Below are 57,216 nucleotides of genomic sequence, written 5' to 3' on the forward strand. Positions count from 1 at the left end.
GAGCAGCAAAAATCACGCCGCGCCATGCGGAGCCATCGTGCCGCCTGACTGTTCTGCACCGGAGCGTTGATGCGCAGCGGCCGGCGCATCTCGAATCCGGATGGCACCCACGCCGCTTCCCCGCGAGAACGCACAGCGCGCGTAAGATGTATCTACACGCAGGCGGAAAGGTAGCTGTTGCCGGAAAATCAACCGTTCACGGCGACTGCCGCGCACAAACCATTTGCCCTGGACGGGGTTGAGCAATTTTGTCCGGGACAATGATGGCGTCGCCGCAGACAGCGTCTGGCCGCGACCGCTGGCCACTAATGAAGTGCCGCAGACTGGCGTCGGGGGTTGCATCATGATGCACGTTTTCCTGGCTAACAATCGCCATGAGCTGATAGAAAGATGCCGGGCTAAGGTCGCGCAACGGCCCGCGCGGGCGGCAACTGCGCAGCAACTCCAGAATGGGGTGCCGCTGTTCCTGGACCAGCTCATCAGGACGCTGCGGATGGAGCAGACATCGGAGCCGATGGACAGCCGCCGGATTTCGGGACCCTCGGGCGGTGGAGCGTCGTTATCGGAAATTGGCGAGTCAGCCGCACAGCACGGGCGCGAACTGCTGGCGCTCGGGTTCTCGGCAGATCAGGTCGTGCACGACTACGGCGACCTGTGCCAGGCCGTTACCGATCTCGCGTACGAGCGCGATGCGTCGTTTCAGATCGACGAATTTCGCACCCTCAACCGCTGTCTGGACAATGCAATAGCCGATGCGGTCACCGAATTCAGCTACCAGCGCGATTTTGCAGTGGCGGACAGACAGGCCATTGAAATGCATGAGCGGCTGGGATTCTTCGCCCACGAACTGCGTAACCTGCTTCAGACTGCCACGCTCGCGTTTACCGCCGCCAAAACCGGAAACTTAAGTCTGTCCGGCGCCACGGGGGCGGTGCTGGAGCGCAGCCTGGACGGGCTGCGCGATCTGATCGCGCATTCACTGGATGAGGTCCGGACGTCAGCAGGAATTTCCGTGCAATCCAGGAAGTTTTCCGTTGCCGATTTCATTGCGGAAGTCAAACGTGCCGCCGACCTTGCGGCCCAGGTTCACGGATGCATATTGAAGGTGTCCGCAGTGGACCCGCGACTCGCCGTCAGTGGAGACCGTGACCAGCTTTACTCGGCGGTCGGAAACCTGCTGCAGAACGCCTTCAAGTTCACACACCCTCACAGCGAGGTGACGCTGGACACGTATGCCGTGTCGGATCGCATCCTGATCGATGTGAGAGACCAGTGCGGCGGTCTGCCGCCCGGGGATGCAGAACGGATGTTCCTGCCGTTTACCCAGAATGGCGAGGACAGAACCGGACTGGGACTGTCCATCGCGCGGCGTAGTGTCGAGGCCAATAACGGGATGCTGAGCGTGCGCGATGTGCCAGGCAAAGGCTGCGTCTTCACGATCAGCCTGCCCCGGTATGCCATGACGGAAAGCTAGGCGCGAGCGCTGCCTGGCCGCCCTGTAAGTGCCACGTGATCACGGAAAATGTCCGGCTGCGATTGCAATCAGGATGCGAAACGACGCCGCGAAAAGCGGGGGAAGGAGCATCAAAAAGTAAACGGCCCGCGCAGACTTACCGCAGGGAAAACGGCGGCCTCGGATGTCGCCGACCGTCGATATGGGCTTTTGCATATTCAACGGCAAACATGCATGCCGCGCTCTCGGACGCGAAGTAACCAAGAATGCCAAATGTTTCGCGTCTGCCGTTCCGGTGCGTGACTATCGCGGTTGCGGCGTAGCCTGGGATGGAAATCGGGGCGAGAGGCATGATGGTCGATGCCTTGTATTCCACGGGATCAGCGTGCATGGCATGTCGCTCCTTGTCGTCGTTCGGCGGCCAACTGTGAGCCTCAATTATTTCATCCTAGGACGAATGTGTGACGATCAAAAGTGTGCAGCGCCGAATTGGCGGCAAGGGCGGTCGACGCGGCCGAGGTCAACCCCGCCCAACTCCGCAGTGGCGGCTAAGCCAGGTCGAGGGGAGAAGCCACCCACCAGAACCATCGGGTAACGAACAGGCAGCAAGCCCGTCCACGCTCACCGATGCGCAGCCTGTGAGGCCTGCCATTTGCTGCTCACTGCGTTGTCAGTCACGTCCTTTCAATGCAGCCGTACGAGGAGTAACGCCATGTTAGTCAGAGATGTGATGAAAGAGCCGGTTTGCGTTCAGGCGGAAGAAACGCTCGATGCTGCAGCCCGCAAGCTGAAGAAGGAAAATATCGGTGCCCTGCCCGTGTGCCTGAACAACAGGGTGATCGGAATGATTACCGACCGCGATATCACGATGCGCGGCGTCGCGGATGCCCGCGACGTCAGCAAGATGACCGTACGTGAGGCGATGTCGGCCGAGGTCCTCTTCTGCTTCGAGGATGATCGGGCCGAAGACGCCGAAACGATCATGCGTCAGAATCATGTGCAGCGTCTGGCCGTCCTCGACCGGGGAGACCAGCACCTCATCGGCATCATTTCACTGACTGCGTTAAGCGGCGGTGTCTCCGAACGACGGCCTTATGAGGTGATCTTCCATAAGACGTTCACTGATCATCGCGGCCACCCCCATCACAGTGAGTTGATGCGTATTACCGTGGCCAAAGGCACAAAAGCAGAGGCGATCAACACCGCCACCCGTCAGTTTGAAGAGATGAACAAGGTCAAAGCCTGGCATCAGCTCGCTGACGGATATGACGTCACGAGCGTCCATGTCGATGCGCGGGGCGCGACGGTTGAAGAACGCGAGCCGACTTCAGAGAGGGAAGCCCGGATACTGCGCCGGGCCCGCGAACTGTGGGAGCGCGCGGGTACCCCAGAAGGCCAGGACGAGCAGATCTGGGGACAGGCTGCCGGTGAGATCGATCGCGAGGACCACCCTCCGGACTGATGCGTCGCGAGACAATGAGCCTAAGCAGAGGGACCAGGTAGCCGCTATCGTACAGACGGCAGGGTTTCGTCCGATCCAGGCTGATCCCCGCTCCAGGAGGTCACCATGTACATCCAGCTCTCGCCCGGGGTCGTCCAGACTCTCAAGTCGCTCGACAGGATTCCGGGTTCCCAGGCGGAGACGTCGCGCCCTATGGTTAACTAACTACTGACCTGTTTCTTATGTGATTTCTTGCGGTCCGGCTCCGGTTTGATTTTTGTTACGCCGCCGATCGAGGGCGGATCGCTCGCCGGAAAGGTGTCCTCGACGGCCTTGTCGACGTTGGGTTCGCTCTTGTCGCTGTTCTGATGTTGTTCGGGATGGTAGATACGCATGATGGCCTCCGGTTGTGAGGGTTTGGGACGATCGTGTCCCGGAAATATCAGCAAGGTGCGTCCGTGCGGCAGAACCAGGCGATGCGGCTGGGACGTGCGGCACCGTCTCGGGCGTGAGTGCCGGCGAGTTTCATCACAGGCTCTGTTGTGCAAGGTAGATCCGGATCGTCAGGCCGGAGATCGTGCGCGGCTGGCGCGCACCATCGCGGCCGGGACGTTTCTTCAGCCCGGCGGTGAGTCGTAGTCGCGTCTTCGCAGGGCGGCCGTCCATACATGACGGGACCCCGCTGGCCATGTTTTCCAACCGCGACGAAGGCCCTACCTCAATCCGACATAGCCGAGCACGAACAGGACGATGACCACGGCTCCCACAAGCCAGACGATGTTGTACATGACGCTCTCCTTAAGTTCGACAGCCCCTTCACAGCCGCGCGACGTGTGGATTGCGACCAGCTGGCGAAACGTGCCGTGGCATCTGGCGTTCTGTCACAACAAGGACGTGCTACGTTGCGCCGGTGACCGGCTGTCCGCGAATGTCTTGGCTCGCGGGAACGACCCGGGAATCATTGGTGCGCGCAGGGTGTAACACGAGGTTCTCACCTGCGCCCCGGTACGTCTGTACGGTAGCGGTCAACGTCCTTCACCCGATGCGTCCCGATGCTCCTGCCCCATCGGATGGGCGAGTCAGTCAGGCGGGCACAAGGCGACCCTGAACATTAAACGGCGGTGTCGAACGAAGGCAGCAGCCTTATGGACTTTGACTGGGATGGGCATTGGACGGGGATCGGGGCCGGAGCGGACGAGCAGTTCGAGCGGTTCGAACGCTTCAAGGCTGGCTAGCCGCATCACCGGGTGCAAAATAAGCGCGATTACCCGAGAATATCCGGGCGTATTCAGATATCTGGGTTACTCACCTGATCCGAAAGGAACTGACCATGAACAAGCAGGAACTCATCGATGCAGTATCGGCCGTCACCGGCGACATCAAATCGGCCACGGCACAAGTCATCGACGCCTTTACCGAGATCGTGGGTGCCGCGTTGGCGAAGGGCGATACGGTGCAGTTGATTGGCTTCGGCTCGTTCGGCGTCGGCGCACGCGCCGCACGCACGGGGCGCAATCCCGCCACGGGCGAGGCAATGCACATTGCTGCCGCAAAAACCGTCAAGTTCACGGCAGGCAAGGCCTTCAAGGAGCGAGTGAACGCGTGACAGGCAGGCGCATCGTAATCGCAAAGGGGCTACCGTCGGGTAGCCCTTTGCATATCCAGCCCGGCCCGACCAGCTGTCTCGCGAGTACGACCTGAGGTGCCGTCAGGATTCGTGCGCGGTCACCCCGTTCGCGAGGGTTTCAATGCATCGTGCCAGGAAGGTAGAGATTGCAGCCGGGCATTCGGGTATTCGGGCGGTCATGCGGCACCTCCCCGATTGCCGGCGCGAAACGCAATGGGGCGCCGCCATAACCGGGGTCCGTCTTGCCACCGACATTGATCGTCGCGGTCGCAGCGACGGCCGCGTAAAGACCTGCGGCCGATTCCGCGCCAGAACCTGGCCCGCCCGGACGATTGTCATGTGTCGGGCGCGCTTCCTACAGAAAGCAGAACATCCCCACAACAGCAGCGGCCATCACGGCCGTCGCCAGCCAGCCGCCGATCCGCAGCGCGCCTGAAATGCGGAACGTCCCCATGATGTCTGGATTCGATGCCATCATCATCATGAGCACCATGATCGGGACTGAGGCGACGCCATTGATGACGGCACTCCAGAAAAGAGCCTTGATCGGATCAATCGAGGTGAAACCAAGGGAGAGGCCAACCACCGTAGCAAGAATGATGATTCCGTAAAACCGCTTGGCGAGCCTCGGTTCCAGCTCCAGGCTGTTTTTCCACTCGAACGTGCCTGCCATTGCATAGGCCGCAGAACCGGCCAGGACCGGTAGGGCAAGCAGCCCGGTGCCGATGATGCCAATACTGAACAGCAGGGACGCAAACTCACCGGCGATCGGCCTGAGCGCCGAGGCGGCTTGTGACGACGTCTGGATATCGGTAATGTGGTGCGCGTGCAGGGTCGCGGCCGTGGCGAGAACGATAAAGAATGCGATCAGGTTCGAAAATCCCATGCCGATCCACGTATCGAATTTGATCCGTTTCAGATTTGACGCGCCTTGAGACGGCGCATGCTTGAGCGCGCGCTGACCATGTCGTGCCAGCAGTTCCTCGACTTCCTGCGAGGCCTGCCAGAAAAACAGGTAGGGGCTGATTGTCGTGCCGAACACCGCGACGACGGTTGTGATGTAGTCGCCGTTCCACGACAGATGCGCAAACACGGTCCGGATTGCGACGGTCATCCATGGAATCTGGACGGCGAACACGACGCCGACGTAGGCAAACAGGACAAGCGTCAGCCATTTGAGAACGCGGACATAGTTTCGATACGGGACAAAAACCTGCAAAACGAGCGAAAGCAACGCCAGGCCGACCGTGTAAACATGCGTCGGTCCACCGATGACCAGATTGACGGCCGCGCCCATGGCCGAGAGGTCAGCCGCAATGTTGATCGTATTCGCCACGAGCAGGAGAATAACCGTGCCGTAGAGCAGCCACGCCGGATAGTGACGTCGAATATTGGTCGCCAGTCCGTGGCCGCTGACCCGACCGATCCTGGCGCTGATGACCTGGATGGCCACCATCAGCGGATAGGTCAGCAGGATCGTCCACAGGATGTCGTAGCCGAACGCTGCGCCTGCCTGCGAGTATGTTGCGATGCCGCTCGGGTCGTCGTCAGCCGCCCCGGTAATCAGACCGGGCCCTAACTTCTCGACCCACGAATTGACGTTGGTGTGCGGCGTTGACGACGGATCAATATCGGATTCCATACGGGCTCGATAGCATGGGCATTTGAACCGACGTTCGTTCGTCGCTGCCACGTCGTGGTCGACCTCACGTCACACCAAAAAGCTCCTCTGACCATAATGCATATTCAGGAATTCGCGAACCGCGTAAAGCCATGGATCAAACATCGGATCTGAGGCCAGATGAGGCTGCCCGAGCACCAACCGTCAGCTTTCGCACGAATTGGACGATTACTCGAATCCGCAACACACCTTGTGCGGGCATGGGTGCTCAACTTCCTGAACCGCGCTTGCATCATATGCGTGACGACCCTGTGTAGATCGCCTCGGAGGGCCGGATGTTTTTGCGCTCGCGCAACGCCGTGGTGTCCATTGCAACGGCTTCAGTCGTGTCTTCCCCGTCAGGAAGAACATCTCGGGAACGCGTTTCTGCGCAAGCCCGCGCCAGTAATCCGTCTCACGAAGCTCCTTCGGCAACTGCTGGTAGCAGGAAAAGGCCGGCCTTGCGGCCGGCGTTTCGAACAGGTGGCGAGGGCGTCCGGTTGGTTCGACACCCCGATCTTTGTGCAGGTGACCTAAAGATCGAGCGTCCGGCCTTCGACTGCGCCCCGGGTGGCCAGCCAGTAGGGCCGCTGGTTGTAGTACTCGTGCAGCGACGAACCCCACTGCGGGTCCGACATCGCGGGCCAATGGTCCTTGTCGAAGCCGGGCGCGCTCTTGATGCGCTCGGCGGTGATGTCGAGCCGGAAACACTTCTCGTTGGTGTCCAGGGTCAGCGCGCTCCACGGGATGGCGTAAAGGGTGTTGCCCATACCCAGGAACCCGCCGCTGGACAGGACGGCGTACGCAATCCGGCCGCCACGCACGTCAAGCATGATGTCGGAGATTTTCCCGATATCTTCGCCATCCGAAGTGATGACCTTGTCGCCGTCGAGCGTGGCTGCCGCCATCACATCCGGGCCGGGGCCTTCGCCAGTTCCGCCGCCGACAATCTTCGCGCCGCTGCCACCCGTTGCAGATTGGATGCTGGGGTCAAGTGTGGTCATGATGTTCTCCTCGTGAAAAGACCAGACCTTCTATCCAGCAACCGTCATGCCATGGGCGAACGCAGACACGGATTGGTGTGCGACAGTCAACGTTACCTTCGTGCGAGGCACACGGCAGGGTTGCCCATACTAAAAATGCGTTAATGCAGCTGTTTTTTCAGATCGGAAAGTTCGGCATGGACCGAGGTGACTGCACTTTTTACTTTCGCATTTACATTGGTTGCACGTTGACACGCCTGCTCTGCACGGTCGCCGACCTGCTCCAGGTCGTCTATCCATTGACGCATGCGATTTTCGTCTTTCGACTCCATTATTTTCTTTGCGCCTTCGGACTTCTTGTCCAGCTGATCAACGCAGTCCATAAGCTCCTTGGGCAGCGTGGCGTCGGCGTGACAGGCCTGCGAAGCTTTCTCGATGGTTTGCTCCAGGTGGGTGAAACGCTTCTGGATTTCGCTAGCTTGCAGCATGATGAAACTCCCCCTCGAAGGTTGTTCCAGGGTAAGTTGGGGCGCCGTTTTCCCGGATCCCAACGTGGTACCGTCAGTCCCGTCTGCCTGAGCCAGCTGGCATAATGCTGCGCCGCGGTTCCCAGCCAGTCGACGGGTGGCGGCCTGTTTACTATAGAACTCTCCACTGCAATCAGACAGGTCCCATTCGCTGCGCGCGTGGCGGAAGCGCGCGGGAAGAGGTCACCCGTTTCCCAGACTGTTGAAGAAGTTCGCCAAGGTGCTGTTTGTCTGGAACCGTACAGGTTGCAGCGCCGTGCGCTGCACCGACCGATCCGACCCGGGACCATCTGGACCGCAGCGATCGGGCGATAGTGGCGCATCGAGGTCGGAGGCGTCATGGGGTGATCTCAGGACACGCATTTCCTTGTGTGCGCGTCAGTCGCCGCGTGTATCGAACGTGCCGCGTTGCAAAAACCGGTTGCTACATCGCCGTTCGATGTATTCGCTGTGGAGACGGACGGCAGGATCAATCACACGATGGAACAGGGCAGCGGTGGACGGCGACAATGAACTTGTCCGGCGCATTGACTCATCAGAATTGCAACTCGCGCTGACCTGTTGCCTCACGTAGTTTGCTACCCGTCGGATTGTCCGGCGGGAGCGGCTGAGGTGACGAGGCAAATCAGCATGACGACACGCAAGGAGTTGGTCGCAGCATTGAAATTGCGGTATGGCAGCGCGGGTCTTGCCGTCGTGAAAGCGGTCGCCGAGTCGCATGGCGGCACGGTGTCGACTACCAGTGCCGGCCCCGGTACGGGCAGCGAATTCACGCTCCGGCTGTCGATCGTGCTGGAACGGCGCATGGCTGGCGAGCCGGTGTGATGGCGGCTATGCAGCCACCCGTTTCAGTCTGCAGCCGCAGCTTGCCTGCCGTGGAGCGGCACACTTTCTTTCAACTGAAAGAATTGCCACCGAAGACACATCCAGCCATGGCTGGCAGCCGTTACAGCGCGCCGCGATGTGCCACCGTGGCGCGCGAACTATAATTTCAAGAGGGTTCAGTCAGACTCGGCGTTCATAGGACGCCGCTGCACGCTGCGCCGCAGGGCATTCTCGCCAATTCGTCTGAGGCGTTCACGTATCCGCCCTTGATACCTGATATGTTTAAGAACAATCCGGCGAAACAGTACGGTTTCTGGACAGGATGTCGGGGAGCGAGACATGGAAAACGAGCAACATTCCAGAGAAAACCACCTGCTTTCGGTTCTGCCCGAAGCAGAGCGGGCGCGCGTGGCGCCGCATCTCATACCGGTTGAAATGCCACTGGGGCAGGTCGTGTACGAGTCAGGCGATCGCCTTGATCACGTCTATTTTCCGACAACGTCCATCGTATCGTTGCTCTATGTGATGGAGGATGGCGCGTCCGCCGAGATTGCGATCGTGGGCAACGAAGGGATCATCGGTATTGCGCTCTTCATGGGCGGTGAAACGACGCCAAACCGGGCAATCGTGCAAAGCGCAGGCCAGGCGTATCGACTGGACGCGCGCATCCTGAAAGAGGAATTTCATCGCGCCGGCCCGGTTCAGCGGTTATTGCTGCGCTATACCCAGGCATTGATCACCCAGATGGCCCAGACCGCCGTCTGCAACCGGCATCATTCGATCGACCAGCAGTTGTGCCGCTGGCTGCTGCTCAGCATGGACCGCCTGCCGTCAAACGAGCTGAAGATGACGCAGGAACTGATCGCCAACATGCTTGGCGTGCGGAGATCCGGCGTGACGGAGGCGGCGCTGAAACTGCAGGACGCGGGGCTGATCCGCTACGGTCATGGCCACATCGAGGTACTGGATCGACCGGGGCTCGAAAAGCGCGTGTGCGAATGCTACGGCGTGGTGAAGCGGGAGTTCGACCGGCTGTTGCCTGATCTGAAGGCGCTATAAGAAGCGCGTCATTCGTGCACGGCGCGGATCGCTCAATGACTCGCGCCCTGCCCATGTCGTCGAGTGCGGCAGGGGCTTTGCTGCACAGGCGAGTAGCGAAGAGTCGGCGGCATGCCCCTGCGGTAGTCTGGGGGATACGGCTAGCACTGTTTACTAGGGCGCGCACGCAGTTGAACCCTGGCGTGAAACAGAGAAATCTTCGCACGCGAGCGGACCGCCGCAGAACAGAATACGGTGCTTTGACGGTGTGTTGCAGAGCGTCATCTGGATCGAGCCGAACGATTTCGCGGTCGGCCAGAGCGCACTCGGAGCGACACCGGCAACGGCCGCCGGGGCCGTACGCAGGCACGCGGTGTTCGCGTACGCGGGGCGACAATCGGGATATCTCGATGTACACCACCGTACCGACTGCGTGGCGAATCAAGGTCACCCTCACTCTACCGGGCAGGCCTGTCCTGAGTAGTGCGGATACCCGCTTGCAGCAAATTGAACGTTGCGGAGATGCCTCGCGAAAGGCGTGAAGATTCAGCGCACCTGGCGAGAGAGCGGCGACGGGCTGGTCGAAACGCGCAGTCGAAAGGAGAAGTTCCATGTTGGGAACAATATTGATAGTCGTGCTGGTGCTCGTGTTGCTCGGTGCGATACCGACCTGGCCGCACAGCCGTTCGTGGGGTTACATGCCCAGCGGCCTGTTAGGCGTTGTGCTGGTCGTCGTGCTCGTGTTGCTGCTACTGGGCAGGATATAAGCTCAAAATTCCTGTCTGGATGATCCCGTCGCGGGCACCCGTTGCAGGGCCGTCCCATCAGCAAACGAGCGGCCGGCACGCGTCGATACGTTCGGTCATCCGTCACTTTCAAGGAGCAATGTCATGAACAAGGAGCAGCTGAAAGGCCGTGTCAAGGAAGCAAGTGGAAAACTGAAGGAAGTAGTCGGCAAAGCCACGGGAAATAAAACGACCAGGCTGAAGGGAGCGGTCGAACAGGTCGTCGGCAAGATCCAAGCCGCGTACGGCGATGCGAAAGAGCAACTCAGGAAGCAGCCGTAGGGTGTTCCGCGGACGGGTTCTGAAGCGCTACGCAGTGGGAAAAAGTGCTCCCGTGACGCATTCCGGACGTATGCATCTGAACCGCGGAGGTGTCTCATGAAACGGGTAATCGCTCTGGTATCGACGGCTGTGCTCGCAATGGCTGTGACCGCTGGAACGCTCCAGGCCCAGGGAACGCCACAATCCATCACGGAGAAGCGCGTTGATGTGGTCCAGGTGTCGACCGGGTATCGAGCGTCAAAGATCACCGGATCGCCCGTTTATGACCGCAACAGGGACAAGATCGGAACGATTGACGATCTGATCGTCAGTCCAACCGATCGGGCTTCCTACGTCATCCTCTTGGTGTGAGGATTTCTCGGTATGGGAACCCATCTCGTCGCGGTACCGTTTAGCAGCCTTCAGTTCGTCGATAAGCAACTGCGGCTGCCGGACGCGACCATTGAGTCCCTGAAGGCATTGCCCGAGTTCAAATACGCGCCTGACTAGCCGGTGCCGTCGGCCATGACTACGCCTGAGCGACGCCCGAAAATGAGAGCCGAACATAGCGAACCGGTGCTCAAGTGCATCACCGGTCTGATGACGCGGCCCCCGCACCTCGTCACACCCGGCGGCCTGCGAGACAAGGCGCGTCGTTACCGCGCCCGGCCGTGGCCGAAGCTCACCCGCCACATGGGGAATGGAGGGGGGCGAGTGGACATCGATCCGTGCGAGAGCGCGATCCGCTCATCCGAGGCAAGGCGGAGTGGACTGTTCGCGGACACAGTCGAAGGCGCAAAGGCGCGTGCCAACCTGAACCCGCTGATCGAAGCGTGCAAGATGAACGGTGTCGAGCCGTATCGCTGTCTCGTCACGTTGTGCCGCGCATTGCCGCTCACCACGATCGCCGACAACTACGAGGGATTGGTGCCGTGGCTACTCGATCTCGCGTGAAGACCGCTTACAGACCGACGCCCGCAAGTGGGCGCCAGGCAGCACTAATTGCGCTCCGGAACCTGAAGATGGCGCGGTCAGCACACGCCTATGTCCGGGGCAATACCGTCAGATTTTACGAATGGCTTGAAAGCCTGGAGAGCCACACGTTACCGGAAGGACCTCCCGTCTGGATTTGCGGCGACTGTCACGTAGGCAATCTGGGGCCCATCGCGAACGCACGGGGACACGTCGAGATACAGATTCGCGACCTCGACCAAACGGTTGTCGGCAACCCGGTCCATGACCTCATCCGCCTCGGATTGTCGCTGGTTACCGCCGCCCGCGGCTCTGATTTGTCGGGCGTGATTATCGCGACCATGATTGAAATGATGATGGAGGGCTACGAGCGCGCTTTCGACAAGGCGTGTGAGGATGCAGACGGAACCATTGAAAGTCCGGAGTGCGCCCGGGTAATGATGAGACAGGCATGGAAGCGGACGTGGAAAAATCTGGCCAGGGAACGCATCGAGAACACTAAGCCCACGATTCCTTTAGGCAAGACATTCTGGCCCTTGTCCCGGGACGAAAAACGCGCGGTCAAGCAGCTGTTTGCCGATGAGGTCGTTGCACGCCTGGCCACCTTATTGCGTTCGCGCGACGAAGGCGCGTCGGTCGAGGTGCTTGATGCAGCTTATTGGGTAAAAGGCTGCAGTTCACTTGGCCGCTTGCGCGTTGCGTTACTTCTCGAGGTCGGACGTGACTCTTCCCGCGAGGATGACCTTTGTCCGATGGACATCAAGGAGGCCATCCAGGCCGCTGCTCCTCGATACCCGGCGGTCAGGATGCCGCGAGACAACGGCCAACGCATCGTCGAGGGAGCTCGCCACCTGGCGCCATTCCTGGGCGAACGCATGCGCGCGTCACGCTTTCTCGACCGGTCGGTGTTCCTGCGCGAACTGCTTCCTCAAGACCTGAAAGTGGAAATCAACCAACTCGCTCGTGATGAAGCAATGAAAGTCGCACGATTCCTGGCGCTGGTCGTCGGAAAGGCCCATGCCATGCAAATGGACGCGTCAACGCGCGAGAGCTGGCGGGTGGAGCTGCAGTGCAATCGTTCAAAAACGCTCGATGCGCCCTCCTGGCTGTGGGCCAGCATCGTCGAACTTGTGAGCAGGCACGAACTGGGCTATCTTGAGCACTGCCGCAGATATGCAATGGACTCCGCGGCAAGATAGGACGGGCGCAGCCCAGCACTACAGATCGGCATGGCGACCGCCCCTCTGCGTGATGACCGCGCGTGCCGCCTGACGCGATCATCACCCGGGGACCGTGCTGCCGGTTCGGTCCCCACTGACTCTCTCCTACCCCACCGCATGGCGCGAACTTCCAGTCGGTCCGTATGAACGATGGCCCCACTAGCTAATGACGCCGCGATCATTGCTCAGTCGAAGCACGCCGCGATCACACTGACCCTGGCGGCTTTGTCCACGGCGCGAACAGGCCGTAGTGTCGCACTTTCCTCACCAGTATCCGTCCCTGCCATGAAACTCGTGGAGTCTCTTTTCGTAATCGCGGTTGAGCGGAACGGAGTCGTCGTACTCGGGGCTATTCTTGATTGCGTCGCGACTGAGTCTGGTAGAAACAGTCGAGCCAACCCAGTCGATCAGGTCGATCCACCGCGTTGCCACCAGCACCTCCTTGCCACCGGGCCACCAGTTTCGAGTATCGACGGTCAGATAACGAATGGCCCACGCAACATCGTCGAAGATGAAACCGGAGACATGGCCTATGCTGCCATCGGCCACCTCGATGTGATAGCCCTCTACGGCATTTGTGCTGTGCAGATGGACATCCACCGGCGCCTGATGTGCGTCCGGGTCGGGGCGCGGGAGTGCCTCCGATGCTGGGTCTGGCGGCACGTCCTTTATTCGAATGCGGGGGAGGAGCCCATCCCCCACAGGTTTAAACCACCCCAGTACGTCGGATAGCCGTAGTAAAGGAGGTACTCGGTTTCGTGCTGACGCGACACCGGCTTATGCGTATCGATGTTCGGACTATCCCGCACCTGTTGCCGCGTAAGATACACGTGGACGGTGCCTGATTCCCGGTCCATGTGTTTGACCGAATACGGTGAGATCAGTACCTGCCGCTCACGCATCCAGTTTCCCGTGTCGACCACGAGATAGCGCACGCCCCAGGCTTCGTCGTCGAAATAAACATCATCGACACTTCCGATATCGCCGTCACGTGCCGCGACGGTGCATCCATGAAGACTCTTTATGCTTCGCAACATGTTCGATACTCCTTCTCTGCTTCCGGCGGTCAATGCGCCCGCTCGCTTCCAATGTTGCGGGTGCAGGGATCTTGCCCGGTGCTTGTCATTCGTCTCAGTGCTGCGCTCCTGAGTGATAGACGCCCTTGATGACCCGAAATCGCCGTTGAAAGAGACCGATGTTCGCAACGAGCTGTTTTCATGGGCGGCTTCGGGTCAGTGGAGATGTCCCCCGAACAGCCCGAGCAGCCCGATGACGATCAGGTAGATCGCAACGATGTAATTCAACAGGCGCGGCACAACGAGAATCAGAATGCCGGCGATCAGCGACACCAGCGGGCCCGCGTTCGTGAGAATGTGCATGCCTCCTCCGTAGGATTGAAAACGATAAATAGGTACAACCCTGCGCCTCCTGCGTCGCTCGTTACAGCGAATTGAGCCTGGTGACCTTCGTACCCTCGAGCGTGACCCCGGCCATCAACCCGCTGTTCGTGAGCACGAACGCTTCGACGGGCGCGGTCGCGGTGGTGGTGTCAACATTGCCGTTCGCGCCGACTTTCAGGACCGCCACTGACGCATCGCCGCCCACCGACCAGCCTTCGCTATTCCGGAACCGGTCGAGTGCGTCTTCAGTCATGAACAGGAAAATGATGGCTTTCGATTGTGCGCCGATCTGCAGCCCGATTGAACCGGTCGTGGTGCTGTAGTAGCCGACCGTGCTGCCGCCGACGCGCAGCGAGCCGTCGCCATACTGGCCGCCAACCCCGAAGCCGGCCGAGATGACCGACGGGAACACCAGTACACCACGAGCCTTGCCGACGAGTTCACGCGAGCCATTGGCAATCGCGTGCAAGGGTCGAGTCGACGCCCGCGTCGATGGTGTGACGCTTGTCGGTCTGGTGGCCACTGGCGTCGGATGTTCCGGTCGTCGTGCAGCCCGAGACCGCGAGGCCAATTGCCAGGATCGATCCCGGCGTACCCCATATGAATGTTCGTCGTAGCATGATTCTCCCCAGGTTGTTCCTGGATGTCCCTGACACTACGCGCAGGCGGCAGCGGATGCGGTACGACAGCGTACAAAACCGCGAAATAGGTCTCGATGAATAAATGTTGTTTGACGCGCAACACGCGCATCGCTTTCCGGTCCTTTTCGGGCATCGGGGCACGTTGTTGCTTTTGCCAGCAGACAATTTTCGACCAATGGCGCAGACCAGATTCCGCTTCTGAAGACACGTCGGCCGACTTTGGTATCGCGTCGCGTGTGTTTCTCCGGGCAACCGCTCCGGATGTGCGCCTGCTTCAAGACCTGCAGGATCGCCTGGCATCACACTGCGCGGCGCGCGAGCATTCTTCTGATCTGGCCGATTGCATAGGCAGGATTCAGATTTTTCGGGCAGATGTCTGTGCAGTTCAGAATGATGCGGCAACGAAAGAGTCAGTACGGATCTTCGAGCTCGTCCAGTCGCGCTTCCGTGGCCATATCGCGCGAATCGACGTCGACATCGAGCAGCCGCACCGGCGTCGCACCACTGCGGCTCGGGTCGTAACCGCCGGGTGCAAACGCTGCTCGACAATGTCGCGCAGAGCGCGCCGGTCGGGTCAGAAGCGGCCGTCGCGGCACTAAAGTCGGCCATCACGGCCACCAGTATGCTGTACGAAACGGTCCAGCGGGCCACCCGGCAAGCGGTCCAAGTCGCCGGAAGCAACTTCAACGTGGCGACCGCCGCTGCAACGAAAGCGACCCAACGTGCCGTCGAGCAGGCGTCGCGGGCCGCGAAGAAATAACGAGGAACATGGCCGGCCGTTTTCGTCGTCGCGACACGACGGAGCCAACGGGTCGCTCACGGCACCCCGCCTGCAGGCGACTGGCGGTGGGGGCCCTCACCGGACCTCTTTGACCATTGCCCCCGTGGAGGAGATTGGATCATGTCAAAGCAGCTGGTCGTGGTGACGGGCGGAATGGGTGGACTCGGCGAAGCCATCAGCGTCAAGAGTCCATGACGCGGGTTACACGGTGGTGGTCACCCCCAACCGAACAATGCCGGCGTCGAGCGCTGGCTCGCACGGATGGCCGCGGATGATCGTCCATTGCACGCCTATGCAGTCGACGTCGCCGCCTATGACTTCTGTCAGCGCTGCGCGCAGAAAGTCATGAACGTCGGCCCGGTCGACATCCTGCTCAACAACGCGGGCAGTACATGAGACGCAAGCTTCAGGAAGCTGCACAGGGTCAACTGGGGTGCGGTGATCCGGACCAACGATCAAAGCCGGCCAATTGTTGCTTGCCGGCGAGACAATCGAGCGCGTTGCCGATCAAGTCGGCATTACCACGCAGACATGCCGCTATCAGCAGCGATTGCGCAAAGCGCCCAGGCACGTATCTGTGCCGATGGCAACGGACGCGCTGGACGAGTTGATGCGAGCGGACGGAGCCGGAATGGGATCCCGCATGTCATTGGGCTGCAGGTAATAGACGACCGGCTTCCGGTGCGGGGACCACCCCGGAAGCGGGCATACTCACGCCCGGCGCATGCATCCGGAAGAAAAGTTCCTCCTGCCACGGTGCCGCATGAGTTTCGAGCCGCGAGTTTTACGTGGGTTGGACGCCGTCGCTGGTCCGCGTTTCGCTTACAATAAGATTCATGCCGAGTGCCCGTGCTGGCCCCGATGGGCTCACGGTACCCATGCGTATCCGGCTCGCCACCGCTGCCGGCACCAGGAACCTGTCGAAGGGGACAACATGATGCGATTCATCGCTCTGTTTCTGATCGTCGCCACCGCGCTCCTCGCGGGCTGCAACACCGTTGCGGGCGCGGGCGAGGACATATCGAAAGGCGGCCAGGCCATCCATAACTCGGCCGAGCAAGCCAAATAGACGACGCTGGCGCCACTCGCCAGCCGTTCGACACCGCGCTGCACCGGCGAGCGCCCCGGCACGCATGAGTCGGGCGTGATGGAGTCGCCAGTTCCACGGCCGACATTGACGACGTTGTTACCCTTTCGACAAGTTCGTGGACTTGATCCGACGTCGCTTTGCCGATGTCGCCCGCAGGGTTTTCAGCAATTGCGAAACCTCGCTGCGGCTGGCAGCGACAGACGTGTGCTGAACCAAAGCCGCAACTGACGTGACCAAACGGACATTCGTGCTACGAGATCACGAGCGCACTGTGTGCCAAGTGGCAACACTCACGCGTAGGGGGAAAACCAGGTCGCCTGCGGCGAATGACCAGTACCTTGGCGCTATCTCACGGTGCGCATGCGGCGCTTGCCTTGAGTCAGCCACTCGGGATCGAAGTCCAATTTCATCCCTCGCCGCGATGAGCCCAGTTCGTCGGACGATATCGGCAGACGGCTGCGGTTGAAGGCCAGCGCGCGCGTGGCATTGACACATGCTCAGCACATTCGCCTTTTTGAAAACGCAGCCGTCCCACAGACCTCAAGAATGACCGGCATCATGGCGCTGCTGAAACGGATCGGACACTGTTGTCTGCTCGATTCTCCAAACGCCTCTCTGCCGGGAGGCCATCATGGGATTCGCACATGCCAGAAAGCTGCAGGCGTTGGTTCAAACTGCCGGGCAGGCGGGCGGCTATGTTCGGGTGATTACGCTCCCTGAACCTTACCTCCAGCGAACTCAGGAGATCGATTGTTTCTGGGGAGAATTCCACGACAGCCGCCGCCGCAAAAGATGCGGGCGACGTGCGTCTGATGGCAGAAGAAAAACAGGCCAACCTATTGATTTGCCCGTCTTGCGCCGTGCCGGAACCGGAGGTCTTCATGCAACGAACGGTCGAATATCGCGGATTCGAAATTCACGTTGATCTGCTGTCCACGTCGAAGGACATGTTCGACGTCTGGTTCCGTATCGAAGGACCCATCAAGCCTTCCGGCGTAGCAGCGCTTGGCGAGCGCATCAAGATCCGGGGCGGACCGTTTTCCCGTCGCTGGGCCTACCTTGTTGCGGAGATCGCCGGCCAGGCCGCTATCGATGTAATCCTTGGCCCCGCTGAGTAGACGCAAACTGCGGATCGTGTTGTACCTCGCAGTGAGGGCCTTGCACGCGCCGCGTGTGCTGCCCTCGTCGCGCACCACGACTCCCCGAAAACCACGACAGAGGCGATCATGGCCGGCATCCAGGATGGCGTAATCAGGCCGTTCTGTTCGGCTTGACGACCACTCGATCGCCTGCGCGGTTCTGCGTTGCGCGCTGCTTGCTGTGCCCGGGTGCGCGACGCAGCCGCAGCCCATCCCGCCAGCTGTCCACATCGAGACCGTCGAGGTGAAAACACAGGTTCCTGTGCCGTGCATCGACAGGAAAAGGCAATCGCGACAACTATCAGCAGCGGTCGATTTCGTTCGAAGAATCTCATGCTACGATTCCTCAAAACAATTCGTCGGAGACATATATGCAGCCTTGCAATGCCTGCCGCGAACTGGTTGGAAAGCCATCGAGTGTGTCGCCACACGGCGACCTCGCCGCTTCAGGTATCAGTGCGTTCGGTCCGCTGGGCAACATGACTAAGGTCAGCAGCAATTGGAACTGCACAGTCTGCGGCAACTGGATGTACCAGAACACGGCGGATGGACATCCGCCGAACGAATGGGCTATTGGCGAGCGACCGGCAGACTGGCCGGCAAAATGACGGTCATGCACTTTGCGTGGTTTTGTCGCATCAAGGCGGCAGGATAGAATTCGGGGCTGACAAAATATGCTTTGGCAGGCCGATCAAGAAGACGCAAACGCCGCGAAAGAGCCTTGCACCAGGCATTGCCCGGGTGCTGAAGCGCCTGCACTATCCGCTCGAGGTGATGTTGCTATGCGTACGGTGGTACGTCGCCTACTCGCTCAGCTTACGTAATCTGGAGGAGATGATGGGGTATGAACAAGGTAGAGCGTTTATCCTCTGCAGAGCATAAGCGCTCTACCTTGTTCATACCCCAGCCACGGTCGGATTCAACGTCTTCATCGAGCTTTCTGTCGTTCATCTTGTTCCGCACATCATAGCGGACTGCGTTATTGCGACAGAGCCCCATAGGAAGCCTGCGACGCCAACGTTTTGCATCGCAGAATAAAAAGAAGGGGGCTCGACATAGCCCTTGATAATCACATCGCCCCTTTATCGAGGGTTGGCCGGGTGGAGGACGCGAAAACTCCAACGCAGATAGCGCTCGAACGCTTCCAGCGAGATGGCTTGATCAGCCTGGCATCGAACCGCGCGGCGTGATGCGCCGTGTGGAATCCGGAGCTTCCGGTGATCGCAATGATCCGGCTGCCGTAAAGTACCATGTGTTGTCGCAATGCGGCGCACTCGTCGGTGCCATCCATGTCCCGCAGCGACATGTCGAGAAACACGCGTTCCGGCATTTCGCGCTCCGCGATCTGAAGCGCATCGCCCCCGTGTACGCGAAGAAGGGCTGATGACCAGCGCTGGTGACGATGTCGGCCAGCGTGTCGGCGGTGTCCTCGTGGTCGTCGACGAGCGGGACTTTCATGTTTTGGCGATCCGGATATAGATCAGGAGTGCTATACATTTCAGAAAACTCGAACCAGCGCGCTCCGGCAGGGGCGTGCGGGTTCAGCAGGCAAAGCCTACGCCGCAACCACGCAGTTGTGGCCTTCATGTTTCGCGCGATAGGGCCGTTCGTCGGCGAATTTGCACAAACCGATGAGGCTATACACTGCGGCTGCTCGCTTCCCACCCGTATCGAAACCCAGGAGCATATGTTCCGTCGCCCGATTGCGCACGCCCTCACACCTCGCCATCCATTCTTTGGCGTTTCTCTCCAGCTTCGGCCTGACAACACTTCGCGATCGACCCTCCAGCCTTGCAACGGCTTTGCGGGCCTCATTGGTCGCTCTCTGGGCGTCAGCGCTGCGCTTGGCGCGTCTCCCAGCCCGTCGACGGCCTGCGTCCACTACCGTACAAACAGATTTGACGGGTTGCGATATGATGTTCTCGAGGGCTCGCTTTAAGCCTTCGGAACGAGCCGCTAAGGTCGCCGCCAGCTTCCGCCGACCGATCACAAAATCCAGGGAGGAGAGATGCTCAGGTTGGCGCTGTGGGCCATATTGGCCGTGCCGGTTTTTCTGGTTGGCCAGCTTGTCGTATTAGCCCTGCTTCTCATCATCGTAACTCTGAACTGCCTCGATAGACTCACGGCACCGCACGCTAAGCGGATCTCTGGCGCCGCTTCGAAGGAGTGACGTCGCGAGAGACTGGTGCGCCAACTTGTGCCACGGGCAATATGCCGCGGTCGTCTATTGCGGTGGAGGGATTGAGGTGGCGCTTAAGTCTGGCCGATGAACGCGCCCACAATCGTACAGGCAGATTTGTCGCCCTCGCAGTATGGTTGTTTTCAGGCCGACAGCGGCTCTCGAGCCGTGCGTTCAGGCCGCATCAACCCCTTAATGAGCGACCTTTTTTGTACAGCAAGGCAGTACGAAAATGAACCTTTTCGGTCGCGCTTGCTGGCTAGGACCGGCTCTGCCTCTCGGCGATGCGCGTCACTAAAGCGACGACCAATCAGTGACGAGCCTTCGTCCCCAGGTTGGGACCGGCTGGAGAACGTGGATGCCAGCGCCAAACGGGCCTGCGCGCTGTCGTGAATGATCGGCACCGCGCCACGAATGCCAGAGACAGGCGCTCCATGTCCGAAATCAATACCACCCCGTACGGCCCGGTCGATGCTGCTGCTCTGCGAGCGGTGGAATCGACGTTCGAAACCACGCAACTGTTTGCGGCTGTCGATTCGCTTGACGTATTGCGCGCCCCTCGTTGCCCTCCAGTTTGATGGGGAACATTACCCGCGCCGTTTCGTATGTGTGAAACCGCACGCCTGCCTTCAACTTTCTCTGCGCGCCGAGCCTGGATAGCTCATATGCTGACCAGATGGCCCGACCACTGATATTTTCAATCCGCTCAGCCTGACGAGAACGTCCATGAAAAAGATATTTGCTCCCCGGATGTCCGCGGTCGCGCTACTTGCCGCCGCTGGCATCGCCCTGATCCCAGCCCTCACACAAGCCGAGGATGGCGCCCGCATTGCCGGGCAGATTTGCTCTGGCTGCCACGGCGTACACGGGCGCAGCGAATCGCCGATGTTTCCGAAGCTCAACGCCCAGACACCTGAATACATCGAAGCCCAGCTCAAGGGATTCCACGAACACGCGCGTGGCGAAACCGCTGCCCGCGATTACATGTGGGGCATGGCCGCACTGCTGGACGAGGCAGCCGTCAAATCGCTGGCCGATTACTACTCGCATCAGGCCGCAACCCGGGGCGCGGCGGGTGACCCCACCTTGATGGCCAAGGGGCAGGAAATCTTCGAACACGGCGTGCCGGACAAGGGCGTGCCGGCTTGCGCTTCATGCCACGGCGCGCAGGCCCAGGGGGCCGGTACGTTTCCGCGCCTCGCAGGGCAGCATCAGGAGTATCTGCTGCATCAGATCGAGGTTTTCCAGAACGGTACCCGCGGCAACGCGCCCGTGATGACCGCCGTCGCGCATACGTTGAGCGCCGACCAGGCCAAGGCGGTTGCGGCCTATCTGCAATCCAGATAAGCAGTTGCCAATTTATGCGGTCGACGGGCGCTGACCCCATGCGCCACCCTGTCCGCACAGCCGTTGATCTCCATCAAGGCTGTGGCGTTAGTGCGCTTTGATGTCGAGCGGAGGATGACTAGCATTAAGGTATCGGTGCAGCTTCCTGCTCATGCCACGGGCGTGAAGCTGCAAATCGATTCGCCAATGCTTTTCGTGTACTGCTGCGGAGTTTGATATGCAGTCTCTGGGACCACGTAATGCCATAACCGTCATCCTTCATGAACACGAGCAGATGTCGACCGTTATGGGGGCATGCGGCGCTTTGTGGGTCTGCTGGCAGCAGGTACGCCCGCTCCGGGCCTCATGGTGTTACGGGCGATGCTTTATTACATCCGCGAGTACCCTCAGCAGGTGCACCATACTAAAGAGGATCGTTACCTGTTCACGCCGCTGCGGGATCGGACAGATGAGTTTGACTATGTCCTTGCGGAACTGGAGTCACAGCACGCTCGAGGTGACATGAAGTTGAGAAATATCGAGCACGCGCTGACCCGGTATGAACTGAAGGGTGCCCCTGCACTTCGGGAGCTACGAGCCGTGGTGGATGAATATGCAGAGTTCTATGCAGACCACCGGTGAATGGAAGAGACGTTGATTTTGCCGGCCGCCAGACGTCTTCTGACAAAGGAAGACTGGGCGGAGGTCGACGCCGCCTTTGGAGCAAATCGCGATCCATTCGTCGGGGTAAAACTTGAAGACGATCTCGGCAAATTATTCTCGATGATCGTCAATACGATCCCGGAGACGGAAAGTTAGCAGTTCGGTTGCGCTTTTCGACGGGCGGCCGGTCACGTGATGCAAATGCGGATCAGCGGGATCCGTGGCCGCGTAATTGAACAAAGAGTTCTTTTGAGCACCAAACGCCGACGCGGGAGGGGATACGCAAGATGCTCGTCACTTTCACCTGGAACTGCGGCACGCAAGCGTGCCGACTTATGTTGCCAGTTACCTCTTTCCGATCCTGTTGCTGGCGTATGAGGTGCATAGGGTGGGCAGGTGGGTCTTCGACTACGGGATGAACTTCGCGAACTTCAGGTTCATGGGCTACGAGTTTCTGCTGATGCTTGTGTTCGTTGCGCTCCAGGTCGTCTTTGAAGGCATTTTCCTGATTGGGGCGTGGATGAGCCGGGATCACGATTTCGAACATCGGGTCGCGAATCTCCTCGCAGGCCTCGGCTGTTCGCTAGTCGTCATCGGTTTCGACCTGGCTTTGCAGTACGCGCTGTAGCGCGAGTTCTGCGGGGTCGGCCAGGTCCGCTTTCAGCAACGCCGACTGTCTCGTTATGGTCGACCAGAGGCTGTCGTGCCTGCCCGAATTGAATAGCCGTGTGGGTGTCTGGCTCCCGCATCACACATCAGTTGATCAGAACTTGTACTCCGGATTCTTTGGATCGAATACCGAGTCGTCGAAATGTTTCGGCGTCACCTCCGTGAACGAAAACTTCTCCAAGAGTTCCTTATCGTTGTCCCACGCTTCGCTCGTGCGAAAAAAAGGTTGCCGCAAGTCGAGGCCGAGCCGCTCCTTCTTTGCATAGAAGTCGGGCCGACCGGTAGGTGTTTCCCACGTGAACGCCACTACGCGCGCACCATGATCGTTCAGCACCTCGATCTCCGAGGGCTTCTCGACGCCGGCCGCGCGATACTTCTTCAGTTCAGCCAGAAACAGATCCGTGAAATAGTCTATACCCAGTTCACGCACGGTATGGTTCGACTGCGCCTTGACGCGAGCGCCATCGATTGGTACCCACAACGACACGAGGTTGAGGATCCCACCCGGATGCGCGTAAAGCTGATCCGGGTCCTTCTTCTCGTCATAAATCATTTCCTGCCCGGCATTCCTGCCGTCAGCCAGCCACTTGACATAGACTTGCCGCGGCTCCTGACGATAGCGGACCAGCATGTGAGCCGGCTTCTTCTGCCACTTGCCTTTCACGCGTTGTTGGCTGAACGTCTGGAACTCGCATTCCCGGTAGCGCGTGATGCCCGTCTGCACGTAGCGAGGCACAGTGTCGGGCGCGAGCGCTTGAAAGAGTTCGATCAGTTGCGCGTCGTCCAATCTTTCGAGCTCACCGCTTTGCGCGGCGCGGCTTAGCCAGGCGACCTGGCGCTCGACAGGCAGACTAGCCACCTGTGCGATCGCGACGGGTGACTGATCTGCCGGCGCTGGATGGCTCGCCGGTGTCGGCGTGTCCTCAGCATGCCCCGGCGCGACAATCATTGCAGCCGATATGAGCGCTAGAAATGCGAGCCTCGCGAACCCTGCGGCGCGGGACTTGATTGACGTCTTGGCGACACCCAGCATGTGGCACCCCGGTTTCGTCGATTTTTCGTTAAGACAGCGAGGCAAGCACGATCTGCAGCCTTCTGACATGAGCCTTGAACGCGTCGCGCGTTTCGCGATCGGCTGTCGATCAAGTGCGACGTCTCGGCGATTTCGACGTGCTCAGGGAAGTCATCGGCGACCTTGCTCCTTATGTCCGGTGGCGACGATCGAACGATAGCGACCAGTAAAGCCTCCTCAGCGTGAATCATCCCAGTATGGAACGGTTATCGAAGCGAAGGTCCGGTGGATCACAGGTGCGATCTTTGGGTCGGCCAACCACATGATCTTTTGCGCATCCGCCAGCGCCCTGCGCACAAGCGTCACGCGGCTAGCAACGAAGTCAACGCGAACTCCATCAATGGCGTTGATGGACATCGCTGGTCCCTGCGTGAGTCTCGAGGAATCCTGGCACGATCAATTCATGGGTTGACTCGCTTAGGGCACGGTTTCAGCCGCGCGTCGCGCGGCCGGATCAATTGTGCATCTCCCGCACGTACGCTCGCCCCTTCTCTGTGATCAGACACCCACCGTGTGGGGCCGCCGAAATCAGGTCGAGCTTTTCCAGTTCGGTCTGGATATCCCATCCAACCATGAGAGGTTGGTCGTTCGCCGCGCGTTGGCTGAGTTCCAGAAGCGTTTCTTGCGCTTCGGTGCTGAGCTCTTGTGCCATGGTCGTCTCCTTCCAAGTCTTCAAGGAATTCTAGTATGAAGCAACGTCCGATCCTTTCACCGACGCAATGGCGCGCACTCGCAGCGGTAAGTCTTCACAGTCGCCCCTGAAACGCTCGGCTAACCACTGGTCCCGCGTCGGTCTTGCGACGTTGCGGCGCAACCCTGTTTCCTCGCACCACCAAAGCTGCCCACGTCCCGCTGTTCATTTAACCTCGACCGAAACAAAACTGCGCGCGTGGTTGCGCTGGATCAGCACGGCTACCTGTTTCCCTGCCTTGGCTTCCAGCGCAGTCACGTCCGCCTGCGTTTCGACCAGCGTGTCGTTGAGCGACAGGACGATATCGCCAGGCTGGATGCCGGCTTTTGCCGCCGGCCCATCAACTCCGTCCACCATCAGACCGACGGCCAGGTCGCTCGCGCGCCGCTCGTCCTCATTCAGCGGATGCATGCTCAAGCCCAGGCGATCCCCTGAGCCGCTTTCGCTTGGTCGGGCTTTGGGGCTGGAGCTTTCCGCGGACGCGCCGACCATGACCGTGATTGTCATCGGCCTTCGATTGCGGATCAGCTTGAGTGTGGTTTTTGTCCCAGGAGGCAAAGCAGCAGCAGCCTCGCCGAGTTCGGCCGAGCGATCAATCGTCTTGTCGCCGATCCGGATGACCACGTCACCTGGCTTGAGTCCGCTCGAGGCGGCCGGTGTGCCGGGCGCGACGGAATTGACCAGCGCACCTGCCGGTCGCGGCAGGCCAAAGGCCACCGCCAGGCCGGGGCCGACGTCCTGTACCTCCACGCCAAGGCCGCCCGGAGATGTCGCATGCAGGGCTAGCACCTGCGATCGCACCTTGGCCGCCAGGTTGATCGGGATGGCGAAGGTCAGGCTGGGGTGGCTGTCTGAGTCCGCATAAATCTGCACGTCGATGCCGATCACCTCGCCTGCACGGTTGAACAGTGGGCCACCCGAATTGTCCGGGTTGGCGGAGACATCGGTTTGAAAAAACGGAAAACTGCTCCCGTCCGGGAGCGTGCGAGAGGTGGCGCTGACAATGCCGGCGGTAACGGTATTCTCGAAGCTGTCGGGCGATCCGATCGTCAGCACCTGTTCGCCGACGCGCACTCGCGACGAGTCGCCAAGTTTGACCGTCGGAAGCTTCGTGGCATCGATCTGAATCACCGCGACGTCGCTCTGGGCGTCGACAGCCAGCACCTTTGCCTTGAACTCGCGCCGGTCGGTCAGCCTGACCATAACTTCGTCGGCCTGATCCACCACATGAGCCGTAGTCAGAATGAGGCCATCGGAGCTAACGATGAATCCGGAGCCCGCACCCGATATCGCGCCTGGCGGGTTGCCTTGAGACTCCTGCGGTTGCTGCGGCGCGCGCTTGAAGAACGCAAAAAAGGGATCGCCAGGATCGAGCGCCACGAAGGCTGGCGCCGACGTTTGCTGCTCCGGGGCCGTCGTGCTGATATTTACGACGGCGGCCCCGTATCGCTCTACGATAGTGGGAAAGTCGACCGGCGCGGCAGCGTTGGCCGGCGAAACCCGCTTCTCCTTCGCAGGCAGCGGAGCCGCGCCCGCGGCAGTCGCCGTTGATTTCAGGCACGGATAACCAACGAGAAATACAGCTATCACGGCAGCGCGGAACAAGGTGCGGGCAAAAGTCTGGTGGAACACAGCGCACCTCCAAGGCGGTCGTTATGCCGGGGCCGGGCGCGTGAGGCGCCGGTGGCTAACAGGCACTGTGGATAAATTATTTCGCGCGTAGCAACCGACGACTGTGACACAGCGCACCGATGAAATCGAAAACGAAAACGAAAACGAAAAAATCTGCAACGGCCAACGCATTGACAGCGGCCATGCGACCCACCATGCGATCCACGTTCCGGATTTACGGACGCGGATGGTGAGGAATCGAGTCAATAGACCTGTTCAGGCGGGTCGATGTCGACGTTAATCGCGGCGTAGAGCCCCCGCTTTGGCGCGGCCTCCACGCCCGAGGGCTGGATCAGGGATGCGCTGTTTGGTCAGGCGGCACGCCCTGACGACGAGATGAGGTAATGACTGCATGAGCGCACGAGCCGCGGTGACCGCGACGCCCTACCCTATGGTGAAGTTGAGGCCGTCGCCGCTTGGAGGCGCTTTCGCTGGGCTCGTCGAATCGGCTTCCGGTGCGGTTGCGGTCACTGCGGTCACGAAGTGTTCGCCTGTGTCGCACTGTTGCTGGTCACCCCCTCCGGAGTACCTTCCACAATGCCGTTCTGCCCCGATCGAATCGACGTGCCAGCGGTGCCGGCCACCATTTTGTCAATGTCTTCGAGCGCACCGATTACGGCGCGATGTCCTGTGCGTCTTGCAAACTCGCACGCCGCCTCGACCTTCGGCCCCATCGAGCCGGAGGCGAAGCCCAACGCACCCAGTGCGTCAGGGCTCGCGTTGCGGATTGGCCGGGCTGAAGCCTTGCCCCAGTCGAGGTAGACGCCGCCCACATCCGTCGCCACGACAAACAGGTCAGCCTCGATGTCGCGGGCGAGCAGCGAGGCACTACGATCCTTGTCGACCACCGCCTCCACGCCGCGATGGCGCCCGTCCGGTTCCGCGACGACTGGAATACCGCCGCCGCCCGCGCAAATAACGACGGCCCCGTGCGCAAGCAACCAGCGCACAGCCTGGACTTCGAGCATGCGGATGGGCTTCGCACTGGCAACCACACGGCGGTATGACGTGCCATCGTCCAGCCCTTGTCGCGCGTGGCGATGGCGGCATCGGCCTGGGTGAATATTGCGCCAATCGGCTTGTCAGGGTGGGCGAAGGCCGGATCGGCGAGGCTCACTTCGACCATCGTCAGCATCGTAGCGCAAGCGCGCCCACCGGGAAGCAGGTTGCGTAGCTCCAGCTCGATCAGGTAACCGATCATCCCTTCCGTTTCCGCATCCAGCACATCGAGAGGAAAGCGCTCGGATTCGGACGCGGTCATCCCTTGCGACGCCAGCAGACCGACTTGAGGTCCATTGCCATGGACAATCACAAGACTGTTTCCAGCCGCTGCCTTCGCCAGTTGAACAGCGGCACGGCGGACGTTGTCGCGCTGTGCACCGACGCTCGCGCGCTCGCCGCGCCTCAGCAATGCATTTCCGCCTAGAGCCACAACAATAAGCATAGCGATCCCCTTTTAGCCGGCAAGCGTCGCAACTAGAATCGCTTTGATTGTGTGCAACCGGTTTTCTGCCTGTTCGAACACGATTGATGCGTCGGACTCGAAGACATCGTCGGTCACCTCAACGCCATTCGCGAGGTTGTATTGATCGCGATCTTCTTGCCCAGTTCGGTCTGCGTGTCATGGAACGCGGGCAAACAATGCATGAACTTCACGCGCGGATTCCCGCTTGCCATGAGTAGCGCCGGATTCACCTGATAAGGCAGTAGTTCGTCGATGCGTTCGCCCCATTTCTCGAACGGTTCGCTCATCGACACCCAGACGTCGGTATATATGAAGTCGACGCCCTTCACCGCTTCGCGCGGCTCTTCGGTCAGCGTCAGGCGCGCGCCTGTCGAGGCCGCGATCGCGCGGCACTGGGCGTTGAGATCATCGCGTGCGGCCAGAGATTTATCGGTCAAAAGGCGCCTCAGGTCACGTAGCGCCTCGCAGTCTGCAATTGGCCATACTGAATATCTGATGTGACGGCAGATAACTGGGTCAAACATCCACCGCGGCATCTCCGATACGCGCGCTGTTGCCTCGAGAGGGTCGAGTGCACATCGAAGAATGATCTCGCCATTCTTCTCGACCACGTTGAAGATCCAGGCCATTCGACCGAACCATTCAAGGAGCTGCGCTAGAGGCCTATCAGGTTCTCAAGGATGCGGAGAAACGCGCCTATGACCGGATGGGCCGCCAGCGGCAGAACTGGCCAGGATTTTAAGCCGCAGCCTGACTGGGACGAAGGCTTCGAGTTCAGCGGCACAGGCAACGGGCGAAGCGCGGATGCAGACGTCAGTGATTTCTTTGAAGCGATGTTCGGCGGTGAACGCACAGGCGGGCATTCGCGGCAAACAAAGAGGCATCGTATGGGGCCGGAACGCGACGCCAGACTCGCGGACGACCTGGAAGATGACCGGGGGCGGGAAAAGTGGACCAACAGGAGCAACGAGAGGTCAGCCGCAATGTACCTTCGAGGGGGAGTTTCATCATGCTGCAAGCTAGCGAAATCCAGAAGCGTTTCAGGCCGACAAGCGTCACACCATCGACGCAGGCGTCGACTCGACCCTTGCACGCCTGTACACCACCGCCAACGGCTCGCGTGAACTTGTCGGCAAGGCCCGTGGCGTACTCGTGTTCCCGTCGGTCATCGCCGCCGGCTTCTGGATCGGCGGCCAGTACGGCGAAGGCTCGCTGCGAGTCGGCGGCAGCACGGTCGGCTATTACAGCACCACGACCGGCTCGGTCGGGCTGCAGATCGGCGCGCAATCGAAAGCCATCATTTTCCTGTTCATGACCGAGGATGCACTTGCCCGGTTCCGTAATAGCGAAGGCTGGTCAGTGGGCGGCGATGCGTCAGTGGCCGTCCTGAAAGTCGGCGCGAATGGGAACATTGATACCACCACCGCGACCGCGCCGGTCGAAGCATTCGTGCTCACGAACAGCGGGTTGATGGCCGGCGTAACGCTCGAGGGTACGAAGATCACGAAGCTCAGTTGATCCAGGCCATGGGGATCAGTCCGTCGAGCTTCTATAACTCTTTCGGCAGCAAGGAGCGGCTTTACAAGGAAGCGACTGACGCATACCTGAGCCTGTCCGAAGTCTGGTTTGCTGACGGACTGTTCGGTACGGCCGACACGCGAGAAGCATTCAAGAAGCTTCTCGATGCCACCGTCGTGGAATTCACGCGAGAGAGCCACCCACCGGGCTGCATGATTTCTCTGGCCGGCACTCACCTGCCACCCGAACTCGCATCTATTCGCGCGACGATGGCCGGGCACCGCGCAAACGCTGAAGAGATGATGGCGCAGCGGTTGCGCAAGGGCGTCGCGGACGGTGACCTACCGCCTGACACCGATGTGCCCGCACTTGCGGCCTTCTACAACGCCGTGACTCGGGGAATGGCCGTCCAGGCACGAGACGGCGGCAGCCCGCAGAAGCTGAAGGCGATCGCAGACGTCGCCATGCAAGCATGGCCAGTTCAAAGCCGCCCGGTAAGATCTGCAAGGCCCCGGGGGACTCGCGTCGCCTGACCGGTCACGCGGCGCAGAGTGGTTCAGGATCGACGCCCGCATGGCGTCGATATGGAGCGTCGCGCTCTGCTTCATCGTGGACGGACGCAGCATCGGGCGCTCTACCAAGCGCAAAACTGAAGCGGAATCACCATATTCCGTGCGTTCAATCGCAGTGAACACGCCAAGTCTAAAACTTCTTTCTGATCTGACGACATAGCATTTCCTGGCTAGAGAGGGCTGCGTGCGCCACGCACACGTCGTGCGCAGCGCGCCCTTAAGATAAAACCTACTCGGGTTGCTGTTGTGTATCGGCGTCCCCAACGGTAACGGTGTCGCCCCATCCGCCGCCCAGTGCGCGGATAAGGTTCACGGTGGCGGTCGCCTGAACCCCAGTAAGCTGAACTGCCGTCGTTTGCGACTGAAGAACCGTGCGCTCTGCGTCAAGCACGTCCAGATAATTAACGGCGCCTTCCCTGTACTGAGTACGCGAGATATTTGCGGCGCGCGTCGACGCCTGCACTGCCTCGTTCTCCGTCTGGGTCTGCTGCTCCAGAATCCGCAGGTCTGACAGGTTGTCCTCGACTTCCTGGAAGGCCTGAAGCACCTGCTGACGATAGTGCGCAACGTCTTCGTCGAGCACTGCGCGAGCGTTCGCGAGGTTCCCCGCGCGACGGCCTCCATCGAAAATGGGCACTGTCAAAACAGTGCCGGCCAGAGGACCTAGTAGGAATGCTCGGCTGGACCATTTGAAAAGGTCCCCCAGCGTCGCCGACTCGAATCCTGCGTTCCCGGTGATCGACATCGACGGAAAGTAGGCCGCCTTGGCTACACCGATTCGCGCATTTGCTGCAGCCATTGCTCGCTCAGCCGCAGCAATATCCGGCCGCCGCTCAAGGAGCGAAGACGGCAGGCCCGGCGGAATTCGAATCAGAACCGGTTGCAACGGGCTTGAGGGTATCGAAAATTCCGACGGCGCCTTGCCAAGAAGAACCGCGAGACTGTGCTCCGCAATTGCCCGTTGTCTCTGCGCCGCCATCGTCGCGGAACGCGCCGTCGCCAGTTCGGCCTTTGCGCGAGCCACGTCCAGTTCAGCGATATCTCCCGCGCTAAACTTTGATTGCACCAGCTTCAGCGTCTGTTCGCGAAGCGAGACGTTCTGCACGTACACCTGTATTTCCGCGTCCAACTCACGGACCTTGAAGTAGTTCGCCGCGACATCAGCTTGCAGGGAAAGCTGAACCGAGCGCAGGAGCGCTTCCGATTCGTCGCTTTCTGCACGACTCGCCTTGACTGCATCGGACACCCGTCCGAAAAGGTTCGCTTCGTAACTCGCGGTCGCTTGAGCGCGCCACAAGGTCTGAGCCGGTATGTCTCCACCATCTGGCTGGAATTGCGAGGCGGGCGATACTTTTTCTCTTGTAGGTCCGAAGCCTGCGTCAATAGTCGGGAACAGGTTCGCACGGGTGGCCTGTTGAATAGCGCGAGCCTCCTTGACCCGCGCAGCCGCTGCAGCGAGATTCTGGTTTGCGGATAACGCCTGCTCTTCAAGCTCATTGAGCGTGGCATCGTCAAAAATCACCCACCACTCTCCCCGAGGAATCTGGTCGGACGGCTGCGCGATTTTCCAGATTCCGGACTCGCCTTCCGCTACGGCGACGACCGTTGTGGTCGGCGCTTCCTTGAACGCCGATGAGTCAGCAACGCTCGGCGTTTTGTATGCCGGCGCCAGTGAGCAGCCCGCAGACAGCAGTGCTGCGCTCAAAAGCGTCAACGCCCCCCAAAGAACGCGTTTCACTTTGTTTGTCGACATGGTGACCTCACGCTTCGACCGAGGCATCGACACCGCGCACGTGCGGGTGATGTCCGTGCTTGTCCACGATGTGCTCTGTCCTCGCGAGTTTCCGAAGAATCACGTAGAAGACTGGCGTAAGCAGCAACCCGAACAAGGTCACCCCAAGCATCCCGAAGAACACGGCGATACCTATGGCATGACGCATCTCCGAACCTGCGCCACTTGAGACGACCAGTGGCACCACGCCCATGACGAATGCAAAGGACGTCATCAGGATTGGCCGCAAACGCAGTCGGCTAGCTTCAATGGCGGCCTGAACAATCGACCGCCCTTCCATCTCCAGTTCACGGGCGAACTCGACTATGAGAATCGCATTTTTCGCGGACAATCCAACAAGCACCATGAGGCCAATCTGCGTGAATATGTTGTTATCTCCGTGAGTCAACCAGACTCCGAGTAGCGCAGAGAGCACACTCATAGGGACAATCATCAGAATGGCCAGAGGCAAAGTCAGGCTTTCATACATCGCCGCCAACACCATGTAGACGAGCAGAACGCTGATAGGGAAAACCCAGAGAGCAGCGTTACCCGCAAGAATCTGCTGATAGGTCAGGTCGGTCCACTCAAACTTCATTCCGCGCGGCAACGTCTTGGCTGCAATCCTGTCAATCGCAGCCTGCGCCTGCCCCGATGAGTAGCCCGGTGCGGGACCGCCATTGATGTCAGCAGAGGTGTAGCCGTTATATCGGACTACCGAATCAGGACCATAGGTCGGTGTAACCTTCGCAAGGGTGGACAGCGGAACCATTTCACCCTTGTCGTTACGCGTCTTCAGCAATCCGATGTCCTCCGTATGTGTGCGGAATGGCGCATCTGCCTGCACACGCACCTGATAGACACGGCCAAAACGGTTGAAGTCATTCACATAGAACGAGCCAAGATAGACCTGCATCGTGTTGAAGACGTCGCTAACCGACACACCCAGTTGCATGGCCTTCACGCGGTCGATATCAACATTCACCTGCGGCACGTTGATCTGATAGGTGGAGAACAACGGACCGAGTTCGGGTGCTTTCGCTGCCTCCTTGAGGAAAGCCTGGGTAGCGTTGTCCAACGTGGTATAGCCCGCGGCCTGCTGGTCTTCAATCTGCAGCTTGAAGCCGCCAAGAGTCCCCAAGCCCAGAACCGGCGGCGGGGGGAAGACTGCGACGAACGCCCCCTTGATTCTAGAGAGTCGCTTGTTCAGTTCCACAGCAATGCTCAGACCAGTCAGCGACTTGCTTTTACGCTCTTCAAAAGGGGTTTCGCTCAGGAAGATGACCGCCGAACTCGACGAGTTGGTGAAACCATTGACGGACAGACCCGGGAACTGCACGGCTGCGTCGACGCCTGGAGTCTTTAGCGCAATGTCGCCAACTTGTCGCACGACCTCTTCGGTCCGGTCGAGGGAGGCGCCGTTGGGCAGTTGTACGATTGTGACCAGGTACTGCTTGTCCTGAACCGGAACAAACCCACCCGGCACAACTTTGCCCATGAGAACCGTCAACCCCAGCAAGACGGCATAGATGACGACGATGATGACCTTGCGGTTGACAACCCTGGCTACTCCACGACTATACGATTCAGAGCCGCGGTGAAATACGTTGTTGAACGCGTTGAAGAAAGGTCCGAACACCTTGTCCATGGCGCGCGATAGCCAGTCCTTCGGATCGTGATGCCCCTTGAGCAGTAAAGCAGAAAGAGCCGGTGAAAGCGTAAGCGAGTTGAACGCGGAAATGACTGTCGAAATGGCAATCGTCATTGCGAACTGCTTGTAGAACTGGCCCGTGAGACCACTCATGAACGCGAGCGGCACGAACACGGCGACCAGCGTCAACGCGATCGCGATGATCGGCCCGCTCACCTCCTGCATGGCCTGGTGGGTTGCTTCCTTTGGAGATAGCCCCGTGGCGATATTGCGTTCGACGTTCTCGACCACCACGATTGCATCGTCGACCACGATGCCGATCGCCAGCACCATGCCGAAGAGCGATAGCGCATTCACCGAGAAGCCAAAAGCAAGCATCAGCGAGAACGTGCCGACAATCGAAACGGGCACGGCAATCAGTGGAATGACCGATGCGCGCCACGATTGCAAAAATACGATGACCACCAGCACGACCAGTGCGACAGCTTCCAGCAACGTGTGAATCACCGCATGGATACTCGCACGCACGAACTGCGTCGGGTCATAGACGATCTCATACTTAACGCCTTCCGGCATATCGGCCTGGAGATCCTTCATCGCTTCCCGAACGTGCTGGGAAATATCCAGCGAGTTCGCGCCCGGCAATTCGAAGATCGCCATGGCAACGGCAGACTTGTTACTAAGCAGCGACCGACGCGCGTATTCGGACGCACCCAATTCGACGCGTGCGACGTCCTTGAGCCGCGTCACGGCGCCGTCGGGCGACGTCTTCAGGACGATATCGCGGAACTCGTCTTCCGTATGAAGCCGGCCCAGTGCGTTCACGTTAAGCTGCAGCGGCGCATCCGAAGTCGACGGTGACGCGCCAATCTGACCCACTGCAATCTGGAGATTCTGTGCCCGAATCGCCGCCACTACATCGTTTGCCGTCATATTGTGCTCGGCCACCTTGTGCGGATCGAGCCAGACGCGCATGGAGTAGTCACCGGAACCCCACAGGGTGACCTGACCGACACCTGGAATACGCTCCAGACGGTCACGAACGTTTATGAGCGCATAGTTCCTGAGATACGTGCTGTCGTATTTCGCGCTCGGCGAAACAAGGTGGACAACCATGGTAAGCGTCGGGGACGACTTGACGGTCGTCACGCCAAGGCGCTGCACATCTTCTGGCAAGCGAGGCAACGCCTGGTTCACCCGGGTTTCAACCTGCTGCTGCGCAAGGTCAGGATTCGTCCCAAGCTTGAACGTGATTGTCAACGTGAGTGTGCCGTCGCTATTGGCCTGAGACTGCATGTACAGCATGTTCTCGACGCCATTAATCTGTTCTTCAAGTGGCGAAGCAACTGAGTCAGCGATAACCTTGGGGTTAGCGCCGGGGTATTGCGCTGTCACCACAACGGACGGCGGTACGACGTTGGGATATTCCGAAATGGGCAGATTGACCATGGCAATCAGACCCGCCAGCAGAATCACTGCTGACAGGACGGCCGCAAATATCGGACGCTCGATGAAAAATTTGGAGAGGTTCATGACAGTCTCTTGCTAGGCACCAAGGGCATTGTGAAACGTGCGCACTCAGGAAGCTCCCGTCGCGGAAGCAGAGTCGCCCGACATCTGCACAGAGTTTGGTTTGACGGGGTCGCCCGGACGAACTCGCTGCATACCGTTAACAACAATGCGATCGCCCGGTTGCAGCCCGCCTGTGACGACGCGCAGGCTTCCTTGCTGGTCACCTAGCTTCACTTCGCGGTACTGAACCTTGTTTTCCTTGTCCACCAACAAGACGAACTTCTTATCCTGGTCGGTCTGGATTGCTGCATCGCTGACCAGCACTGCCTGGTGCGGAACGCCACCACCAACGCGAGCTCGGACGTACAGCCCGGGTACAAGCACGCCGTCCGCGTTGTCAAAGCGCGCGCGTACGCGAATCGTCCCCGCGCTGGTATCAAGCCGGTTGTCCACGGAATCGATCACGCCGTCCCGGGAATGGCCCGTCTCGTTGGCCAGGCCAATTGAGACTGGCACGGTCACTCTAGAGTCGTGGCTGAGAAAGCGCAGGTACGTCTGTTCGTCGACGTCAAACGACGCATAGATGGGTGACGTCGAAACCAAAGTCGTCAGCACCGGCGCGTTTGCCCCGATGGAAACCACGTTACCGACTGTCAGTAACGCACGAGAAGCGCGCCCGGACACGGGCGCCGAGATGGCCGTGTAGCCCAGATTGATCTGTGCCGCTTCAAGCGCAGCCTTCGCCGCCTTCACCGCTGCCACCGCTTCGCGGTTTGCATTCTGCGCCTCGTCGTAATCGCGCCTGGCGATGGCATTGTCGGTCAGTAATCTCTGGGCACGCGCCCAGTCCGTCGAGGCATATCCGCTGCGGGACTCCGCCGAAGCGAGTTGCGCTGCTGCCCGGTCGACCTCCGCCTGATACGGACGCGGGTCGATGCTAAAAAGCAGGTCTCCTTTCCTGACCATCGCGCCGTCCTGGAAATGGACGGCGACGATCGTTCCTGAAACGAGGGGCCGAATCTCTACATCGTTGATGGCCTGGATTCGACCCGAGTACTCCTGATAGTCGGTGATGGACCGCGAGACAACAGTCGCAACATCAACGCCCACTGCGGGTGGCGCCGCAGCGGCGGCAGCCTTAGTGACGGGCGCGCCACCGTACGTGTGATACATGGCGCCGGCGCTGACGATGACCGCCAGGGAAATCGCGCTGGAGATAACCAGCTTACGCTTGAAAGCCATTTCAAACTCCCATTTACTGATGAGGTGAATCAGGAGCGCTTTGAAGTAGTGCCAAATCTCTTGATGAAGAAGGCTGCCACGTCAGCAAGTACCTCCTGTCGTGACGCCAGTTCGTTGTGCGCGACATTCCCGTAGCGCGTAACCATCGTGGGTACACCTGCGGCGATCAATTTTGCAGCGTACTTCTCTGCCTCCACGTGCATCAGATCGTTTTCTGCGCTGGCAATGAAGGCAGCAGGCAGTCCCTTCAGGCGGCGAGACTCGATTGGTGCGGCGTACGGATGCAGCCGGTGAGACACGACCGGCAAATAGGCTCTGTAGCCAAACGCACACTCTGCCGCGCTCATATCTGGCGTTTTGTCATCGTCCAGATCTGCGAAGCGCGTCATGCTCGGATCGAGTAGTGGTGCAAGAAGCGCTTGAGCCGCAAACCGGAAGTCAGCCTGGTCACGGACCATGGCCGCGAGGCTCGTAGCCAGATTGCCGCCGGCGTCGTGCCCGGCCACAGCAATACTTTTCACGTCGACGGAAAGCGCACGCGCATTACTCACAACCCACTGAGCGGCAAGGTATCCGTCATGGAGCGCGGTGGGGAATGGAAATTCCGGTGCCAGCGAGTAACCTACGGATATGACCAGAGCATGGACTTCCATAGCCAGTCGCGTGCAAATCGTGTCGGTCTGCTCGGGCGTCCCCTTAACAAAGCCGCCGCCGTGAAAGAAAACGATGGCGGGTAAGGAGCCGCGCTTGATAGGAGGACGATACGTACGCAACCGGATCACTTGTGCGTGGCCGTCCAGATCCAGGTCCCTAATTTCGACCGCCTGTTCGACATTGGTTTTCATACCTTTCACGCCCTGTGCCTTCGCGGATGTTTCGACAGGACGGATTGTGGTCCAAGGCGGCCAACCGATAAATGGCTATCATCCAGATCAGAATTCGCGTCAGTTGAACAAGCTGGGTGGCGGCGCGCAAGTCATCCGGCGCGCGTCAGGCAGATTCGCTGTATTCGTCAGGAATCAGGATTGCTCGAATCGCTGCCTGGCCCAAAACTAACTGGCGAGGTGCAGGCTCCCGTTGTATCAGTGGGCTACTCGCGGGCTCCAACGTTTCCATTGCCGGCCGCTCTTCATGACGGATACCTCATCGCACTGAGGGTTGTGACCAACGCGCGTTCACTTTCCGCGCGTGGCCGGTCAGATCCACGTCCCCAACTTCGATCACCGGTTCGACTTTTGTTTTCATTCCATTCAGGCTTGACGCCTTCTCGAATGCTTCGATAGAACAGATTTTGATCGCTGGGCAGCAGTAAGATAAATGGTTAGGATTCGGAACATGGCGTTCGTTGCATTTCGCTCAATCGGGTGGGGATTGATGCGGCCTGTCGTCCGCCGAGCGAGCGACGCCGTGCATCTCCACGTCCTTGGTGAAAACCTGTATCACCAAGTGCCTGTCCATATTCGCTATCCCTCACAAACCAGCTGCATATCCTGCATATTCGGGGAGAAGAGCTTGCCGATGAAGCTGATTCTTCGGCTGCTGCGAATTGTGTTCTTATCCTCGCCAAAATCGATGAGACTGAAGAAAGGCGGATCAGTAGAGCCACGGGTGCTCCCGGCAAACAGAGAGTCGACATGTCTGGTTCCCCGGGGCGGGTGATCGCCAACATGCTCACGGACAAGGTGATCCTGCAGAAGTGGCTCAACGCGGGATATGTGTACCAGGACGAACTCTTTCCGACCCATGCCGGGGTCGCTCAAGGGGGAATTATTTCACCGGTAGTGGCCAACATGGCGTTGGATGATGCTCAGGGAGAAATTCCCGGCTGCGAAGCGGACAGGCTTGAAAATGCACATGGTGTGGTCCGCGGACGACTTCATCATCACCAGCCACTCGAAAGAGTAGTTGGAGCAGGAGGTCAGGCGCAACACCGCCTGAGTCCACAACGCCGAGAGCTGATCGAGTTGCACGGCGCTGCTGTGCAAGCTGTCACGCGGCTTGTTGTACAGGACCGGTCGCAATTTGATCGCGCGCAAGATGCTGGTCACGCCCAGCAACTCGGTGCGCACCGCCAAGCCTGCCACGGCAGTGGCGAACCACATGAAGCTGCGCAGGCGCGAGAACGCCGGACGCAGCAACCAGATCGCATCCCACCAAACAATCCAAACACCTCCTTCAAATCGAAACACGCATTGAGACGTTTAAGGCGAAGCTCGCCGCGATCGACGAAATGCGCCCAGGCTCACTCAGCTGCCAATACACGGACCCCGTCAACCAGAGTGGGGCGTACTATCAGCTGAGCTATACGCGGGGCAGGAAGAGTCGGCCTGAGTAGAACAAGGCATCGCATGCTTAAAGATGCGTTGTTCTAATGTTAGCCACCTCGGCACGAGAGTGTAATAGCCGAGACATGTCCGATCGGGCGAAGGCCATCTAGCAGTCGAGGAATCGCAGGACCTTCGTTAGTTCGAGCGTTTCGCGTTCCCCAAAGATTTCGTTTAGCGGCCGGCGCGACGCTCCTATGAGTCCGTGACGGAACGCATTCTCGACGAGGGTTCGCCCCCCGCGTCCATCGCCAGACGACGATGGCGCATTCGCGGCTGCGTCCGAACCCTCCGGCGCCATAACGTAAAGCTGCAATCCGTGTTCAGCCACTGCCTTCGCGATTACATCGTTGATATAGATGTCGCGGAAGCCGTAGCCAATTGTCATAAGTCGATTGTTAGGCTGTGAGACATAGTGCACGAACTGCCGCTGATACCAGTCGAGAATCGGTGGAAGGCCGCGCGCGCGAGCGTTCTCGCCTCCTGTAATAAGCAGCGAGCCGCCTTCGCTGTCAACCCAATTCCAGGACCCGTGTAGCTTGAAACATGGCTGTCGGTTCGCAGTGACGCGAAATTCGCTTTCATTCGCAGGAACCCATTGATCCGTCCAAGGGATCCCGCACGGACCAGAGCCCGCGTTCGAAGACAATTGCATCCCAGGTAGCTCGACCCCGTCCCACCTCTGGAGATACTGATACTCCAGAAGGAGATCCTGGTTCAGGGTGAAGATTGCATCGAACCGGCTCAGGAATTTGCGCACTGACCTGTCCCCGAGGCCGAGGTCGAAATCTGCAAGGCGGGATATGTAATAGTCCATCGCCTTGGACATAGCTCTAATCGCCGTCTCGAGGCTTCGCAAATCGGCGGAGTGTCGTTCGGGATCGAGTCTCGCCCTCCCCCGCAAGTCCGCCAAGGCAGATTCATATCCGCCGATTTTGTTGGAGCTCCAAAGCAACGCCGTGACAGCCGGTGACGATCTAACCTCGGGGCACCCGAGCAAATATTCGAAGGCCTCCGACTCAAGCCAGCCACCCCAACTACGGGTGAACCCTGCTCCCAGCAATACCGAACAAGCCATCTCCCCTCCGAAAGGAATAGAGTACCGGTTCTTACTACCTTTGACGGGTTCGCCAGTTTTACTGACAGGCTCGAACCGAACCCATTGCATAAGTTGCCGCATCCGTGTGCATCGCGTGCACCGTGCCTCGCCCAACGCGCCGTTCGTCGACGAATGCGCTCGTGCTGATGCCGTCGAACTGATCCTGATTGATTCGGCCTACACATCCTCCATCTGTGCGGTGACGTATGCATCGCGAGAGGGTGGGAGTGTGTCAGGCGCCGGCACGGTTGTCCGTGTTCCGGTGCCTGGCGGTCATCACGGCCTTCAGGCTACCTAGCTGCAAGGAAAGGCCGGGAATCGCATGCTGCCGCCTCGCGCAGCATCCATACAGTGTGCAGCGGCGCGGTGCAGGAGCATTGACGCGCGGTGGGGCGTCTCGCCTCGCTGGAGTGCGAACAGTACCCGTGGTGGCGTCGTTCCCGCCGCCCCCTTCAGCACGGACAACCGTTTGCCCTGCGAAGACACCTGCTTCTGCACATCTGTGCACCTTCGAACCAACGGTTGACATCCGGTGTCTATCGTGCCGTCGCATAGCGACGTGCAGGGACATTGCTCGACAGATGAGCGCATTGACGTTCAGGTCGATCATCCGCGTCATCGCGTCGACGTCGCTATCAAGCGGAGGCGTATGCGTACCCACGCCCGCGTTGTTGAGCAGCAGTGTGATGCTTGCGTCCTGTTTCAGTATCGCTTCGACGCCGACAAGCGCTGCGCGGTCGTTGAGATCCGCATCGACGATTTCACCGCTTCGGCGCGTTTCGTTCGTGATGCGGTCGGCGAGCGAAATCAGACGATCGCGGTTCCGCGCGACCAGAATCAGGTCGTAGCCGCGACGTGCCAGCCGGCCCGCGTACACTGCGCCGATATCCGACGATTCGCCAGTAATTAGGGCCGTACCTTGGTGCGCCTCAGCCATGATGTCACTCCATTTCGAATGGCCATACGGTTTCCGTGTTGCCAGCAGTCTTCGAATGCAGTGTAGGGCGATAACGAGCGTGGGAGGTTTGGCGCGATTGAATACAATTTTTATTCCTCGCCAACAATAGATGAGTCCTTTTGTAAAGTCTCTCCGGCTCGGGGTGCATGTTTCCCCAACGACCGGGTTGCTGAAGGAGCGCAACGGGCGTGCCTCGCTTCGTGGAGTCACTGCAGTTCGCAGCGAACGCCTGGGACGGATATAAGAGGTAGGATTTACCCGCTCTGGTAAGCGCTGGCGTTGCTATCGGGCCGCGCGACGCCACGCTCCGGGAGACATGCCGTTAGACGTGAGGAAACGTCTATTGAAGTGCGCCTGGGCAGCGAAGCCACAGGCTAGAGCAATCTCCGCAAGGGAAAGTTGGGTGGTCAGCATCAAAGCCTTTGCGCGTAGCAGACGCTGAGCGATCAGAAATTGATACGGAGACTGACCAGTCTGTTGTTTAAACGCGTGGCTGAAATGTCCCACAGACATGCCACACTCGTTGGCTAACATCGGTACAGTCAGAGATCCATCAAGGTGCGTATCTATCAGCTCCCTTACTCGTTTTTCTTGCCACGACGCGAGTCCCCCTCTGCGACTCGGAGCGTCGCCAAGTTTGACACTCCCGTACGTCCGAAGCAGGTGCGTTGTTATGCTACGCGTAATCGCGTCGATAAACAGTGGGCATGCCCCGTCCGGTTGCTCGAGCGCCGGCAGCAGGCAAGCTGCAAGATGCCCAATGATCGGATCCACCGTCCCCGGCGTGGGGCATCGTAACTCCTCAATCTGCCGGGCGCCGGAATCGTCGATAACCTGTTTTAGGGCGAACCGCGGAAGGTTGAATCGAACGATGTCGAATGGCTCAAACAACTCGCAGTGTGGTTCATCACTCAAGTGGGCAAAACATATCGCATGTAGGCGCACGGGCACCTGCGGATTCGTGACTGCGCGATTACCAAGCCACATGCGGCCGGAAGACATCGGCCTCAATTTCACACTCATGAAATAGGCGTCGTCGCGAGGCAAGATTGGCGCAAAGCCAAACGCACGGCCGTCGTACAGGACGCGTGATACGGACATCGAAGGACCATTCAGGGCCCGGCGATGCAGGACGGGGATGGCCGAGCCTTCATCAGATTCGCAATCGCGTGTCGGCAACATGGTTGGACCTCGTGACGTATGAAGATAAGATGCCCGGAGGGCACTCGAATCGAGCCATCCTGTTTGTTTTATAAATATATCGGTGAAATCGCAAACACGCTACACAGCGTCGCTGACCCGGGATTTATCGGGGAATGCGGGCGAGGCGTAAGAGCGCGATCGCGATGGTCCCAGGTCATGTCTCCGAGGTCCCGCATCCGTTCCTTCCGCGTTATAACCATTGTCCGTTTAGGTTCTCGTCGTTATCTGCTGTGATCCGTCTTTATCATTTGTTGCTGAAGATTGGGCCGCAGTTGTTGACTGCTGCGCCTCGACTGACCGAGGAATCCGGTCACCGCCGCTTCGGCACCTGTCGAGGAATTCTTCAATGTGCTTCCGATGTATTCACTTCATTCATGCCGTCTGATCGCGCCTCGTGATCCGCGTCACGACGTGCCACGCATCCGCGGCGCGCTACATTGTTCGCTCTACTTGAATTGCGTTTAAAGACATCACGACGATTTATCCTCTGCCTGGCCTGACCTCTCTACTTTCAGGCGAGGATGAAAGGCCCGCCGGAGAAAGCGAAGTTCCGATATGCTGATTTTTCAAGGTCAATCTCACGCGTACCTATACGGAGAAACAACCGTTTTGGCATATGCAGCACATTCCCCGGGTTCTCCACCCACGACTGAAAGACAGACACGCACGAGAACTGCCGCATCAGGCAGGTACAGTTAACTTTCTCCGGAACTGTGCACCGTGCTGGATAGTGCGGCGACCAGAAACGCTCAGCTGCGGCATAGTCACGCTTGTTAAACAACGTATAGAAGGCTTCCAGAACTAAGGCTTTGTTCTTGCATTGTCGTCATTTTCGTTTTTCTAGAATTCTGCTAGATCCGTCTCGAGTTGCATCAGTGAATGCCAAGAAGGACGACAACGAAATGCCGCCACCCCTTAAAACAGGCTGCCTGTTTTTGGACGTGACAGCGGGCTGCGGGACCTTCGCGGGAAAATTCAGCGTTCGTTGCACCTAGTCTCTAACTTGCAGAAGAACTTTTCCGCCTCTCACCTGATGGGCGATTGCGACGCCGATCTCCTCAAGCGGATACGTCGCGGCCACTGGAATGGCGGTTTCGCCCGAAGCAATCATCTTTGCCGCCTGCATGATGGCGCTGGGAATCCGTCCGGCGAAGTCCGGATCACCTACTGAAAAGCCACGAACGGTCAGGTCATTGAAGATGACATCGAACGGACTAACAGCCATGGCCGCAAAGCTCGGGGCAGCGTACGACACGAGGGTGCCGCGACGCCCCAGCAACTTGGCCAGGCGGCCCGTAGCCTCGCCGCTGACAGCATCCAGCGCAAGCCGCATGCGCTTTTCGCCCAGCGCCTCGGTCATCTTCCTGGGCGCGTTATCGTCGTCCAGCAACACCAGCTCGCATCCCGCTTCCCGGGCTGCGTCCATAGCCTCGGCGCGGCGCACCAGGCCGAGAGTCTTCACACCTTTTCTCTTGGCGAAACTGACTATCCAGCGCGCTATGGCCGAGTTGGCCGCGTTTATTGCAATCCAGTCATCCGGTTGCAACTGCACGTACGTCTCGAGCAGAAGATGCGCGGAGGGCGGGTTGATGGTAAGCATTGCTAGCTGCTGAGGGTCGGCATCGGCAGGAAGCGCGACTATGCCGTCCGCGTTGACGACCATCCGCTCGGGTTAGGTAAAGCTGCCCCTTGGGAGAGCGACGCGGTCGCCGAGCCTGAGGTTGCCGACTCTGGCACCGACCTCCAGCACACGTCCAGCCCCCTCGTTGCCGATAACAGATGGCAATTCGGGATGCAGCGGGTACAAGCCCCGTGCGACGAGAATGTCGCTGAAGTTGATTGGGGCATACTCGACCCCGACCAGCACCTGCCCCCCGCCCGGACTGGCGGGTTCTGGCAACTCACGGAATTCGAGACCCGTTGCAGGGTCGCCATATGCGGTAAGTACGACAGCTTTCAAGGTGAAACTCCTTTTCGATGGATGCCTAAGTAGGCACAGCGCCCGGGCATGCCTTATACGGCTTCGGGTTGCGGTATGTCAGCCAATCGGTTAGGGAAGAACGAGTACGCTGTCATCACGATGTTCAGGGCTTCGCGTAACAGCTTGATTTTTCCGTCTTCGACGTGGATGTAGCCAAAGAAATGCTGCTTGAACGACTGCTGCGTCGCGACGGCTGGTGCATCGACCTTGTATTCGGCAAACGCACTCTCCGAGGTATCAATCAGCACGACTGCGTCGCGATAGTCCCACTCAGGAACAAGCTGGAGAAGCAATGCATACAGAGATGCAATTTTGGTGCGCCCTTTGTATTGCCACTGCATGCCGAGGTCCGTCAGATACGGAAGCTCGACAACCCCGTCTTCAGCGAACAAAAGGGCGCCCTTCTTCGGGTTGTGCGCCAGCGGGAGGAATTCATTCAAAAGTTGCGCTGCAGTTTTCATGGCTGATTCCCACACGAATTTCACGTCGGTTGCGGCGTCGAATCGATACCCGCGGTAGCCACCAGTTCCGAGATCTCCGCCCATGAAGGCGTACATACCCAAACCGGACTTCACTCTGTTTGACTATGGTTTAGACCGTTGGCGTCGGGGCGCTAGTAGGCAAAGGCGAATTCAGTTGTGCTCAGCCTTCGACAATCAACGTCCGCCAGGTTACCTTCGGGTGCAGTCGCGCGCGGCGACAATCGCTGCGCGCCGATGGCGATAGCCAGTGTTCAAACGCCGCGAATACAGACTTCATCAGCTAGCCATTCAACTTCGCTGATCCCCTTGCGGTTCACTCGGTTCTTCTGGTTGATTATTGCTGTGCCGAAGCGACGTAGGATGGGGGAAAACGTGTTTCGGTCAGATCAAACTAATTCTGCGAGGAAGCGTGGCAGTCAACGACTCGAAGCCTATCAATTAAATGAAAGGACACGTTGGCGACGGCTTTTTTCGGCCAGAGCAGTTGGAAGGGGAAGTTCAGTAATGTCGATTGATACGATTCCGGCGCGGGAGCGAAGTAGCTCGCCGCGTGGGTATCTAGAGCGCGTGAGCCGCGGCGGAATGATCGGGAGTCTCTGCGGTGTTGGACGCTGCTCGTGCAAAAGAGCCCGTGAGCGCGGAGTGGGCCGGCTCGTCTGAACATGGCGACACCTCATTACGCACCTCTGTCGCGAAGAGCGAGGCGCGTTCGAATAGTTCTGAAATCCAGTCGACGAAAGCCCGTACAGAGCCCGAGAGATGCCGGTTCTGCGGATAAACGGCGGAAACCGGAGTTGCCTTTGGCTTGCAACGCGGCAGAATTTCTACCAGCTCCCCGGAGCGAAGGTAAGGGATAGCCATGAAGCGAGGCACCTGGACGATACCAAACCCGTTCAGGCCGCATGCTAGATAGGCTTCTGAGTCGTTGACTGCCACGCTTCCTCGCAGATTTAGTTTGATCGTCCTTTCGTTTAATTGAAACTGTAAGTCGGATGCGCGTGTTGGCCCGGGGCAGAGATATCGCACACCGACATGCGCACACAGATCGTCGATTGAATGAGGAACGCCATGGTATTCCAGGTATCTTGGAGCTGCCGCTGTCACTCGTTGCAGCGTACCAACGCGTCGCGCCACGAGACTAGAATCCATGAGTGATCCAAGCTTGATTGCACAGTCGACTGCCTCCTGGATCAGATCGACAGGTTTATCTCCGAAACCGATGGCTAGTTCGATGTCTGGATAACGGGCTCTGAAGTCGTCCAAAGCTGGAATCAGGAGGGCTTTTCCGATGAATCCCGGGGTGTCGATGCGGAGCTTGCCTTTTGGTATCCTCGCAATGATCGAGATGCTACCCTCCATCTCGTCAATTTCCGCCAGTATTTTCACGCAACGTTCGTAGAACTGCGCGCCCTCGGGTGTGAGGCTGAGTTGTCGCGTCGAGCGCTGTAGCAGGCGAACTTTCAGATAAGTTTCAAGATTCTGAACGATGACGGTGACAGATGCTCGTGCGAGATCGAGCGTGTCCGCAGCGCGCGAAAAGCTCCCGCTGTCGACGACCCTTGTGAACACTAGCATCGCTTGTAGCCGATCCATAGTCATTCCCCTTCGTATCTCGTAACGAGGTCGTTTTCTCAGTTCATTCGTTCGCCAGGATCTTCCGGCTCGCCGCCGCCATTCGGCGTGTATCAATGGGTTTGAGCAAGACGGATGCGGTGTTTTTCATCGGGTGCACGCCTGCCTAAAGATCGATCACCAACCGATCAATGTGGGCCGCCAGGATCATGGCGTCCATATTCATCGGTGTTGCTCGATAGCACGACGGCTTGTAGATAGGATCCCCTTTATGGATCTTCTCTCCGCTTGTCGCACACACTCCGGCGCGGGTCGCGACCGAGTGACGCCAGACCTGGTCCCCGTAGTAAACGCAACCTGCGGCGCACCAACTGATGGTCGCCGTGTGGGTGCTTGGTCGACCGGTTACGCACACCTTGAACTGCCCCGCGCGGATCGCACCAGCACGCGGTTTGTCGCGAATGGCATGATCGACATCCACTTCCGCGACTCCGTCCGTGAGATTGTTAAGGCGGCGAAGAAGGTTGAGCGTTTGACTTCCATGGATCGCATTGCAATTTGACCTCTAATACACGCCGGTTGGCACGCATGGCTGGCCAAGTTAAGCCTCATAGCTGGGCGTGCAGCTCCTTGGTCAACCGCCAAGTGCTCCTTGGCAAGGAACCCGTATAACGAATACCAAATCGTCCTGACTGCAGTAAACGCATAACAAGCTCCTCGTCCGACAGACGGAAGCGTGCTTAAAAAATTTTATGCCGAGAGCATTTGCTCTGTATTGACCGAAACTACGGGTTTTTGCTCGAATCTGCGCATTTTGTCTAAAACTCAGATGAGATCAAACGTTCAACGGCTCGCGTCGCGGGCGTCGCGGGCGTCGAGCCCGCGCGGCGTAACGCCGCGGCTTGGTACGCCGAGGTCTATGTCGAAACGTCGTTGCGCTCTGGGAGCGACGAGCCTTGTCTCGAATCCACGTTCTAGTTCTGACTACGTCTCGAAATGTCCGCCCCCTGTACCCGAAGTGCTGGAGATAAAGACGATTTCACAAAGATCGAATGGCCGTTTGATGGCGAGGAGCCGCCGTCTGAATGTCCGAGCGAGGCGAGGTACAAGTGACTCTTCATGGCCGATTTCTGCCCGACGCCCTCCACGCCTGAATTCACAAGCCATCCGCCGCGACAGACTGTACCCGACCCCATCTCGGCCGTTGGGGCCGTTGGGGCCGTTGGGGCCGTTGGGGGCCGTTGGGGGCCGCGAGGCCGCAATGGCCGCTTTCGAAGTAAGAACCGCCAGACGTGACGGAATAATCTCCAATGCAGCTGCGGGGTGCCGACCATTGATGCACATACCTCGCAACGGCCACACGCCTCATGCGGATGCATCATTTAGAGTGAACCTCGCAAACGAAGCTTCGACGACCGTTAGTGTTCCGCTCGACTTCGGGACCGAGTACCACATGGCAGTCGAGTTCAACAGCGTGGTGCCGATGCCATCTGCCTTAGCTTCGGGTTCTCCATAATGAAAGGTCATTCCCGAGATGGGCTCGGGCAAGGTGTCCTGCGGGGGACCCACCGTAATCGTAAAGTACACCCATCGGCGGCCATTCAATCGATGTGCGGCGACAATCCCGCTGTCCTCGTTCGCAACAATTTCATCTTCAAATTCGGCAAAGAATGCGCCCAGATAAACACTGCCTCGTCCTTTCCATTCCTCAAAGACAATTTTTACGCGTCCACTAAACGGAAAACTTGCGGTCTGCCTGCTGATGTCGTAGATAACCCGCAATACGTGAACCGGCCCGTCATTCGAAAACATGGGATACCTCCACGAAGCCTCCCTTGTCCCGCCGTGAGGACGAGATTTGGAATCGTAGGTTTTTATATGACTGATTCGGGGGTGCGGACGAAAACTTGGACTACCTGGGGGTAGTTCATGTACTCGTACGAAGACCGCCTTCGAGCGGTTCGGCTCTACTTAAAGTTGGGTAAGCGCATCGGAGCGACCATCCGACAGCTGGGGTACCCGACCAAGAATTCTCTTAAATCCTGGCATCGCGAATACGAACAGTGTCATGATTTACGGACCGGCTATGTTCGTTCGAGGCCGAGGTATTCGACCGAACAGAAGAAGGCGGCCGTCGATCATTATCTGAGTCGTGACCGTTGTGTTGCTGCAACCTTGAGGGCGTTGAGATTCCGAGTCGTGGGACGCTTTCAGCGTGGATTGAAGAACTGCGCCCCGAAATCGGAAAGCGCGTTGTTGGCAGGGCTACTGGCGGCGTTCCAAAATCGCGAGAGGTGAAGCAGGCAGCAGTCATCGAACTGTGCACCCGGGAGGGAGGTGCCCGCGTAGTTGCTGAAAAGATAGGCGTGAGCAGGCCGACGCTTTACAACTGGAAAAACAAGCTACTCGGTCGTGAGGTTCCGGCATCCATGAAACGCCATAAGAATCCAGCACCGGCCCATGAGCGGGCGGAACTGGAGCAGCAGGTCGAATCGCTTCGACGCGACATCCGGCAATTGCAGCTCGAGCACGATATCCTGAAGAAGGCAAATGAACTGTTAAAAAAAGGACTGGGCGTCGACCTGCAACTCCTGAGCAACCGGGAGAAGACGATGCTGGTTGACGCCCTGAAACAGACCTACACGTTGCCTGAGCTGTTAGCCGTATTGGGGCTTGCTCGCAGTTCCTACTTTTATCACCGTGCACGTCTGCTCGTCGCTGACAAGCATGCTGACGCGCGTCGCGTCATCGCAGACATCTTCGAACTCAATCATCGTTGCTACGGATATCGTCGAATACGCGCGGCATTGGGCAGGCAGCAGGTCGTCATCTCGGAGAAGGTAGTGCGACGTTTGATGAGGCAGGAGGGTCTGGCCGCTGCCACAACCAGGCGACGTCGCTACGGCTCCTACCGTGGAGAAATAGGTACCGCGCCGGAGAACATCATCAATCGTGACTTCCGTGCAGCAGCCCCGAATGAAAAGTGGCTCATCGACATTACCGAATTCCAGATTCCGGCCGGCAAGGTCTGTCTGTCGCCGGTGATCGACTGCTTCGACGGTCTCGTTGTGAGCTGGTCAATCGGCACGCGGCCGGATGCCGAACTCGTAAATACCATGCTGGATGCGGCCATCGAGACGGTGGCCAACAGCGATGAACGGCCTGTGGTCCACTCCGATCGCGGTGCGCACTATCGTTGGCCGGGATGGCTCTCACGGATGCGCGATGCCAGGCTAGTTCGTTCGATGTCACGCAAAGGATGCTCGCCCGATAATGCAGCCTGCGAAGGTTTCTTCGGGCGACTCAAGACGGAGTTGTTCTATCCTCGTGACTGGCAGGCTACGACCGTTGAGGAATTCATTGAGGTAGTCGACTCCTACATCCGCTGGTATAACGCAAAGCGGATCAAGGTCTCGCTTGGCTCACTCAGCCCGCTCGAATACCGGGAGAGTCTTGGAATTGCGGCATAAACCAGTCCAAGATTTTAGCCGCACCCCCTTCTGGGGAAATTACGGGCGGCATTGACAACAGCCGCTCGACTCGCGCTCAATCTCGGCCCGCAAACCCGGCAGCAGGTGCCCTGCCTGCTGGGCCCACCAGTGCGCCCACGCGCGCCCGCCGATGTGCTCGACCCGCAGGTTGTGCAGCACCAGCAGCGAGCGGATCCGGTTGCTGTGGGCGGTGCGCTCCTGCCGCAGACGCCCGAGTTCCCGATGCACGCGCCGCTCATCCTCCTGCTCGGGAGTCGGGATCCGCGCGACCGCCCACACCCGCCCTTCACCCGCGTGGTAGCGCATCAGCATCGACAGCAGCTTGTCGCTGTCGAGCCGGTCCGTCTTCGCGCGGCGTGCCCGCCGGTTCACTTCGATACTGGCCGGCTCTACTACGAGGTTGGCGACCCCTTGCCCGGTCAACCAGCGGTGCAGCCAGAAGCCGTCCCGCCCGGCCTCATAGCAACTGCGCACGGGCGCATCAGTGGCCAGATGGCAGCGGGCTTTGGCTTTCGCGATCGAGGTCAGGACCGACGCCGTATCGCCGGCCACCACCGTACACCGGCTCGGCGCGCGCACACCGTCGCCCAGTGACAGCTTCCAGCTCGTATCGCCCAGTTCGAAGGCGACATACAGCCGCCCGACGATCGTTGTGTTGCCCTTGAGGGGCCGTGACAGGCGCATCCATTTGCGTGCTCCTTTCGAAAAACGGGTGTCGGAATCCTCCGTTTTACTCCAGGGGCTTACTCTCGATGACCTTCCATATCAGTATCTAAAGAGTTTCAAACATAATCAACTCTCCCGTCTGGAGGATGAGTCGATCACTGTGCGCTTATTTTATGTGGCGTTCATTTGCCGAAACTGATGCTACCAACGTCACGATCACGATGCTGTGGCACATATGGATGAGCGCCACATTCTGCACTGCGCTCTTCAGGGCACCGGTGCGAAAATATTCAGCATACATCTAACAATTATTGCGCTCGCTCACAAGCGTATTGATGCGCGCTGATACGTCCATCAAGAGCGTCGGCGCTTTACGGTGGTGTGTTGCCTGTTCATAAGCATAAGCCATCGCGATAAGCGCCGCTTCGTCCCATTGACGGCCAACAAAGATAATCCCGAACGGCGAACCCGACGCGTAGTAACCCGCTGGGACCGTCACGCCCGGCAATCCAGCGATATTGATTTCTCCGACCGTCGTTTCCTGAATCGTTTCCTCCCCATGAAGCGGCGGCAGTTCGCAACGCATTTGCGGAAACGCCAACGCGTCGAGTTGCTGTGCGTTCATCACAGCGTCGAAGATGCGCAGATACTGCGCCTTGAGTTCGATGAACTCGGAGATGTCCGGTGGCGTTGCCGGATTCGCTAGTGCCGCAGCAAATTGAGGCAAGTTGCGCACAAAACTGAGCACGCCCTTCGTACCGAACGCATCTTGCGAAGCGGTTGCCCTCGCGAAGTCGTCGAACGTCCTCAACGGGGAATCAGGACCCAGGCGCTGCAAGTATTGGTGAACGTCGTAGGGAATCGACTCGATGCCGCGCGCGTCGAAATTGACCAGCGGAGGTGTTGGCTTGCGAAGTAAAGAGAACGACGTAGCGGCAAACGGGTCTTCGACGAGAATCGCGCCTGCCGATTGCAACTCGTGCTTCGCGCGTTCGTACAGTTGCGCCGCTTCATCCGACAGCGGCTGCGCACGCCAGCCCGGTCCGTACAGACCGATCCGCTTCCCTTTCAACGCGTCGATGCTCAGCGACGCGGTATAGCCACCCGCCTGTTGATGTCCGACCGAAGCCAGCGTCTTCGGATCTTCCGATGAATGTCCCGCGAGCACATCGAGGCACAGTGCCGCGTCGCGCACGGTTCGCGCAATCGGGCCCACCACGTCACGATTGCCGGACAGCGGCACCACGCCCGTGTTCGGTACGAGTCCGACCGTTGGTTTGATCCCAACAAGGTCTTGCGACGACGCCGGGTTCTGGATGGATCCACCCGTTTCTTCGGCGAGTCCCAACACCGCCATCGCCGATGCAACGGCGGCGGCCGTGCCTGCACTGCTTGCGCCCGGCACGCGATCCGGCATCACGACATTCAGTGTCGGACCGGCCCAACTGTCGTTCGCATGCGTGCCGGAGTGGCTCAACACAGGCACATTGGTCTTGCCGAGCAAGATCGCACCCGCGGCGCGCATGCGCGCCACGACCGGCGCGTCTGTCGCCGGCATCAGATCGACGCCACCGGTCTTGCTGTAAAGCAGCGACCAGCCGGCCGTCGTTGGAAAACCAACCATGTCCATCGGATCCTTGACGACGACCGGGACGCCCGCCAGCGGTCCCAGTGATTCGCCGGCTGAGCGGCGCCGGTCGATGTCACACGCATCCTCGAGTGCTGCCGGGTTCAAAAAAATGAGGGCGTTGTATTTCCCGTTGTACGCTTCGATCTGTTCGAAACACGCTTTCGCGAGCAACTCAGCGGTAAAGCGTCCGCTTGCGAAACCGTCCTGTACCGCTTCTACGGTGAGATTCGCGAGATCAATGCCGACTTCGCGTTCTGAATTTGCATGCATATTTGACGGATCATGTGTCATGTCGCACTCGGTACATATAGTCGATTTAATGCTGACCACCCGACGCTGCACAGAACCGCCGGGAAGGCGGCCGCCAGAGTGATAGTGAAATACGAAGGCCATTGTTCGTCGCACGCAGCAGACCGAAAACAGTTTGCTGTGACCTTTGAAAGTCACAGAACTTGTCACGGCACCTGATTCACTCAACGCCTTACTTTGAGAGCGAACAATCCCTGCGGCCGGAAGTACAGGGCCACAATCACGAGCAAAAGAATGGTTGCCTTGGCCATCGATCCGCTCAACAGAAGTTCGAACATCGACTGAAGCTGGCCGATCGCAAACGCCGAGAGGAACGTGCCGAGCAGACTCTCGATGCCGCCGAACACGACAACGATGAACGTGTCGACGATGTACTGCTGCCCCGTCACGGGCCCGGTGGAAGCCAGCATCGTGAGCGCGCTGCCTGCGATGCCGGCAAGGCCGCACCCCACCGCGAAAGTCACAGCGTCCACGCGCTCCGTGTCGATGCCGGCAGCACCCGCCATCGCGCGATTCTGCATGACCGAGCGGATACGCAGACCCCAGCGACTGCGAAACAGGAACAGGTAGACCGCGAGCGCCACCGCCAAGGTAAGGAACAGAATGAAAATGCGGCTGAGCGGCAGGCCGATGTCCGGCGTGACATTCCATGCGCCCCTCAGCCATGAGACGGTCGGCACGCTGACGTCGATGGGCCCGAAGATCTGCCGGTAGACTTGCTGTAGCACCAGCGAGAGGCCCCATGTCGCGAGCATGGTGTCGAGCGGACGATGGTAGAGCCGACGGATCATCACCCGCTCGAGCACGAAGCCGGCCGCAGCCGTAACGGCGAACGCCACCAGAATCCCCACAAGAAAATAGGTACCCATCAGCGTGGGGAAAAACCGCTGGAAAATGACCGACGTCAGGTACGTCATGTATGCGCCGAGCGCCATGAGCTCACCGTGCGCCATGTTGATAACGCCCATCAGGCCGAAGACGATTGCGAGGCCCACCGCCATGAGCGCGAGCACAGTGAACAGGGACAGGCCATTGAACACCTGTACGAGGAAGACATCGAGAGACATGGTGGCGACCTTGTAAGTGGACGTCGCGGGCGCGCGCCGAACGCGCGCTACTCAATACCATTTGTGAAGCGCTTTACCCGAGCTTCGGGAACGGGTTCGGCTCAATCAGCGGCGACTCGTAGATGATGTCGACCTGCCCGTCCGGCCTGAACATCCCGATTAGTGAATGCTTCCACAGGTGGTGATTGCTGACGTGAAAGTGCACGTCCCCTTCGGGGGCGCTCCAGGCGAGTCCCGATGAAGCAGCAACCACATTGGCGACATCGGTGCTCTTCGCTTTCTCCACGGCGAGCTTCCACAGGTAGACCGCGGTATAGGCGGCTTCAAGCGTATCGCCCAGCACCCGATCCCGCCCATACTTCGCCTTGAATGCCGCTACGAATTTCTCGTTCTGTGGGTTCTTTTCGCTCTGGAAATAGCCCATGCACGAGTACACGCCCACCAGGTTGTCCTTGCCGATGCCAATCGCCTCCTCCTCGGTCACCGCCAGCGCCATGATCGCCTGGTTCTTGCCGGTCATCCCCACGGAGTTGAGCTGCTTGTAAAACGCGACATTCGATCCCCCGACGATGGTAGAGAGAATCACGTCAGGCTTGGCCGCCTTGATCTTGTTAATCACCGACGAGAACTCCGTTGCGCCCAACGGAAAGTAGTCCTCGCCGAGCACCGTGCCGCCCGCCTTTGCAATCGCCGCCTTCGCGATACGGTTGGTGGTGCGCGGCCAGATGTAATCGGAGCCAATCAGGTAGAACTTCTTGCCTTTGTTCTTCGCCAGCCAGTTCACGGCGGGAATGGTTTGCTGCGTCGCTTCCTGGCCGGTGTACATGATGTTCTTCGACATCTCCAGACCTTCGTAGTAGGTCGGGTAGTAAAGCAGCCCGTTGTAGCGCTCGAATACCGGAAGCACGGCCTTGCGCGACGCCGAGGTGTAGCAGCCGAACACCGCCGCCACCTTGTCGCTTTCCACGAGCTTCTGCGCCTTTTCAGCAAAAGTGGGCCAGTCGCTCGCGCCATCTTCCACGATCGGCGCGATGGGCCGCCCCATCACGCCGCCAGCCGCGTTGATCTCCTCAATCGCGAGTTTTTCCGCGTCGACCACGTGCGCCTCCGCAATCGCAATCGTACCGGTCAGCGAATGCAGAATGCCAACCTTAATCGGGTCAGCAGCGTTTGCCCCGCGCGAGCCCAGGATGAGGGCACCCGGGAGCGTACTGGCGGCCGCCGCGGCAGCGGCTGTTTTCAAAAAGTCGCGTCGAGAATTCTTCATGGTGCCTTCATCGAAAAAGTAGTAAACAAAAAAAAGCCCGCAACTAAGGATGACTTAGCTGTCGGGCTTTTTGGCCTTTACCGTATATGACACCTTTGTCACATGCGGCGGAATTCACTATGATCGTTCTGCAGGACTGGCGTGCTGCTCCAGATCACGAGCGTTAAACAGCAAGGTTCGTGCCAAATTACTCGCGTCATCGCCGGAATCCGTCGACCGCCTTGGCATCGCCTTATATAAATTTGATTCAACGACGATGCCGCAATCTCAGCGAGCCTTACGAAGTCCGCGCAGATGTGCGTCCAACACGCCAATTTGTGGCAAAAATGCACGATGGCTGTGCGCAGCGAAGCTTGTGCGCACAAGTCTGGGCGAACGGACCGCAATAAGAAAACGCATCGACGTCACAGGAAACCCAATATGTCTTCACCCAGATATGAACCCGTGAAAATCGGCGTGTTGTATTCGACCACGGGCGTAACAGGTCTCATCGAATCCTCGCAGCAAAGCGCCACCCTTTTCGCAGCCGACGAAATTAACCGCGCGGGAGGCATCAATGGCCGGGAAGTCCAGCTGCTTGTCCGCGATCCGGGCTCGGTTGCGGCCAACTATGCGTCGATGGCCGAGGAGTTGATTGTCGAGGAAGGTGTGCGGCTCATCATGGGTTGCTACATGTCGAGCGGCCGCAAGGTAGTGATCCCCGTGGTCGAGCGGCACAACGCACTGCTCTTCTACCCGACGCTCTATGAGGGCTTCGAGTACAGCCGCAACGTTTTTTGCACGGGTACCCTGCCTAACCAGACCTGCGTTCCCCTCGCCGATTACATGCTTGAAAACTTCGGCTCGCGCGTGTTCATGATCGGCTCGGATTACATCTACCCTTACGAAACGAACCGCATCATGAAGGACTTCGTGTTCGAGCGCGGTGGCGAAACGGTGGACGAGCTCTACGTGCCGCTCGACGCCAGCGAGGAACACTATCGCGTGATCGCTACGCGCATCGCGGCGCTGTCACCCGACTTCGTGTTCTCGACGGTGGTGGGCGTCGGCGTCGAGCACCTGTATCGCAGCTTCGCGAAGAGCGGCCTCGATCCGCGCACCATGCCGATTGCCAGCGTGACGACGTCCGAGGCAGAGATTGCCGCGATGGGCGCGCACCTTGGCGAAGGCCACTTCACATCTGCCTCGTACTTCCAGTCCGTCGACACACCAACGAACCGCGCCTGCCTCGACAATTACCGGCGATTCATGGGCGGCGACGCCGTCACCAATATGTGCTGGGAGGCGGCCTACTTCCAGATGCACGTGCTCGCCAATGCCATGCGCAGCGTGGGCAGCGACAATCCGGTGTCACTGCTGCGTGCCTTGCCGGGCATGGAGTTCGATGCGCCGCAGGGACGCATCCGTATGGACGAAGAGAATCATCACGCCTATCTTCATACCCGAATAGGCCGAGCCAATGCAGCGGGACAGTTCGATATCGTCAGCGCAATACCTGAGCGCGTGCGTGCCGACCCGTATGTGATCGCGCACACGCCGGCCGATAGCGGTCCGTTCGCGCACGGCATTCCCACTACCGCCGGGGGTCTTTCATGACACGTAGGCAGCCGACTTCTCAAGCCTTGCAGGACATACGATCGCTGCGTATAGCGGTGGTGCACTCACCCGACCAGGACAGGGATGAGTTGCTCGGGCACCTGAAACGGATCGGTTGCAAGGTGCAAGTATGCTGGCCGAACCTCGATGTCGAACTCGACGCGATCGACCTGGTGATCATGTCAGTGAACCCGCAGACCGCCGCGACCCATCACACCTGGCTCGGCCAGAAAGGCGCGCCGCCCATCATTCCCGTCGTGACCTATGAAAATCCGGTGGTGATCGAAGCGGTCATGCTGCTCAATGCCTTCAGCGTCATTCCATCGCCGGTTCGCTCGTTCGGCGTGCTCACCGCGATCGCTGTCACCGTCGCGCAGCACAAGAAGCAAAAGTCGCTGGAAAAGTACATCCAGCGCGCTGAGGAAAAGGCATCGAAGCAGCGGACGATCGAACTCGCCAAGTCGATTCTCATGAAGAGTCAGCAACTATCGGAAGAAGATGCGTACCGTGCGTTGTGTTTGCAGGCGCGCGACAATCACGCGCTGATAGAAGCCGTCGCCGATGAAATCGTCAGGACCGATTCCATGCGCACTGAAACGCCCGTTAGCAGTGCGGGACGCACCACCGATGCACAGCCGCGCACGTTTGTCGCGCAGGACATGCCGGCAAAAATCGATGGCCGAGTGTCCGCGAGCAGTACTGAAAGCCGCTAGCGGCAAACGCTGACAGCGCGCACATGCATTACGCGCAGTCACAGGCACACTTTTTGCTGAATCTTTGTCGCAGCATAAGTCTGCGCCTTGATCTCAATCAGGCGTAAGCAGCAGCAAAGCTTGACTCAACGATGCCGAACGAGACAAAGACGTCTCGGACGGCAAAAGGCCAAAAAGCCCGACTTGCCAGTGTTTCTGGCATTCGGGCTTTTTTGCGTTTCAGCGGCTGTGCAAGCGCGCAGACGCTGCAAATCGCGCGGCGTATCGACGGCCTTGTTCCAGTTTTCTGTAAAAAAGATTAGTCATCCTTCAAATCTCTCTATGAGGTTGATCTCATGATTCCTATCCCAAAGAAAGGCACGCCCGAACGCGAGCGGTTGATCGCGCTTCACAAGGAATGCACGGAGTCCATGCATGGCGTGGCGGGCTTCTCGGTCCTCAAGTGCCAGACACCCGGCGACACCACCGTCGTGACCGGCGGCACCCATGAGTACCATGACCTGCGCCGTGTGTTGCTGCGCATGCGCGGTGCGTCGCCGAAAAACAAGCTTATCGTAATCTGTACGAAGGTGGACGCCGAATGGCGCATCGGCCGGCTGTCGGGCATTCGCGGCCTGCCGCCGGTTTTCGTCACCGACGATGTCTACACCAGCGAGCAGGATATCCAGCACGCGATCTTCCTGATGCGTCTGGACGAGATGCCGGAGACCGACGGCATGCCCGAGCACTATTCACAAGGTTACAAGCGTCGCGACGACAACTGGCCGGTGACCTGACCCGGTCTGCAATAACGCCCTTCCCTGCGCGGCCCGGCCGGCGCGGGGACCACGACGACCGCCGCTCGACGAGCGGCATCAAGGCAGGAGCGATTCTCCATGTGTGCAATGCGACTCACCGGCTACGCGGACAAATTCAGCGTCCATCCCGGCGACACGATCAGGTTCTACGTCAACTGTGACGGCCCGGCGCAATACCGCGCATCGATCGTGCAGATGATCAACGGCGACACCAAC

Annotated in this window: 50 protein-coding genes and 11 pseudogenes (1 of these 61 cut by a window edge); 28 read left to right on the plus strand and 33 right to left on the minus strand. The window is 59.1% G+C overall.

The genetic code is table 11. The features are described 5' to 3' along the window. Positions 1 to 343: 343 nt before the first annotated feature. Together P3T21_RS26820 and P3T21_RS26825 are read left to right on the plus strand one after the other, a co-directional pair. Positions 344 to 1,474, plus strand: coding sequence for a sensor histidine kinase (locus P3T21_RS26820; RefSeq protein WP_429259065.1), 1,131 nt, complete (start codon positions 344 to 346; stop codon positions 1,472 to 1,474). Positions 1,475 to 2,165: 691 nt separating this feature from the next. Next, positions 2,166 to 2,915, plus strand: a complete 750-nt coding sequence (locus P3T21_RS26825) for a CBS domain-containing protein (protein ID WP_429258992.1) — start codon at positions 2,166 to 2,168, stop codon at positions 2,913 to 2,915. Positions 2,916 to 3,115: 200 nt separating this feature from the next. On the opposite strand, the gene P3T21_RS26830 is transcribed toward P3T21_RS26825, so the two are convergent. Next, on the minus strand, positions 3,116 to 3,289 hold the full coding sequence (locus P3T21_RS26830; RefSeq protein ID WP_429258993.1) for a hypothetical protein: 174 nt from the start codon (positions 3,287 to 3,289) through the stop codon (positions 3,116 to 3,118). A gap of 935 nt (positions 3,290 to 4,224) precedes the next feature. Between P3T21_RS26830 and P3T21_RS26835 the strand changes: the two genes are divergently transcribed. Further along, positions 4,225 to 4,500, plus strand: coding sequence for an HU family DNA-binding protein (locus P3T21_RS26835; protein ID WP_429258994.1), 276 nt, complete (start codon positions 4,225 to 4,227; stop codon positions 4,498 to 4,500). Positions 4,501 to 4,876: 376 nt separating this feature from the next. Here the strand turns inward: P3T21_RS26835 and P3T21_RS26840 are convergent, their stop codons facing one another. The 3 genes from P3T21_RS26840 to P3T21_RS26850 all read right to left on the minus strand — a co-directional run bounded on the left by P3T21_RS26840 (position 4,877) and on the right by P3T21_RS26850 (position 7,652). Further along, positions 4,877 to 6,163 (minus strand): NRAMP family divalent metal transporter, encoded by a 1,287-nt coding sequence (locus P3T21_RS26840; RefSeq protein ID WP_429258995.1) that lies wholly within the window; start codon positions 6,161 to 6,163, stop codon positions 4,877 to 4,879. Positions 6,164 to 6,714: 551 nt separating this feature from the next. Next, positions 6,715 to 7,185: a PRC-barrel domain-containing protein gene (locus P3T21_RS26845; protein ID WP_429258996.1), complete on the minus strand. Its 471-nt coding sequence runs from the start codon at positions 7,183 to 7,185 to the stop codon at positions 6,715 to 6,717. 140 nt (positions 7,186 to 7,325) lie between these two features. Then, entirely contained in the window at positions 7,326 to 7,652 is a 327-nt protein-coding gene (locus tag P3T21_RS26850; protein WP_429258997.1) for a hypothetical protein, read from the minus strand. A gap of 669 nt (positions 7,653 to 8,321) precedes the next feature. Between P3T21_RS26850 and P3T21_RS26855 the strand changes: the two genes are divergently transcribed. The 7 genes and pseudogenes from P3T21_RS26855 (at position 8,322) to P3T21_RS26885 (ending at position 12,771) form a co-directional block, all read left to right on the plus strand. Beyond that, positions 8,322 to 8,516, plus strand: coding sequence for a hypothetical protein (locus tag P3T21_RS26855; RefSeq protein ID WP_429258998.1), 195 nt, complete (start codon positions 8,322 to 8,324; stop codon positions 8,514 to 8,516). A gap of 339 nt (positions 8,517 to 8,855) precedes the next feature. Continuing rightward, positions 8,856 to 9,575, plus strand: a complete 720-nt coding sequence (locus P3T21_RS26860; RefSeq protein ID WP_429258999.1) for a Crp/Fnr family transcriptional regulator — start codon at positions 8,856 to 8,858, stop codon at positions 9,573 to 9,575. Between the two features lie 590 nt (positions 9,576 to 10,165). Beyond that, positions 10,166 to 10,321, plus strand: a complete 156-nt coding sequence (locus P3T21_RS26865) for a DUF3309 family protein (protein WP_172167561.1) — start codon at positions 10,166 to 10,168, stop codon at positions 10,319 to 10,321. 123 nt (positions 10,322 to 10,444) lie between these two features. Then, entirely contained in the window at positions 10,445 to 10,621 is a 177-nt protein-coding gene (locus P3T21_RS26870; protein ID WP_429259000.1) for a CsbD family protein, read from the plus strand. Between the two features lie 96 nt (positions 10,622 to 10,717). Beyond that, positions 10,718 to 11,110 (plus strand): annotated as a pseudogene (locus tag P3T21_RS26875) (PRC-barrel domain-containing protein). 15 nt (positions 11,111 to 11,125) lie between these two features. Beyond that, on the plus strand, positions 11,126 to 11,554 hold the full coding sequence (locus tag P3T21_RS26880) for an IS66 family transposase (protein WP_429259001.1): 429 nt from the start codon (positions 11,126 to 11,128) through the stop codon (positions 11,552 to 11,554). Continuing rightward, a complete protein-coding gene (locus tag P3T21_RS26885; protein ID WP_429259002.1) occupies positions 11,533 to 12,771 on the plus strand; it encodes a DUF2252 domain-containing protein in 1,239 nt (412 codons plus the stop codon). Before P3T21_RS26880 ends, P3T21_RS26885 begins: the two co-directional genes overlap by 22 nt. Before the next feature lie 285 nt (positions 12,772 to 13,056). On the opposite strand, the pseudogene P3T21_RS26890 reads toward P3T21_RS26885, so the two are convergent. The 4 genes and pseudogenes from P3T21_RS26890 to sdhB all read right to left on the minus strand — a co-directional run. Beyond that, positions 13,057 to 13,829 (minus strand): annotated as a pseudogene (locus P3T21_RS26890) (PRC-barrel domain-containing protein). Positions 13,830 to 14,024: 195 nt separating this feature from the next. Next, a complete protein-coding gene (locus tag P3T21_RS26895) occupies positions 14,025 to 14,171 on the minus strand; it encodes a DUF3096 domain-containing protein (protein WP_115102851.1) in 147 nt (48 codons plus the stop codon). Positions 14,172 to 14,232: 61 nt separating this feature from the next. Then, positions 14,233 to 14,812 (minus strand): annotated as a pseudogene (locus P3T21_RS26900) (BPSL1445 family SYLF domain-containing lipoprotein). A gap of 320 nt (positions 14,813 to 15,132) precedes the next feature. Then, a pseudogene (gene sdhB, locus P3T21_RS26905) lies at positions 15,133 to 15,303 on the minus strand (succinate dehydrogenase iron-sulfur subunit); the annotation flags it as partial. 59 nt (positions 15,304 to 15,362) lie between these two features. Here sdhB and P3T21_RS26910 point away from each other — a divergent pair. From P3T21_RS26910 to P3T21_RS26935, 6 genes and pseudogenes are all read left to right on the plus strand, one after another. Next, the gene (locus P3T21_RS26910; RefSeq protein ID WP_429259003.1) at positions 15,363 to 15,593 is read left to right on the plus strand and encodes a hypothetical protein; all 231 of its coding nucleotides are present in this window, start codon (positions 15,363 to 15,365) and stop codon (positions 15,591 to 15,593) included. A 141-nt stretch (positions 15,594 to 15,734) separates the two neighbouring features. Continuing rightward, a pseudogene (locus P3T21_RS26915) lies at positions 15,735 to 16,007 on the plus strand (SDR family NAD(P)-dependent oxidoreductase); the annotation flags it as partial. Between the two features lie 541 nt (positions 16,008 to 16,548). Beyond that, a complete protein-coding gene (locus P3T21_RS26920) occupies positions 16,549 to 16,683 on the plus strand; it encodes an entericidin A/B family lipoprotein (protein WP_429259004.1) in 135 nt (44 codons plus the stop codon). A 902-nt stretch (positions 16,684 to 17,585) separates the two neighbouring features. Further along, positions 17,586 to 17,822, plus strand: coding sequence for a hypothetical protein (locus tag P3T21_RS26925; protein WP_429259005.1), 237 nt, complete (start codon positions 17,586 to 17,588; stop codon positions 17,820 to 17,822). Positions 17,823 to 18,214: 392 nt separating this feature from the next. Then, complete coding sequence (locus tag P3T21_RS26930; protein WP_429259070.1) at positions 18,215 to 18,451, plus strand: hypothetical protein; 237 nt, start codon at positions 18,215 to 18,217, stop codon at positions 18,449 to 18,451. Positions 18,452 to 18,533: 82 nt separating this feature from the next. Further along, positions 18,534 to 18,683: pseudogene (locus P3T21_RS26935) on the plus strand (IS6 family transposase); the annotation flags it as partial. A 229-nt stretch (positions 18,684 to 18,912) separates the two neighbouring features. Here the strand turns inward: P3T21_RS26935 and P3T21_RS26940 are convergent. After that, positions 18,913 to 19,173, minus strand: a complete 261-nt coding sequence (locus tag P3T21_RS26940; RefSeq protein WP_429259006.1) for a hypothetical protein — start codon at positions 19,171 to 19,173, stop codon at positions 18,913 to 18,915. Positions 19,174 to 20,748: 1,575 nt separating this feature from the next. Between P3T21_RS26940 and P3T21_RS26945 the strand changes: the two genes are divergently transcribed. From P3T21_RS26945 to P3T21_RS26960, 4 genes are all read left to right on the plus strand, one after another. Further along, positions 20,749 to 21,369, plus strand: a complete 621-nt coding sequence (locus P3T21_RS26945; RefSeq protein ID WP_429259007.1) for a c-type cytochrome — start codon at positions 20,749 to 20,751, stop codon at positions 21,367 to 21,369. A 294-nt stretch (positions 21,370 to 21,663) separates the two neighbouring features. Beyond that, positions 21,664 to 21,990 carry a hemerythrin domain-containing protein gene (locus P3T21_RS26950; RefSeq protein ID WP_429259008.1) on the plus strand — a complete coding sequence of 109 codons (327 nt, stop codon included), beginning with the start codon at positions 21,664 to 21,666 and terminating at the stop codon, positions 21,988 to 21,990. After that, positions 21,991 to 22,167: a hypothetical protein gene (locus P3T21_RS26955; protein ID WP_429259009.1), complete on the plus strand. Its 177-nt coding sequence runs from the start codon at positions 21,991 to 21,993 to the stop codon at positions 22,165 to 22,167. Between the two features lie 169 nt (positions 22,168 to 22,336). Further along, entirely contained in the window at positions 22,337 to 22,639 is a 303-nt protein-coding gene (locus P3T21_RS26960) for a hypothetical protein (RefSeq protein WP_429259010.1), read from the plus strand. A 135-nt stretch (positions 22,640 to 22,774) separates the two neighbouring features. Here P3T21_RS26960 and P3T21_RS26965 read toward each other — a convergent pair whose 3' ends face one another. The 6 genes and pseudogenes from P3T21_RS26965 to P3T21_RS26990 form a co-directional block, all read right to left on the minus strand. Continuing rightward, complete coding sequence (locus P3T21_RS26965) at positions 22,775 to 23,713, minus strand: DUF1571 domain-containing protein (RefSeq protein WP_429259011.1); 939 nt, start codon at positions 23,711 to 23,713, stop codon at positions 22,775 to 22,777. A gap of 216 nt (positions 23,714 to 23,929) precedes the next feature. Then, positions 23,930 to 24,109, minus strand: a complete 180-nt coding sequence (locus P3T21_RS26970; protein WP_429259012.1) for a hypothetical protein — start codon at positions 24,107 to 24,109, stop codon at positions 23,930 to 23,932. A gap of 97 nt (positions 24,110 to 24,206) precedes the next feature. Beyond that, a complete protein-coding gene (locus P3T21_RS26975; RefSeq protein ID WP_429259013.1) occupies positions 24,207 to 24,404 on the minus strand; it encodes a hypothetical protein in 198 nt (65 codons plus the stop codon). Between the two features lie 204 nt (positions 24,405 to 24,608). Next, positions 24,609 to 26,075, minus strand: a complete 1,467-nt coding sequence (locus P3T21_RS26980; RefSeq protein ID WP_429259014.1) for a trypsin-like peptidase domain-containing protein — start codon at positions 26,073 to 26,075, stop codon at positions 24,609 to 24,611. 515 nt (positions 26,076 to 26,590) lie between these two features. Beyond that, positions 26,591 to 27,558: pseudogene (locus tag P3T21_RS26985) on the minus strand (carbamate kinase). A 12-nt stretch (positions 27,559 to 27,570) separates the two neighbouring features. Beyond that, positions 27,571 to 28,022, minus strand: a pseudogene (locus tag P3T21_RS26990) (ornithine carbamoyltransferase); the annotation flags it as partial. Positions 28,023 to 28,620: 598 nt separating this feature from the next. On the opposite strand from P3T21_RS26990, the pseudogene P3T21_RS26995 reads away from it, so the two are divergent. Then, positions 28,621 to 29,097 (plus strand): annotated as a pseudogene (locus P3T21_RS26995) (BPSL1445 family SYLF domain-containing lipoprotein); the annotation flags it as partial. Beyond that, positions 29,094 to 29,630 (plus strand): TetR/AcrR family transcriptional regulator, encoded by a 537-nt coding sequence (locus P3T21_RS27000; protein ID WP_429259015.1) that lies wholly within the window; start codon positions 29,094 to 29,096, stop codon positions 29,628 to 29,630. The pseudogene P3T21_RS26995 and the gene P3T21_RS27000, both read left to right, overlap by 4 nt. Before the next feature lie 268 nt (positions 29,631 to 29,898). On the opposite strand, the gene P3T21_RS27005 is transcribed toward P3T21_RS27000, so the two are convergent. The 4 genes from P3T21_RS27005 to P3T21_RS27020 form a co-directional block, all read right to left on the minus strand. Next, positions 29,899 to 31,422, minus strand: coding sequence for an efflux transporter outer membrane subunit (locus P3T21_RS27005; RefSeq protein ID WP_429259016.1), 1,524 nt, complete (start codon positions 31,420 to 31,422; stop codon positions 29,899 to 29,901). A 7-nt stretch (positions 31,423 to 31,429) separates the two neighbouring features. Continuing rightward, positions 31,430 to 34,624, minus strand: coding sequence for an efflux RND transporter permease subunit (locus P3T21_RS27010; RefSeq protein ID WP_429259017.1), 3,195 nt, complete (start codon positions 34,622 to 34,624; stop codon positions 31,430 to 31,432). 45 nt (positions 34,625 to 34,669) lie between these two features. Continuing rightward, positions 34,670 to 35,776 (minus strand): efflux RND transporter periplasmic adaptor subunit, encoded by a 1,107-nt coding sequence (locus P3T21_RS27015; RefSeq protein ID WP_429259066.1) that lies wholly within the window; start codon positions 35,774 to 35,776, stop codon positions 34,670 to 34,672. Positions 35,777 to 35,874: 98 nt separating this feature from the next. After that, positions 35,875 to 36,690, minus strand: coding sequence for an alpha/beta hydrolase (locus P3T21_RS27020; protein WP_429259018.1), 816 nt, complete (start codon positions 36,688 to 36,690; stop codon positions 35,875 to 35,877). A gap of 219 nt (positions 36,691 to 36,909) precedes the next feature. Here P3T21_RS27020 and P3T21_RS27025 point away from each other — a divergent pair, with 219 nt between their 5' ends. Next, entirely contained in the window at positions 36,910 to 37,128 is a 219-nt protein-coding gene (locus P3T21_RS27025; protein WP_429259067.1) for an alpha/beta hydrolase fold domain-containing protein, read from the plus strand. A gap of 489 nt (positions 37,129 to 37,617) precedes the next feature. On the opposite strand, the gene P3T21_RS27030 is transcribed toward P3T21_RS27025, so the two are convergent. The 10 genes and pseudogenes from P3T21_RS27030 to P3T21_RS27075 all read right to left on the minus strand — a co-directional run bounded on the left by P3T21_RS27030 (position 37,618) and on the right by P3T21_RS27075 (position 47,276). After that, positions 37,618 to 38,034 (minus strand): hypothetical protein, encoded by a 417-nt coding sequence (locus P3T21_RS27030; protein ID WP_429259019.1) that lies wholly within the window; start codon positions 38,032 to 38,034, stop codon positions 37,618 to 37,620. A gap of 244 nt (positions 38,035 to 38,278) precedes the next feature. Next, the gene (locus tag P3T21_RS27035; RefSeq protein ID WP_429259020.1) at positions 38,279 to 38,998 is read right to left on the minus strand and encodes an SIR2 family protein; all 720 of its coding nucleotides are present in this window, start codon (positions 38,996 to 38,998) and stop codon (positions 38,279 to 38,281) included. Positions 38,999 to 39,842: 844 nt separating this feature from the next. Beyond that, positions 39,843 to 40,205, minus strand: a pseudogene (locus tag P3T21_RS27040) (SDR family NAD(P)-dependent oxidoreductase); the annotation flags it as partial. A gap of 303 nt (positions 40,206 to 40,508) precedes the next feature. Then, a complete protein-coding gene (locus tag P3T21_RS27045; protein ID WP_429259021.1) occupies positions 40,509 to 41,408 on the minus strand; it encodes a helix-turn-helix domain-containing protein in 900 nt (299 codons plus the stop codon). Positions 41,409 to 42,420: 1,012 nt separating this feature from the next. Further along, positions 42,421 to 43,029, minus strand: coding sequence for a zinc-binding dehydrogenase (locus P3T21_RS27050; RefSeq protein WP_429259022.1), 609 nt, complete (start codon positions 43,027 to 43,029; stop codon positions 42,421 to 42,423). Between the two features lie 72 nt (positions 43,030 to 43,101). Continuing rightward, on the minus strand, positions 43,102 to 43,389 hold the full coding sequence (locus P3T21_RS27055) for an alcohol dehydrogenase catalytic domain-containing protein (protein ID WP_429259023.1): 288 nt from the start codon (positions 43,387 to 43,389) through the stop codon (positions 43,102 to 43,104). Positions 43,390 to 43,442: 53 nt separating this feature from the next. Further along, complete coding sequence (locus tag P3T21_RS27060) at positions 43,443 to 43,967, minus strand: nuclear transport factor 2 family protein (RefSeq protein ID WP_429259024.1); 525 nt, start codon at positions 43,965 to 43,967, stop codon at positions 43,443 to 43,445. A 483-nt stretch (positions 43,968 to 44,450) separates the two neighbouring features. Beyond that, on the minus strand, positions 44,451 to 45,485 hold the full coding sequence (locus P3T21_RS27065) for a LysR family transcriptional regulator (RefSeq protein ID WP_429259025.1): 1,035 nt from the start codon (positions 45,483 to 45,485) through the stop codon (positions 44,451 to 44,453). Between the two features lie 145 nt (positions 45,486 to 45,630). Beyond that, complete coding sequence (locus P3T21_RS27070) at positions 45,631 to 45,945, minus strand: DUF3331 domain-containing protein (protein WP_429259026.1); 315 nt, start codon at positions 45,943 to 45,945, stop codon at positions 45,631 to 45,633. 884 nt (positions 45,946 to 46,829) lie between these two features. Beyond that, a complete protein-coding gene (locus P3T21_RS27075) occupies positions 46,830 to 47,276 on the minus strand; it encodes a hypothetical protein (RefSeq protein ID WP_429259027.1) in 447 nt (148 codons plus the stop codon). Between the two features lie 117 nt (positions 47,277 to 47,393). Here P3T21_RS27075 and P3T21_RS27080 point away from each other — a divergent pair. Next, positions 47,394 to 48,934, plus strand: a protein-coding gene (locus P3T21_RS27080; RefSeq protein ID WP_429259028.1) for an IS3 family transposase whose coding sequence is annotated in 2 segments (ribosomal slippage) — positions 47,394 to 47,652 and positions 47,652 to 48,934 — 1,542 coding nt in all. Because the reading frame shifts where the segments join, the coding sequence is not laid out codon by codon here. A gap of 69 nt (positions 48,935 to 49,003) precedes the next feature. On the opposite strand, the pseudogene P3T21_RS27085 reads toward P3T21_RS27080, so the two are convergent. The 4 genes and pseudogenes from P3T21_RS27085 to urtA form a co-directional block, all read right to left on the minus strand. Further along, a pseudogene (locus P3T21_RS27085) lies at positions 49,004 to 49,643 on the minus strand (IS110 family transposase); the annotation flags it as partial. A 279-nt stretch (positions 49,644 to 49,922) separates the two neighbouring features. After that, complete coding sequence (locus tag P3T21_RS27090) at positions 49,923 to 51,521, minus strand: amidase (RefSeq protein WP_429259029.1); 1,599 nt, start codon at positions 51,519 to 51,521, stop codon at positions 49,923 to 49,925. Positions 51,522 to 51,724: 203 nt separating this feature from the next. After that, positions 51,725 to 52,627: an urea ABC transporter permease subunit UrtB gene (gene urtB / locus P3T21_RS27095; protein ID WP_429259030.1), complete on the minus strand. Its 903-nt coding sequence runs from the start codon at positions 52,625 to 52,627 to the stop codon at positions 51,725 to 51,727. Between the two features lie 73 nt (positions 52,628 to 52,700). Continuing rightward, positions 52,701 to 53,894 (minus strand): urea ABC transporter substrate-binding protein, encoded by a 1,194-nt coding sequence (urtA, locus tag P3T21_RS27100; RefSeq protein WP_429259031.1) that lies wholly within the window; start codon positions 53,892 to 53,894, stop codon positions 52,701 to 52,703. A gap of 420 nt (positions 53,895 to 54,314) precedes the next feature. Between urtA and P3T21_RS27105 the strand changes: the two genes are divergently transcribed. The 4 genes from P3T21_RS27105 to P3T21_RS27120 all read left to right on the plus strand — a co-directional run. Next, entirely contained in the window at positions 54,315 to 55,490 is a 1,176-nt protein-coding gene (locus P3T21_RS27105; RefSeq protein WP_429259032.1) for a transporter substrate-binding domain-containing protein, read from the plus strand. Then, entirely contained in the window at positions 55,487 to 56,203 is a 717-nt protein-coding gene (locus P3T21_RS27110; protein WP_429259033.1) for an ANTAR domain-containing response regulator, read from the plus strand. Before P3T21_RS27105 ends, P3T21_RS27110 begins: the two co-directional genes overlap by 4 nt. Positions 56,204 to 56,538: 335 nt before the next feature. Beyond that, complete coding sequence (locus P3T21_RS27115) at positions 56,539 to 56,979, plus strand: hypothetical protein (protein WP_429259034.1); 441 nt, start codon at positions 56,539 to 56,541, stop codon at positions 56,977 to 56,979. 99 nt (positions 56,980 to 57,078) lie between these two features. Further along, positions 57,079 to 57,216: the 5' end (the start) of a N,N-dimethylformamidase beta subunit family domain-containing protein gene (locus P3T21_RS27120; RefSeq protein ID WP_429259035.1), read on the plus strand. It continues 2,259 nt past the right edge of the window; the window shows 138 of its 2,397 coding nt (coding positions 1–138); it begins with the start codon at positions 57,079 to 57,081; the stop codon falls past the right edge of the window.

It is taken from the genome of Paraburkholderia sp. GAS334 (assembly GCF_050436625.1).
Lineage (GTDB): Bacteria > Pseudomonadota > Gammaproteobacteria > Burkholderiales > Burkholderiaceae > Paraburkholderia.

What these genes read in the sequence shown, in the direction of transcription:
- P3T21_RS26820 (WP_429259065.1), top strand. Translation starts at nt 344, where the DNA reads ATGATGCACGTTTTCCTGGCTAACAATCGCCATGAGCTGATAGAAAGA.
- P3T21_RS26825 (WP_429258992.1), top strand. Translation starts at nt 2,166, where the DNA reads ATGTTAGTCAGAGATGTGATGAAAGAGCCGGTTTGCGTTCAGGCGGAA.
- P3T21_RS26830 (WP_429258993.1), bottom strand. Translation starts at nt 3,289, where the DNA reads ATGCGTATCTACCATCCCGAACAACATCAGAACAGCGACAAGAGCGAA.
- P3T21_RS26835 (WP_429258994.1), top strand. Translation starts at nt 4,225, where the DNA reads ATGAACAAGCAGGAACTCATCGATGCAGTATCGGCCGTCACCGGCGAC.
- P3T21_RS26840 (WP_429258995.1), bottom strand. Translation starts at nt 6,163, where the DNA reads ATGGAATCCGATATTGATCCGTCGTCAACGCCGCACACCAACGTCAAT.
- P3T21_RS26845 (WP_429258996.1), bottom strand. Translation starts at nt 7,185, where the DNA reads ATGACCACACTTGACCCCAGCATCCAATCTGCAACGGGTGGCAGCGGC.
- P3T21_RS26850 (WP_429258997.1), bottom strand. Translation starts at nt 7,652, where the DNA reads ATGCTGCAAGCTAGCGAAATCCAGAAGCGTTTCACCCACCTGGAGCAA.
- P3T21_RS26855 (WP_429258998.1), top strand. Translation starts at nt 8,322, where the DNA reads ATGACGACACGCAAGGAGTTGGTCGCAGCATTGAAATTGCGGTATGGC.
- P3T21_RS26860 (WP_429258999.1), top strand. Translation starts at nt 8,856, where the DNA reads ATGGAAAACGAGCAACATTCCAGAGAAAACCACCTGCTTTCGGTTCTG.
- P3T21_RS26865 (WP_172167561.1), top strand. Translation starts at nt 10,166, where the DNA reads ATGTTGGGAACAATATTGATAGTCGTGCTGGTGCTCGTGTTGCTCGGT.
- P3T21_RS26870 (WP_429259000.1), top strand. Translation starts at nt 10,445, where the DNA reads ATGAACAAGGAGCAGCTGAAAGGCCGTGTCAAGGAAGCAAGTGGAAAA.
- P3T21_RS26880 (WP_429259001.1), top strand. Translation starts at nt 11,126, where the DNA reads ATGACTACGCCTGAGCGACGCCCGAAAATGAGAGCCGAACATAGCGAA.
- P3T21_RS26895 (WP_115102851.1), bottom strand. Translation starts at nt 14,171, where the DNA reads ATGCACATTCTCACGAACGCGGGCCCGCTGGTGTCGCTGATCGCCGGC.
- P3T21_RS26920 (WP_429259004.1), top strand. Translation starts at nt 16,549, where the DNA reads ATGATGCGATTCATCGCTCTGTTTCTGATCGTCGCCACCGCGCTCCTC.
- P3T21_RS26925 (WP_429259005.1), top strand. Translation starts at nt 17,586, where the DNA reads ATGCAACGAACGGTCGAATATCGCGGATTCGAAATTCACGTTGATCTG.
- P3T21_RS26930 (WP_429259070.1), top strand. Translation starts at nt 18,215, where the DNA reads ATGCAGCCTTGCAATGCCTGCCGCGAACTGGTTGGAAAGCCATCGAGT.
- P3T21_RS26940 (WP_429259006.1), bottom strand. Translation starts at nt 19,173, where the DNA reads ATGCCGGAACGCGTGTTTCTCGACATGTCGCTGCGGGACATGGATGGC.
- P3T21_RS26945 (WP_429259007.1), top strand. Translation starts at nt 20,749, where the DNA reads ATGAAAAAGATATTTGCTCCCCGGATGTCCGCGGTCGCGCTACTTGCC.
- P3T21_RS26950 (WP_429259008.1), top strand. Translation starts at nt 21,664, where the DNA reads ATGCGGCGCTTTGTGGGTCTGCTGGCAGCAGGTACGCCCGCTCCGGGC.
- P3T21_RS26955 (WP_429259009.1), top strand. Translation starts at nt 21,991, where the DNA reads ATGGAAGAGACGTTGATTTTGCCGGCCGCCAGACGTCTTCTGACAAAG.
- P3T21_RS26965 (WP_429259011.1), bottom strand. Translation starts at nt 23,713, where the DNA reads ATGCTGGGTGTCGCCAAGACGTCAATCAAGTCCCGCGCCGCAGGGTTC.
- P3T21_RS26970 (WP_429259012.1), bottom strand. Translation starts at nt 24,109, where the DNA reads ATGTCCATCAACGCCATTGATGGAGTTCGCGTTGACTTCGTTGCTAGC.
- P3T21_RS26975 (WP_429259013.1), bottom strand. Translation starts at nt 24,404, where the DNA reads ATGGCACAAGAGCTCAGCACCGAAGCGCAAGAAACGCTTCTGGAACTC.
- P3T21_RS27005 (WP_429259016.1), bottom strand. Translation starts at nt 31,422, where the DNA reads ATGTCGACAAACAAAGTGAAACGCGTTCTTTGGGGGGCGTTGACGCTT.
- P3T21_RS27010 (WP_429259017.1), bottom strand. Translation starts at nt 34,624, where the DNA reads ATGAACCTCTCCAAATTTTTCATCGAGCGTCCGATATTTGCGGCCGTC.
- P3T21_RS27015 (WP_429259066.1), bottom strand. Translation starts at nt 35,776, where the DNA reads ATGTATCACACGTACGGTGGCGCGCCCGTCACTAAGGCTGCCGCCGCT.
- P3T21_RS27020 (WP_429259018.1), bottom strand. Translation starts at nt 36,690, where the DNA reads ATGAAAACCAATGTCGAACAGGCGGTCGAAATTAGGGACCTGGATCTG.
- P3T21_RS27035 (WP_429259020.1), bottom strand. Translation starts at nt 38,998, where the DNA reads ATGTCCAAGGCGATGGACTATTACATATCCCGCCTTGCAGATTTCGAC.
- P3T21_RS27045 (WP_429259021.1), bottom strand. Translation starts at nt 41,408, where the DNA reads ATGTTGCCGACACGCGATTGCGAATCTGATGAAGGCTCGGCCATCCCC.
- P3T21_RS27050 (WP_429259022.1), bottom strand. Translation starts at nt 43,029, where the DNA reads ATGCTTACCATCAACCCGCCCTCCGCGCATCTTCTGCTCGAGACGTAC.
- P3T21_RS27060 (WP_429259024.1), bottom strand. Translation starts at nt 43,967, where the DNA reads ATGTACGCCTTCATGGGCGGAGATCTCGGAACTGGTGGCTACCGCGGG.
- P3T21_RS27065 (WP_429259025.1), bottom strand. Translation starts at nt 45,485, where the DNA reads ATGGATCGGCTACAAGCGATGCTAGTGTTCACAAGGGTCGTCGACAGC.
- P3T21_RS27075 (WP_429259027.1), bottom strand. Translation starts at nt 47,276, where the DNA reads ATGTTTTCGAATGACGGGCCGGTTCACGTATTGCGGGTTATCTACGAC.
- P3T21_RS27090 (WP_429259029.1), bottom strand. Translation starts at nt 51,521, where the DNA reads ATGCATGCAAATTCAGAACGCGAAGTCGGCATTGATCTCGCGAATCTC.
- urtB (WP_429259030.1), bottom strand. Translation starts at nt 52,627, where the DNA reads ATGTCTCTCGATGTCTTCCTCGTACAGGTGTTCAATGGCCTGTCCCTG.
- urtA (WP_429259031.1), bottom strand. Translation starts at nt 53,894, where the DNA reads ATGAAGAATTCTCGACGCGACTTTTTGAAAACAGCCGCTGCCGCGGCG.
- P3T21_RS27105 (WP_429259032.1), top strand. Translation starts at nt 54,315, where the DNA reads ATGTCTTCACCCAGATATGAACCCGTGAAAATCGGCGTGTTGTATTCG.
- P3T21_RS27110 (WP_429259033.1), top strand. Translation starts at nt 55,487, where the DNA reads ATGACACGTAGGCAGCCGACTTCTCAAGCCTTGCAGGACATACGATCG.
- P3T21_RS27115 (WP_429259034.1), top strand. Translation starts at nt 56,539, where the DNA reads ATGATTCCTATCCCAAAGAAAGGCACGCCCGAACGCGAGCGGTTGATC.